Source organism: Dokdonia sp. Dokd-P16, assembly GCF_003095655.1.
In the GTDB taxonomy this organism is placed as follows: domain Bacteria; phylum Bacteroidota; class Bacteroidia; order Flavobacteriales; family Flavobacteriaceae; genus Dokdonia.
In genome coordinates, this window is sequence record NZ_CP029151.1 from 2534300 (window position 1) to 2591970 (window position 57671).

The 57671-nt window shown below is 36.0% G+C and carries 45 protein-coding genes and 2 pseudogenes (1 of these 47 cut by a window edge); 23 read left to right on the forward strand and 24 right to left on the reverse strand.

Annotated elements, in window-relative coordinates; all coding sequences use genetic code 11:
• The 4 genes and pseudogenes from dnaK to DCS32_RS11435 all read left to right on the forward strand — a co-directional run.
• A protein-coding gene (gene dnaK, locus DCS32_RS11420; RefSeq protein ID WP_108878377.1) for a molecular chaperone DnaK crosses the window boundary here: on the forward strand, positions 1-960 show its 3' portion. Its footprint begins 945 nt before the window's first position; only the last 960 of its 1905 coding nucleotides appear in the window; its start codon lies beyond the left edge, outside the window; it ends in the stop codon at positions 958-960.
• A 464-nt stretch (positions 961-1424) separates the two neighbouring features.
• Positions 1425-5246: a gliding motility-associated C-terminal domain-containing protein gene (locus DCS32_RS11425; RefSeq protein ID WP_108878378.1), complete on the forward strand. Its 3822-nt coding sequence runs from the start codon at positions 1425-1427 to the stop codon at positions 5244-5246.
• Positions 5247-5261: 15 nt separating this feature from the next.
• Positions 5262-6074 (forward strand): annotated as a pseudogene (locus tag DCS32_RS11430) (type IX secretion system membrane protein PorP/SprF); the annotation flags it as partial.
• A 109-nt stretch (positions 6075-6183) separates the two neighbouring features.
• The gene (locus DCS32_RS11435; RefSeq protein WP_108878380.1) at positions 6184-8208 is read left to right on the forward strand and encodes an OmpA family protein; all 2025 of its coding nucleotides are present in this window, start codon (positions 6184-6186) and stop codon (positions 8206-8208) included.
• Between the two features lie 95 nt (positions 8209-8303).
• On the opposite strand, the gene DCS32_RS11440 is transcribed toward DCS32_RS11435, so the two are convergent.
• Positions 8304-8963, reverse strand: coding sequence for an alpha/beta hydrolase (locus DCS32_RS11440; RefSeq protein WP_108878381.1), 660 nt, complete (start codon positions 8961-8963; stop codon positions 8304-8306).
• 102 nt (positions 8964-9065) lie between these two features.
• Positions 9066-9365 carry an N-acetyltransferase gene (locus DCS32_RS11445; RefSeq protein ID WP_108878382.1) on the reverse strand — a complete coding sequence of 100 codons (300 nt, stop codon included), beginning with the start codon at positions 9363-9365 and terminating at the stop codon, positions 9066-9068.
• Positions 9366-9566: 201 nt separating this feature from the next.
• Between DCS32_RS11445 and DCS32_RS11450 the strand changes: the two genes are divergently transcribed.
• From DCS32_RS11450 to DCS32_RS11460, 3 genes are all read left to right on the forward strand, one after another.
• Positions 9567-10235, forward strand: a complete 669-nt coding sequence (locus tag DCS32_RS11450; protein WP_108878383.1) for an alpha/beta fold hydrolase — start codon at positions 9567-9569, stop codon at positions 10233-10235.
• A 14-nt stretch (positions 10236-10249) separates the two neighbouring features.
• Positions 10250-11206 (forward strand): lytic transglycosylase domain-containing protein, encoded by a 957-nt coding sequence (locus DCS32_RS11455; RefSeq protein WP_410492542.1) that lies wholly within the window; start codon positions 10250-10252, stop codon positions 11204-11206.
• A gap of 113 nt (positions 11207-11319) precedes the next feature.
• Entirely contained in the window at positions 11320-11688 is a 369-nt protein-coding gene (locus DCS32_RS11460; protein WP_013749653.1) for a sulfite exporter TauE/SafE family protein, read from the forward strand.
• A 3-nt stretch (positions 11689-11691) separates the two neighbouring features.
• On the opposite strand, the gene DCS32_RS11465 is transcribed toward DCS32_RS11460, so the two are convergent.
• From DCS32_RS11465 to DCS32_RS11485, 5 genes are all read right to left on the reverse strand, one after another.
• On the reverse strand, positions 11692-12384 hold the full coding sequence (locus DCS32_RS11465) for a redoxin domain-containing protein (RefSeq protein WP_108878384.1): 693 nt from the start codon (positions 12382-12384) through the stop codon (positions 11692-11694).
• A 210-nt stretch (positions 12385-12594) separates the two neighbouring features.
• A complete protein-coding gene (locus DCS32_RS11470) occupies positions 12595-14421 on the reverse strand; it encodes an OstA-like protein (RefSeq protein ID WP_108878385.1) in 1827 nt (608 codons plus the stop codon).
• Positions 14422-14601: 180 nt separating this feature from the next.
• Positions 14602-15876, reverse strand: a complete 1275-nt coding sequence (locus DCS32_RS11475) for an adenylosuccinate synthase (protein WP_108878386.1) — start codon at positions 15874-15876, stop codon at positions 14602-14604.
• A gap of 7 nt (positions 15877-15883) precedes the next feature.
• Positions 15884-16339, reverse strand: coding sequence for a Fur family transcriptional regulator (locus DCS32_RS11480; protein WP_035333992.1), 456 nt, complete (start codon positions 16337-16339; stop codon positions 15884-15886).
• Between the two features lie 29 nt (positions 16340-16368).
• On the reverse strand, positions 16369-18579 hold the full coding sequence (locus tag DCS32_RS11485) for a RelA/SpoT family protein (RefSeq protein ID WP_204161776.1): 2211 nt from the start codon (positions 18577-18579) through the stop codon (positions 16369-16371).
• A gap of 213 nt (positions 18580-18792) precedes the next feature.
• Between DCS32_RS11485 and DCS32_RS11490 the strand changes: the two genes are divergently transcribed.
• The gene (locus DCS32_RS11490) at positions 18793-19743 is read left to right on the forward strand and encodes a calcium/sodium antiporter (protein WP_108878388.1); all 951 of its coding nucleotides are present in this window, start codon (positions 18793-18795) and stop codon (positions 19741-19743) included.
• Positions 19744-19904: 161 nt separating this feature from the next.
• Here the strand turns inward: DCS32_RS11490 and DCS32_RS11495 are convergent, their stop codons facing one another.
• Entirely contained in the window at positions 19905-20915 is a 1011-nt protein-coding gene (locus tag DCS32_RS11495; protein ID WP_108878389.1) for a glutamine synthetase beta-grasp domain-containing protein, read from the reverse strand.
• 304 nt (positions 20916-21219) lie between these two features.
• Between DCS32_RS11495 and DCS32_RS11500 the strand changes: the two genes are divergently transcribed.
• The 7 genes from DCS32_RS11500 to DCS32_RS11530 all read left to right on the forward strand — a co-directional run bounded on the left by DCS32_RS11500 (position 21220) and on the right by DCS32_RS11530 (position 30176).
• Positions 21220-23403, forward strand: coding sequence for a glutamine synthetase III (locus DCS32_RS11500; protein ID WP_108878390.1), 2184 nt, complete (start codon positions 21220-21222; stop codon positions 23401-23403).
• Positions 23404-23812: 409 nt separating this feature from the next.
• Entirely contained in the window at positions 23813-25336 is a 1524-nt protein-coding gene (locus DCS32_RS11505) for a curlin (RefSeq protein ID WP_108878391.1), read from the forward strand.
• 125 nt (positions 25337-25461) lie between these two features.
• The gene (locus DCS32_RS11510; protein ID WP_108878392.1) at positions 25462-26010 is read left to right on the forward strand and encodes a hypothetical protein; all 549 of its coding nucleotides are present in this window, start codon (positions 25462-25464) and stop codon (positions 26008-26010) included.
• A gap of 25 nt (positions 26011-26035) precedes the next feature.
• Positions 26036-26800 carry a CsgE family curli-type amyloid fiber assembly protein gene (locus tag DCS32_RS11515; RefSeq protein WP_108878393.1) on the forward strand — a complete coding sequence of 255 codons (765 nt, stop codon included), beginning with the start codon at positions 26036-26038 and terminating at the stop codon, positions 26798-26800.
• A gap of 1 nt (position 26801) precedes the next feature.
• On the forward strand, positions 26802-27206 hold the full coding sequence (locus tag DCS32_RS11520; RefSeq protein ID WP_108878394.1) for a curli assembly protein CsgF: 405 nt from the start codon (positions 26802-26804) through the stop codon (positions 27204-27206).
• Positions 27207-27215: 9 nt separating this feature from the next.
• The gene (locus DCS32_RS11525; protein ID WP_108878395.1) at positions 27216-28622 is read left to right on the forward strand and encodes a CsgG/HfaB family protein; all 1407 of its coding nucleotides are present in this window, start codon (positions 27216-27218) and stop codon (positions 28620-28622) included.
• Positions 28623-28649: 27 nt separating this feature from the next.
• A complete protein-coding gene (locus tag DCS32_RS11530) occupies positions 28650-30176 on the forward strand; it encodes a carboxypeptidase-like regulatory domain-containing protein (protein WP_108878396.1) in 1527 nt (508 codons plus the stop codon).
• An 81-nt stretch (positions 30177-30257) separates the two neighbouring features.
• On the opposite strand, the gene DCS32_RS11535 is transcribed toward DCS32_RS11530, so the two are convergent.
• The gene (locus tag DCS32_RS11535) at positions 30258-33593 is read right to left on the reverse strand and encodes an ankyrin repeat domain-containing protein (RefSeq protein ID WP_108878397.1); all 3336 of its coding nucleotides are present in this window, start codon (positions 33591-33593) and stop codon (positions 30258-30260) included.
• 326 nt (positions 33594-33919) lie between these two features.
• Here DCS32_RS11535 and DCS32_RS11540 point away from each other — a divergent pair, with 326 nt between their 5' ends.
• The 6 genes from DCS32_RS11540 (at position 33920) to DCS32_RS11565 (ending at position 39917) form a co-directional block, all read left to right on the forward strand.
• Positions 33920-35101 carry an AIR synthase related protein gene (locus DCS32_RS11540; RefSeq protein WP_108878398.1) on the forward strand — a complete coding sequence of 394 codons (1182 nt, stop codon included), beginning with the start codon at positions 33920-33922 and terminating at the stop codon, positions 35099-35101.
• Between the two features lie 325 nt (positions 35102-35426).
• Positions 35427-36095 (forward strand): hypothetical protein, encoded by a 669-nt coding sequence (locus DCS32_RS11545; protein WP_162533642.1) that lies wholly within the window; start codon positions 35427-35429, stop codon positions 36093-36095.
• A 247-nt stretch (positions 36096-36342) separates the two neighbouring features.
• Entirely contained in the window at positions 36343-37068 is a 726-nt protein-coding gene (locus tag DCS32_RS16080) for a hypothetical protein (RefSeq protein ID WP_162533643.1), read from the forward strand.
• A gap of 106 nt (positions 37069-37174) precedes the next feature.
• Entirely contained in the window at positions 37175-38254 is a 1080-nt protein-coding gene (gene prfA, locus DCS32_RS11555; protein ID WP_013749634.1) for a peptide chain release factor 1, read from the forward strand.
• A gap of 42 nt (positions 38255-38296) precedes the next feature.
• The gene (gene pyrF, locus DCS32_RS11560; protein WP_108878401.1) at positions 38297-39118 is read left to right on the forward strand and encodes an orotidine-5'-phosphate decarboxylase; all 822 of its coding nucleotides are present in this window, start codon (positions 38297-38299) and stop codon (positions 39116-39118) included.
• Between the two features lies 1 nt (position 39119).
• The gene (locus DCS32_RS11565) at positions 39120-39917 is read left to right on the forward strand and encodes an ABC transporter substrate-binding protein (RefSeq protein WP_108878402.1); all 798 of its coding nucleotides are present in this window, start codon (positions 39120-39122) and stop codon (positions 39915-39917) included.
• Here DCS32_RS11565 and DCS32_RS11570 read toward each other — a convergent pair.
• From DCS32_RS11570 to purU, 3 genes are all read right to left on the reverse strand, one after another.
• Entirely contained in the window at positions 39897-40064 is a 168-nt protein-coding gene (locus tag DCS32_RS11570) for a Lacal_2735 family protein (RefSeq protein WP_013749631.1), read from the reverse strand. The genes DCS32_RS11565 and DCS32_RS11570 overlap by 21 nt on opposite strands.
• Positions 40065-40184: 120 nt before the next feature.
• Positions 40185-40895: a DUF4197 domain-containing protein gene (locus tag DCS32_RS11575; protein WP_108878403.1), complete on the reverse strand. Its 711-nt coding sequence runs from the start codon at positions 40893-40895 to the stop codon at positions 40185-40187.
• 80 nt (positions 40896-40975) lie between these two features.
• Positions 40976-41830, reverse strand: coding sequence for a formyltetrahydrofolate deformylase (gene purU, locus DCS32_RS11580; RefSeq protein ID WP_108878404.1), 855 nt, complete (start codon positions 41828-41830; stop codon positions 40976-40978).
• Positions 41831-41974: 144 nt separating this feature from the next.
• Here purU and DCS32_RS11585 point away from each other — a divergent pair, with 144 nt between their 5' ends.
• On the forward strand, positions 41975-45400 hold the full coding sequence (locus DCS32_RS11585) for a methylmalonyl-CoA mutase family protein (protein ID WP_108878405.1): 3426 nt from the start codon (positions 41975-41977) through the stop codon (positions 45398-45400).
• 61 nt (positions 45401-45461) lie between these two features.
• Here DCS32_RS11585 and DCS32_RS11590 read toward each other — a convergent pair whose 3' ends face one another.
• The 10 genes from DCS32_RS11590 to DCS32_RS11635 form a co-directional block, all read right to left on the reverse strand.
• Positions 45462-46583 carry a two-component regulator propeller domain-containing protein gene (locus DCS32_RS11590; protein WP_108878406.1) on the reverse strand — a complete coding sequence of 374 codons (1122 nt, stop codon included), beginning with the start codon at positions 46581-46583 and terminating at the stop codon, positions 45462-45464.
• A gap of 124 nt (positions 46584-46707) precedes the next feature.
• The gene (locus tag DCS32_RS11595; protein ID WP_108878407.1) at positions 46708-47289 is read right to left on the reverse strand and encodes an ASCH domain-containing protein; all 582 of its coding nucleotides are present in this window, start codon (positions 47287-47289) and stop codon (positions 46708-46710) included.
• A gap of 231 nt (positions 47290-47520) precedes the next feature.
• A complete protein-coding gene (locus DCS32_RS11600) occupies positions 47521-47952 on the reverse strand; it encodes a hypothetical protein (protein ID WP_162533644.1) in 432 nt (143 codons plus the stop codon).
• Positions 47953-48282: 330 nt separating this feature from the next.
• Positions 48283-48720: a hypothetical protein gene (locus DCS32_RS11605; protein WP_162533645.1), complete on the reverse strand. Its 438-nt coding sequence runs from the start codon at positions 48718-48720 to the stop codon at positions 48283-48285.
• Positions 48721-49085: 365 nt separating this feature from the next.
• Positions 49086-49490 carry a hypothetical protein gene (locus tag DCS32_RS11610; protein WP_108878410.1) on the reverse strand — a complete coding sequence of 135 codons (405 nt, stop codon included), beginning with the start codon at positions 49488-49490 and terminating at the stop codon, positions 49086-49088.
• A gap of 407 nt (positions 49491-49897) precedes the next feature.
• Entirely contained in the window at positions 49898-51133 is a 1236-nt protein-coding gene (locus DCS32_RS11615) for a hypothetical protein (RefSeq protein ID WP_108878411.1), read from the reverse strand.
• 336 nt (positions 51134-51469) lie between these two features.
• Complete coding sequence (locus tag DCS32_RS11620; RefSeq protein WP_108878412.1) at positions 51470-52006, reverse strand: hypothetical protein; 537 nt, start codon at positions 52004-52006, stop codon at positions 51470-51472.
• A 330-nt stretch (positions 52007-52336) separates the two neighbouring features.
• The gene (locus DCS32_RS11625; RefSeq protein WP_108878413.1) at positions 52337-53047 is read right to left on the reverse strand and encodes an endonuclease/exonuclease/phosphatase family protein; all 711 of its coding nucleotides are present in this window, start codon (positions 53045-53047) and stop codon (positions 52337-52339) included.
• A 286-nt stretch (positions 53048-53333) separates the two neighbouring features.
• Positions 53334-55508: a TonB-dependent receptor gene (locus DCS32_RS11630; protein WP_108878414.1), complete on the reverse strand. Its 2175-nt coding sequence runs from the start codon at positions 55506-55508 to the stop codon at positions 53334-53336.
• An 84-nt stretch (positions 55509-55592) separates the two neighbouring features.
• Positions 55593-55910 (reverse strand): hypothetical protein, encoded by a 318-nt coding sequence (locus DCS32_RS11635; RefSeq protein ID WP_108878415.1) that lies wholly within the window; start codon positions 55908-55910, stop codon positions 55593-55595.
• 81 nt (positions 55911-55991) lie between these two features.
• Between DCS32_RS11635 and DCS32_RS16215 the strand changes: the two are divergent.
• A pseudogene (locus tag DCS32_RS16215) lies at positions 55992-56108 on the forward strand (IS110 family transposase); the annotation flags it as partial.
• A 67-nt stretch (positions 56109-56175) separates the two neighbouring features.
• Here the strand turns inward: DCS32_RS16215 and DCS32_RS11645 are convergent.
• Together DCS32_RS11645 and DCS32_RS11650 are read right to left on the reverse strand one after the other, a co-directional pair.
• On the reverse strand, positions 56176-57093 hold the full coding sequence (locus tag DCS32_RS11645; protein ID WP_108878416.1) for a hypothetical protein: 918 nt from the start codon (positions 57091-57093) through the stop codon (positions 56176-56178).
• Between the two features lie 20 nt (positions 57094-57113).
• Positions 57114-57641 (reverse strand): hypothetical protein, encoded by a 528-nt coding sequence (locus tag DCS32_RS11650; RefSeq protein ID WP_108878417.1) that lies wholly within the window; start codon positions 57639-57641, stop codon positions 57114-57116.
• Between the last annotated feature and the right edge of the window lie 30 nt (positions 57642-57671).

The following is a 57671-nucleotide window of genomic DNA, read 5'->3' on the forward strand; positions in this document are numbered from 1 at the left end:
ACAGCACTTAAGGCTGCTGGATTAAGCACAGGTGATATAGATGAAATTATATTAGTAGGAGGATCTACTCGTATTCCTGCAGTACAGGCAGCGGTAGAAAAATTCTTTGGTAAAGCACCATCAAAAGGAGTAAATCCTGATGAGGTTGTAGCTGTAGGAGCTGCTATCCAAGGAGGTGTACTTACTGGAGACGTAAAAGATGTTTTACTTCTTGATGTAACTCCACTTTCATTAGGTATTGAAACAATGGGTAATGTATTTACAAAGCTTATTGAGTCTAACACTACAATCCCTACTAAAAAGTCACAAGTATTCTCTACAGCGGCAGATAACCAACCAAGTGTTGATATCCACGTACTACAAGGAGAAAGACCAATGGCTGCAGATAACAATACAATAGGACGCTTCCAACTTACAGATATTCCACCAGCACAGCGTGGAGTACCTCAAATTGAAGTTGTTTTTGATATTGATGCAAACGGAATCATTAAAGTTTCTGCAATAGATAAGGCTACTGGAAAATCTCAAGATATTCGTATCGAGGCATCTTCTGGACTTTCTGAAGAAGAAATTGCAAAAATGAAAGCAGAGGCAGAAGCAAATGCTGAATCTGATGCAAAAGCAAAAGAAACTGCAGACAAAATCAATGAAGCAGATGGTATGATTTTCCAAACGGAAAAGCAACTAACTGAATTTGGCGATAAATTATCTGATGATAAGAAGAAGCCTATCGAGGATGCACTTGCAGAATTGAAAGCAGCTTATGAAACGAAGTCTGTAGATGCTATTACTCCGGCGCTTGATAAAATCAACGAAGCTTGGAAAGTAGCCTCTGAAGAAATGTACAAAGCACAAGCAGAAGGAGCTGGACAACCAGGACCTGATGTACAAGCTGGAGGAGATGCAGGAGCAGATACCGCTAGTGATGTGGAAGACGTAGACTTCGAAGAAGTTAAGTAGCCTGTGCTGAGCGAAGTCGAAGTATAGATTTTGAGGAAGTGAAGTAATCATTTTCGCGAAAGCGGAATTATTTGCGACGTATGATTTAATATCCCATACATCTTCAAATCAATAATAGAAAAGTCTCACAACGTATGTTGTGAGACTTTTTTTATGTCTTTTGTCTAACTGTATTTATACTATAGTTTGGAGCTTATCTAATTCTTATGTTCTTACAATTAAATTTGAAGTGATATTTTAGGTGTTTTCCATAGGGTAATGTCCATATTTACAGCGAATTACTGTCAAATTATTCTATATTTATGATGTGAGGCGAAGATGGGTATTTTGTAATTAACTGACAATCAGTAGTACCGAAGTAGTATAACGAGAGTAATGTGTATTTCGTCGATATTAATTAACATAAAATTAGGTTTGTATAAGCGGTCTGATTTATCTTCGTTGCACCTTAATCCAACTTAACTATGGGGAAATTATACCTTTTTCTTACTTTATTGTTATGCTCTACGGTAACGGCTTTTAGTCAGTGTGCCGAGGTAGAGACATTTACTGTGTGCGACATGACTGTTGTAGATGGTAACGGTGATTCAATTCCAGATGGAATCATAAATCTCTATGAAGAGTTTTCTGCAATTACCGGAACAACAATCACTCCTGCAGATGGGATGTGGTTTGATCCTAACTTTAATTTTGCGCTTGATGTTGTAACAGGAGACTTGTTTTTATGGGATCTTGATAGCTCATCTGAAGATATTGCAGATTATCAATTTGAGTTTCTTAATGGAGCTACAGGATGTCCAGATGATGTGCAGTTTTTATTTAATGTAGTTTTAGGACCTTACTCAGGAACAGCAGCAAGTACTACTGGAGGTGGAGTGAATCTTCAGGTGTGTCAAACGCGTGATCGCACATGTCCTCAACCTACTTTAATTGATCTTTATGAAACTCTTTTGTCTAACCCATCGCCACATTTAAATGGTACTTGGGAATATTTAGGTTCTAGTTCTAATTTTATAGCTATTTCTCAAAATAGATTTCTCGTGGTAGATATTCCTTATCAAGAAGGACCTCCCCTCGTTGATGAAGAGACTTTTGATTTTCGCTATACAGTAGAAGGTATTTCACCTTGCGTATCCGAACAATCAACAGATGTGAAAGTTTCAGTTGTACGAGAACCTTTTTCTGGTTACGCAAATCAAATAACAATTTGTGAATCTGAAATATTAGCAGGTAACTACGACATGGATATTAATCTTAGAGATGATAATTTTCTAGTTGATGAAGATATAGAAGGATTATGGTCATCTAATAATGATAGTACTGGTCAAATCTCTGGACCTGCAGATAGTGTTATAAATATAAGGGAGATCTATGATGAGCTTTATGCTACTAATCAGCGTTTTGGATGTGAATCTTTTGAGTTTACTTACTCTGTAGAAAGTCGTTCTTCAGTGTGTCAAAGTAAGTCTTCAACAGTAACCTTTGTGATAATGGAATATATTAGACCTTTTGAGCAAGAGGTTGTACCGGAATTCTGTGTGGATGACGAGTCTAATACTACATTAGATCTCTATGATTTGATCAATTTTTCAAATGAAAACGGAGTAGAATACGACTATCCTAACAATATTTGTACGGGGTGGGAATTGGTTTCTGGACCATCAGATTTAGGTTTAAGCGAAAATCTAGGTGAGCTTTGTAGTTTGACTGATTTTAATAGCGATGCATTTTATACTAGTCGTGGAACTATTTTTTTAAGTTCACTTATTTCTAATGCTTCAGCAGGAACTTATGTTTTTCGATTTACTGTAAAAGATTCCTATAACTGTGTTGTATTTCACCCTGAATTAATATACTCAGAATCAGGTGATGATTGTGTCCCATCTGTTAATGCGGAGCACCCATGTAGCGATCAATCTACACTTGTCACTATAATAGTTAACCCAGCAAACTACGCAGGAGAAGACACTGCAGATCTTGAGATTTGTGAAACAGAGAGTCCTTTAGTACTAACGGACTTATTAGAAGTAAATGCTGATGAAGCTCCTATTTATGTAGGTCCAAACGGAGTATGGACTAATACTGCAAATGGAGACGTAGTTGATAATAACTTTGAAATACCTACTATTACAGACTCTCAATTATTCAACTTTGAATATAATACGGTAACAGAAAACGGATGTGAAGACAGTGCTACACTAAGCTTTACTGTTTATGAGCAATACGATCCAGGAGAAAGTGGACCGCTCGCAGTTTGTAGTGATGCAGCTGAGGTTGATCTTTTTACTCTCTTAGGGGGAACTCCAGATACTAACGGTACTTGGTCTGGCCCTGATGGTTTTACAACCACAGATAACGTTGCTCTATTTACACCTGAAACAAGTGTTGAGGGTGCATATATTTATACCGTACCAGCAAATGGAACGTGTCTAGAAGCATCTGCAACGGTAGATGTGACTTTAGGAGATGCAATATATGCAGGGGAAGATACTACGGGTGTTGAGTTATGTAATACAATGACAACTGTAGATTTAATTACACTTCTAGAAGATAACGGCACAGACACTATAGATACTAATGGTGATTGGACTGATAGCTCTGGAGCAGTTATAGTAAATCCATTTATAATACCATCAATTACAGATTCTCAAACTTTTGAGTTTATTTATACTACTGGAGGTGGTGGTTGTGAAGATACAGCGACTTTATCTTTTACAGTTTTTGAGCAAGGTGATGCTGGTATAGATGCAGCTTATGAAACTTGTGAAGATGGAAACACTATAAATCTCTTTACATTATTAGGAGGTACACCAGACATAAATGGAATTTGGTCTGGCCCTAATGGATATACCACTACGGATAATGAAGCTAACTTTGACCCATCTGTAAATGCAGAAGGCTCTTATGTTTACACTATAGCCGCAAATGGTGCTTGTGAAGCGGTAACTGCTACGGTGACGGTTTCATTCTTTGCAACAAATTATGCTGGAGAAGATACTACGGGAGTGGAGCTTTGTGATGATAGTTTTACAAATCCTATTGATCTAATTTCACTATTAGAAACTAACGGGACAGATGTAGTTTACGTTGGAACACAAGGAGTTTGGACAGATACTGTCACTGGCGATGTAGTTAGTAATCCATTTACTGTCCCTGCTGTAGATGGGCAGCAAGTATTTAACTATACATATACAACAACTACAGATGATGGTTGTGGAGATGCAGCAACATTATCGTTTACTGTTTTTGAAAGTAGTAATGCAGGAACTGGAGGTCCTTTTCAGGCTTGTGAGGATGGGGCTGTTGTAGATTTATTTACAATTTTAGGAGGAAGTCCTGATAGTAATGGTAGTTGGTCTGGTCCAGAAGGATATGCTACAGCAGATAATGATGGTTCTATTGACCCAATGACTGCAGTGAGCGGTGACTACGTGTATACCATTGCAGCAAACGGAGCATGTGATGAGGTGAGTGCAACATTATCAGTAACTATTGTGCCTATCTCAAATGCAGGAAATGATATAGATACTTTTGTTTGTGCAGGAGATTACACAACTTCTCTATTTGGATTATTATCTAACGATGCTCAGCTTACTGGAGAATTTATAAACATCGATACATCAGAAACGGTAGTAGATGGATTAATTGATGTGGGAGCCTTAGGTGAAGGCACTTTCTCATATCTATACATAGTTTTTACAGATGCATGTGGTCAGGATGATGCAACTATTACATTTACTATAACACCGGTTATGGCACCTACAGTAGTATTAAATGAGCCTTTTATCTGTATTAATGATGGAGTTACCTTAGGGAATCTTGTTGTTAGTGTAGAAGACTTTGTTTGGTACGCTTCCGCGGAAGGTGGAGATCCTTTACCATTATCTACTTTATTAGTAGATGCGACGACTTACTATGTGAGTGCGGTAGATGACAACGGATGTGAATCACCTAGAGTACCATATCTAGCAGATGTTTTACCACTAAGCGACGGAAGATGTCAGATTCAAATCTCTGATGGAGTGTCAGACAATGATGATGGTCAGAATGACTTCTTAGAATTAGGAACTTTACCAAATATCTTCCCGAATTTTGATATTCAAATTTTCAATAGATACGGAACTATCGTTTACAGAGGAAATAGAAATACGCCACTTTTTGATGGAAGTTCTAATACAGGATCTGGATTAGGTGATCAACTACCTACAGGTGTATATTTTTACATCTTCTATCCTAATGATTCAAACTCAGAACCGATAGACGGATCATTTTACTTAAGTAGATAAAAAAACAACCTCAAGATGAAATTTAAAATATTCATACTAGCGGCATTTTGTAGTTTATCTACGTTTGCTCAACAAGAACCACAGTACACGCAGTACATGTACAATCAAGGTGTGGTAAATCCAGCCTATATGATTAATGAACCAGGACTTATAAGAGTAGGTAGTTTGTACCGCTCTCAATGGGTAGGTCTAGATGGTGCGCCAAAAACTGCAAATGTTTTTGCAAATATTCCTCTTAACGAGCGAATAGAAATAGGCGTAAACTATGTAAATGATCAAATAGGAGACGTACTCACTACAAATAATTTTAATGTAAATTTTGCTTACAGAATTAATGTAGCAGAAAATACAAACCTATCTTTTGGATTAAAGTTAGGCGTAGATAATCAGAGTCTTGATTTTACAGATCAAAATGTAGGAGGAGATTTAGCTTTTCAAAATGGGGAAACTACCTCACTAGATGTTGGTGTAGGAGCTTTTCTTTTTAAAGATAATTACTACATTGGGTTAAGTTCGCCAAGCGTGATACCGTACAAAATTGAAAATAATTTTGGCAATGGTGATTCCTCAATTCTATATAAGAAAGATCCTACTGCATATTTAATGGCTGGTTACGTGTATGATGTGAGTGATGTGCTTAAAATAAAACCTTCTGCTGTTGCAAAATGGATAAGCGGAGCACCATTAACCTATGACCTTTCATTAAACGCCCTGTACGACGAGAAATTTGAACTCGGGGTTTCATACAGACATCAAGATGCTATCGCAGCACTAGCAGGATTTAATATTACAAATGATTTAAAAATAGGATACAGTTATGACTTTAATGTGAGCGATCTTAATCGCTTTAATAATGGAAGTCACGAGGTAGTTCTATTGTACACATTTGATTTGCTAGGCTTACAAAAACGTTACATCTCACCAAGATTTTACTAAGATGAAAAATATATACACATTACTTATTATACTTTGTGTAAGTGCAAGTGCATTTGGACAAGTACAAAAGGGAGATCGTTTTTTTAATAAAGGAGACTACGCTGGTGCCGCAAAGTATTATGAAGTAGCTTTAAGAAAAAATAACTCTAAAGAAATACTAGGAAAGGTTATTGACGCTTACTACCTAGATCAAGATTATAGAAATGCATCTATATACCTTAATCAACTAGTGGCACAGCGATTTAATGATGCGGATAGAACGTATGATAATGAGTTTAACTTTAAAATGTTTCATGTTCTTAATGCTACCGTGAGTTCAGATAAGGTGGTAGATTACCTTGATCTTTATTATAAAAATAGAGGTGAAGACTTTGATAAAGTAGCGGCTCTTGATCTTATAAAGGAATTAAGAAAGAGAAACCCAAAATTTGATGCTACCAAAAGTAATATAAGCTCAGAAGCAGATGATTTTGGACCTGTAAGAGTAGGAGATAGTGTTTTCTTTACATCAGATAGATTAAATGACGATGTGCTTAGAACCTTATTTGCAAAGCGATTTAAGACAACACAAAGACCATTTTTAGACATTTATGGAGTAAGAGTGAATGATAAGAATGAACTCGCTGGTGAAGCGGTTAGACTTGAGCAAGGAGTAAACTCGCCGTTGCATGATGGTAATCTATGTTTTAATACAGCTGGAGATGAGATGTACCTATCTCGTAGTGCTTATGAAAACGGAGATAGTGGGAAGATTTTTGATGAGGAAGGGACTAATAGAGTTCATCTTTATAAAAGTGTTCGCATAGATGGAATATGGAGAGAAGCAGAGCGTCTGTCATTTGTAAATGAAAATTACTCTTACATGCATCCTACACTTACTAGAGATGGAAAGCGCTTGTACTTTGCCTCAGATATGGAAGGAGGCCTTGGTGGTTTTGATATCTACTATGTAACCGTACAGCTAGACGGTACGTATAGTACACCAGTAAATTTAGGGCCTACTATCAATACTATTCATAGAGAGCAATTTCCATTTGTTTCAAACACAGGAGATTTATATTTTGCTACAGATGGACGTTTGGGTTTAGGTTTGCTTGATATTTTTGTAGCACCACTTACCGTAAAAGGATTTACAGAGCCTATTAACTTAGGAGCACCTATAAATTCTAGATACGACGATTTTAGTTTAAGCTACTATTCTGATAATAACGGATTGTATGCCACTAATCGTAACGGAACTGATGATGATATCTATAGTTTTGTACAAACTGGAGAAATCATAACTCGCGAGTTTAAAACTCAGTTTGAGGTACGTGACGCAGATACTGATGAGCTTATCTCAGATGCAGCAATACAGATCCTAGGATATCAAGGTAAAGAAGTTTATGCAGACCGTAAGGAGGATGCTGCACCTTTCCAAGTGCCACTTACTGTAGATGATTATACGTTTATAGCTTCTGGAGATAATCATGAAGAAGGACGTATGGATATTCAAATAAGAGGCTTACAGACGGCACCTTATGTAATCAAAGTAAAGAGAATATTTACAGATAGTGAGCTTGCTCTTATGAAAGAGAAAAATCTTTCTAAAGAGCTTAAAGAGAAAGATCCAAGTCGTTTTGAGTTGCTTACAGATGTGAATGCACCACAGGTTGTGGAGAAAGAGGGTAAGCTATATATGGATGTAGCTCCTATTTATTTTGATTTTGATTTATATGTGGTACGTGAAGATTCACGAGTTGTACTTGATAGACTGGCTGCTAAGCTTACCAAATACAAGCGCATTAAAATAAAAATTAGCTCTCACACAGATAGTCGTGGTCCAGCAGCTTACAATATGCCGCTATCAGAAAAAAGAGCAAAAAGCACCTTTGACTATCTAGTTAGTAAAGGAATCGATGCTTCAAGAATACAATATCAAGGATATGGCGATACACAGCCTGTGATTAACTGTCCTGTAGGTAAATGTACAGAAGATGATCATCAGCTTAACAGGCGTAGTGAATTTGAAATCACTGGCTATTAATAAGCATTTCGTAAATTAACAAAATCGGCAATTCAATGAGTTGCCGATTTTTTTTTATTTTACGCTTTCGCGAAAGCGTAACCTACACCATTAATTTACTCATCCAGAGCAGTTAATATCTTTGGGAAGAATGATGTGTGGACCTCATGAATACCAGAAAAGACAACGACTTCAAGGCGATTTCCAAAAAGAGCAGAACCCTTAAGTTGTTGTTCTGTGACACGAGCTTCTGTAACATACTCATCCTTATCTCCATAAAGATAAATAACAGGAGTAGCGGTGGAAAGATGCTCAAAATCCGTCGGATTTAACTCGGCTGGTATGGCACCAGAATGTAGCAAAAGATAAGAGCAATCTATTTTTCTAGAAGCAATCCATCTGGTGACTATGGATACTCCTTGAGAATACCCCATCAAGATCACGTTTACGGCACTTTTATCTATAGATGCTAGTTCTGCACTCCATACTTCATCAAGGTAGTTAAAAACATTGTTCTTATCTGTTTCTGTATTTTCCTTAGTAAGCCAGCTAGCGCCTACATATTTAAAGCGTTTATCTTGATAATATTTACTAGGTGCTTGTGGGGCTATGATGTAATTTTCTTCTGGAGGAAGCTCCTTGAAGTAATTGATAAAATACCTTGAGAGGTAACCCATGCCGTGAAAAACAAACCAAACATTCTTAGTTTTTTCTGTTAGCTCGTTAAGGGTGGAGTACGTATTAGTATGTGCGTAGGGGATATTTTTTTCTGTCATAAAAAGTGTTCAATTTTATAGGATAAATGTTTTAAGGTGATCTCACAATATTGCATAAAAAAAACCACTCAAGGAGTGGTTTTTAAAAAAGAATACTACTACCTATATGTTAATTCCTACAGGTAGTAATTTTTTGTATTTACGTCTGTTAGAACGCATGAATTTTGCAATTTCAGGACTCGTAGGAACGAGGTTTATTTCTCTCTCTGCAACTTCATTAAATACTGCTATAATAAATTCATTCATGTGCTCTTCTGTGCCTTCTGGCATGAAGATTTTTGTCAGGAAGATTTTACGCTCTTGTAACGAGTATTCAATTTTTGCCATTTTGCCTGCAAATGTTGCTTCAAACTGTCTTTGGAACTCATTATCTGTCAATTCAACTGCTGTCGTCGCTTCCATAAATTTTGAAAAATATTTAAAGTATTTGTAAAATTATTAACGGGGTTATTAGAAATCTCTCCTTAATTTTGACCCCTAAGAGGCAAGAAATAATAAGATAATTAAATCTTAATGATTTCTTTTTGAGAAAGTCTTGCAAATGTATAAAAAATTCCCGAAATAGAGCGCTTCACTTATGTTAAACCCTTACTTATAAGTTAGATGACGCACGTGTATTTAATGCCTGGTATGGCGGCCAATCCTTCTATTTTTGAGAATATAAAGTTACCAGAGGATTCTTATCAAATTCATCTACTAGAATGGTTCATTCCAGAGGTAAATGAGTCGCTACAAGACTATGCTTTGAGAATGACCACTCATATTAATCATGACAATATTGTATTGCTAGGCGTTAGTTTTGGCGGGATACTCGTACAAGAAATGGCAAAGCATATTGAGGTGGCAAAGCTTGTCATTGTGAGTAGTGTTAAGACTAAGCATGAGTTGCCACGTAGAATGAAGCTTTCGCGAAAGCTAAAATTGTACAACTTGCTGCCTACGAGATTAGTGGAAGATATAGATACACTAGCAAAATATGCCTTTGGCGAGACCATAAAAAATAGAGTGGCGCTATATAAAAAGTATTTATCTATGAATGATAGAAGATACTTGAGTTGGGCCGTAAAAGAGATGGTCTGTTGGGACCAAGAAACCGCCCCGACAGGAATTATTCACATACACGGAAGTGCAGATAAGGTCTTCCCGTTGAAATATATAAATAACTGTATAAATATTGAAGGAGGAACTCACATTATGGTGATAACTCGAGCAAAATGGTTTAATAAAAACTTAATCGAACTAATTGAAAATGATTACATTGATTTAAAATAGAAAAGATGATGATAATGATAAAGAAAGTTGTTGCAGGTATCGCAGTAGTAGCTATTGCAGGCCTAGTTATAAATTCTGCGCAGGCACCACAAGAAGAAGTAGTAGAAGAAAAAGGTGAGGTGCAGAATGAAAAAATGGCATCAAAAAAGTTGCTTAATGACTATAACGTATATGCGATCCCAATGCCAGACGGATTGAACTTTGCAGGAGAGGCAGTTCCTGTAGAAAATCCTGACATTAGAGAACGTATGGATCGTGAGCTTTTGGTTAATACTTACTGGCAGTCTAACGCGCTGCTCATTTTTAAAAGAGCAAATAAGTATTTTCCAACGATAGAAAAGATTCTAGCAGAAGAAGGTGTGCCAGATGATCTTAAATATCTAGCAGTAATTGAAAGCGGACTAACACAAGCAGTTTCTCCTGCTAGAGCCACTGGTTTCTGGCAAATTCTAAAAGAAACTGGAAGAGAATACGGTCTAGAGGTAAATGATAACGTAGACGAGAGATATCATGTGGAGAAGTCTACACGTGCTGCTTGTAAATATTTAAAGCAGTCTAAGGAGAAATTTGGTAGCTGGACGGCTGCTGCAGCAGCTTATAATGCTGGTAATTATGGTGTTTCTCGTCGTTTTAAAGAGCAAAATGTACAAGACTATTATGATTTGCTTTTAGGAGAAGAAACGGGTCGTTACGTATTTAGAATTATTGCTCTTAAGGAGATTTTAAGCAATCCAAAGAAGTATGGTTTCAACTTTAGAGCAGAGGATTTATATGCAGAGGTACCTACATATAAGGTAGAAGTAGATACAGCAGTGACAGATTTTGTAAAATTTGCAGAGCGTTTTGATATTAATTATAAGCTTCTTAAACTTCACAACCCTTGGTTGCGTGAGACTAAACTTAATAATAGTTCAGGAAAGAAATATTATATAGAGATACCAGAAAAGGGTACTTATACGCTAGGTAGATAATATAGATAGCTAGTTATTTATTTGATAGGCATCTCATTTTGTAAAATGAGATGCCTATTTTTATTTATAAGACTCGCTAATATGGTATTTTTATTGAATCAAAATTTAATGTAATGAATGCATCAGTTATTATAGCGCTTATAGCCATAGGTCTTATTGCCGGAGTCTTGAGTGGTATTATGGGAGTAGGTGGAGGTGTTATTATGATTCCTCTTATGATTATGTTACTGCACTTTAATCAGCATGAAGCTCAAGGCACGAGTCTTGCTGTACTTGCAGTTCCGGTAACATTTCTTGCTGCTTATAATTACTATAACGAAGGCTATGTAAACTGGAAATATGCTGCGGTTATCGCTGTGTTTTTTGTGGTAGGCGGGTTTCTAGGATCTAAACTAGCTGTAAATCTTGATCAAAAAACGCTTAAAAGAATCTTTGGAGCGGTACTTCTCGTTCTTTCTATAAAAATGCTGTGGGGTAAATAACTACTAATTGATAACTATAGGGTCATCACTTAGTAGTTGCTGGTTGTACAGTAACTCTGTGAGCATCCCTTTATATAGTTCAAAATTATTTGCAGTAGATAATGCCTCATCTTGAGACAGCTTGTTAGATAGACGTCTTTTAATATCTATAATTTCCTTATCAGAAGTAATGGTATAAGCAAGAGGAAGCCCTAAAGAATGCTTAAGGTTCTTGATAACCAAAGAGTAATTATTCTCAGAATCATCAACATAAAGTATGTCTATATTACGATTGTAGTCTTTACTTAATTTTTTTACTTGCTTAACATCTCCCCAAAATAGGAGTACAATCGCTACATCATCACCATATTGATTTGCCAGCTCGTTAAGAGCTGCTTGTTCTCCTTTGCTGCTTATTCTCCAGCTAGAGTAGGTGAGTAGCATTACAGGTTTGTTATAATCTGCTAAAGCTTTACTTTTCTTTGAAGTAGTTTTAACCTTAAAGTTATTCATTAAGGATCCCACAAGTTTATCCTCTACAAGATCATCAAAAAGCTCTTTGACTTTATCTTGTTCAAGATTCCTAATAGCTTCTTCTGCTTGTAATAAATATGAAGGAAGGTGAGCATCTAGTGCCTCAGAAAAGAACATCTGAGAGTTCTGTGCTGTTAGGTTAGTTAATGCAGTAAATACGAGTAAAAGTAAAAATTTTCTCATAGTCTAATGATTTGGGACTATAAAGATAGGAGGGTAAAAAGGCGTATAAAAATTTTTTCGCTAACTGACTTATAAATTGGGTTAAAACGCAATATTCTGTACTATATTGGTTTTTTTGAGTGTATAAAAACCTGATATTTAGCTCTTTTTGTAAGAATATCATATTCTATTTGATTTTCCTTCGTGAAGTTTTACTTCAAATAGTACGTATTAATTACCGTCTTTTTTAACGGGTTTTAATAATCTTGGTGTGTTTTTCAGAGTTGGACTCTGCGCCCGATTTGTAGACGTATTTTGATTGCGCTCAATTAGTGCGTCTTTTTGAATTTTACTCTTTTCATCTAGATTTTCTTGGCCGTATTTTGGCTTATTTTCTTCTCTATTTTCTAGAGTACCTTCTTTAATGTCTGAGCTCGTAGATAGAGGTATAATTGTAGAGTCATCACTAGTTGAAAAGAAACCTTCATCTATTTCAGGAAGAGGGATACCTTGAATTTTAGTAAGTACAAAAGGAGCTTCTCCTTTAAAAATATCCTCCTTACTTAGTAGCTCTTCATCACCTCTCCAGTTAAATCCTTCAAAGGTTTGTGGTTCATTCTTAAATTGTGACTCAGGAAAAATGGTTCCTCCAGGACTTTTAAGTTTATTAATCTCGTCTATCGTATTTTCAAAAAATGTAATTTCTATACGAGCAGAGGTTCCTCTATCTATACCGGTAAGATCACCGTTTTCTTCACGCATATACATTATGGTTTCTGCGTTGTTTATAATGTCTACTTGCTTGAGTTGATTCTCATTATCAAAAAAGCCATACAGTTTTTGTCCTTTGACTTGATTAAATCCAGAGATTGTGTCTTTCTGAGCGATAAACGCATTATCAAAAACCTTAAGCGAGTCGATTTTTTCTGTTTCTAGATTATTGAGAAGATGAATGCTATCTCCAGTGATTTGGCTCTTCTCACTCCATAGTATAGGCTTTCCTATCATCTGGGTGAGTCCTGTGCGCTGGTTGCTATGCAGAGAGTCGCTCTTGCCACTCATGTTACTCTTATAAAGTTTTACATTCTTAAAAGCTCGGATAATTCGGTTCTCTGGCTTTCCTGTAAGTAGGAGTCTATCTCCATGCACATAAACAGAGTCATTGTCTTCTACTGTGATAGCAACGGCTCGTTGTGTGATTAAAACGGAATCCTTTGCTCTGTACACCTCTGCATAATGTCCTTTTACAAGACTTCTATTTAAGGTGTCAAGAACTTTGATGTTGTTAGTGGCACTTGCAAAATTTCTAGTACGGTCAAAATAGAGGCTATCTCCATATACCTGCCTATTGTCGTAATCTATTCTCGAGTTTTTTACAAAATAACCATAGTCATTTGCGGTGTCATAAAACCCCCGCTCACAGTATACCTTAGATGTCGAGCTCGTGATTGTAGTAGGTCCATATAAGTAAGCATGTTCTGGGACGCTGTAAAAATCTAGTTGCTCACTATTAATTACATACTCTGTATTTGTAACTACAACATCATTAATGAAAGAAATTTTATCCTGCTCGATATAGTAGCGCCCTACGCGACTAGTAATTTTGCTATTGGGTGAAGTGACAACTCCTCCCGTGCGATAATATGCTTGCTGGCTTATGCGGTTAAAGTACATGGTGTCTGTAGTCACTGTAGTAGTATCTTTTTTTAAGAAGACATCACCTGCGGCATAAGCAAACTTAGTATCACCATTATATTCTATATATCTACCACGCATCGATATAGAGTCACCTTGCTTTAAGCGTACGTTTCTGTATGCTTTTACAAAGTTCTCATCTTTGTAATAGAACGCAAGATCGCACCACATTTCGGCGCCTTCGTGTTGTATGTATACTTGCTTGTTGGATTTCTGAAAAATAATTGCACCAGGAAATTCTTCTTCATTGATGCGTTCAATGTCAGATTCTATGAGGATTTCTTTAGGTTGATTTTGTTGCGCTTTCGCGAAAGCAGAACATAAAAACAATCCAGTAAGTAAAATGTAAAAGTAATTTTTCATCAGTGTCAAAAATAATCAAATTGCCTCCCGAAATCGATAACAGTTTATCAAAAAGCAGTTGATACTGCCTTGTCTCTACGTTGAGGTATTCTTTTAACGCCGTTTGCTTAAAATAAGTGTATATAAAAAGCCTCCAGATTGATATCTGAAGGCTTTCTTATAATTTAAATTTGAATACGCTTATCTAAGTATCGTTTGTGTACGATCTGGTCCTACAGATACAATCTTAATAGGAGTTTCAAGTTCTTTTTCAAGATAATCTATGTAATCATTAAGAGCTTTAGGAAGTTGATCTGCAGTAGTCATACCTGTTAGATCTTCTGCCCATCCAGACATCTCTTTATATACTACTTCAACGTTTTCTGGCTCAATATTATAAGGAAGGTGCTCGATAGTCTCCCCTTTATATTTATATGCAGTACATACTTTCAGCGTTTTAAAACCAGAAAGTACATCACCCTTCATCATCATAAGTTGAGTAACTCCGTTTACACGAACGGCATATTTAAGAGCTACAAGATCTAACCATCCACAACGACGTGCACGGCCAGTAGTAGCGCCAAATTCATTACCTACGCGTCCCATAGTCTCACCATCTTCGTCAAAAAGCTCTGTAGGGAATGGTCCAGAACCTACACGAGTTGTGTATGCTTTGAAGATTCCAAATACTTCGCCTATTTGATTAGGAGCAACACCAAGACCTGTACAAGCTCCTGCTGCTGTGGTATTTGAAGAAGTCACATAAGGATAAGTACCAAAGTCAATATCAAGTAGTGACCCTTGAGCACCCTCTGCAAGTATAGACTTACCAGATTTTTGTGCTTGGTATAAATACTCTTCTGAATCTATAAACTTAAGTGTCTTAAGTGTTTTTATTGCCGCAAAGAATTCTGTTTCTAGTTCGTCTAGATCGTAGTCAATTTTTGCATCATAAAAATCAATCATTGAGATATGCTTATCTCTCAATGTAGCATAACGCTCTTTCCAGTCTGCAAGTTCTAGATCTCCTACTCGTATACCGTTACGGCCAGTTTTATCCATATAAGTAGGACCTATTCCCTTAAGAGTAGAACCTATCTTTGCTTTTCCTTTTGAAGCTTCAGAAGCTGCATCTAGTAAGCGGTGTGTGGGAAGTATAAGGTGTGCTTTACGAGAGATCACCATTTTTGCTTTATAATCTAGTCCTTCAAACTTATCAAGATTTTGAAGTTCTTTCTTAAAAATCACAGGATCTATCACAACGCCATTACCTATGACATTCATAGCATTGTCATGAAAAATTCCAGAAGGAATCGTATGTAATACGTGCTTTATACCGTCAAATTCAAGAGTGTGACCTGCATTAGGTCCTCCTTGAAAACGTGCAATAATATCGTAGTCTTTCGTAAGAACGTCTACAATTTTTCCTTTTCCTTCGTCGCCCCATTGGAGGCCCAGTAGTAAGTCTACAGCCATTGTTATGTTAATTAGTCGTGTTTTTCTTTCCGTAAAAATAGAGTGAATGCTTGTCTATTGTAATATCAAAAACCTCTTCTATGGTTTTCTTTATAGACTGTATACGAGGATCGCAAAATTCTATTACTTCTCCTGTATCTGTAAGTATAACGTGATCATGTTGTTTATCAAAGTATGACTTTTCATACTGAGCTTGATTATTGCCAAACTGATGTTTGCGTACAAGGCCACATTCTAGTAAGAGTTCTATGGTGTTGTATAATGTCGCACGGCTCACCCTATAGTTCTTGTTTTTCATACTAATGTAGAGCGTCTCGATATCAAAGTGCTCTTCATTGCTGTATATCTCTTGCAAGATGGCAAAACGTTCAGGTGTTTTGCGGTGACCTTTTTCTTCTAGATAGGCTGTAAAAACGCCTTTTACAACGTCTTGATCCTTATTAATAGTAGCTTTTAGTGGCATCGTTTTTAGTAAAGGACGAATTTACGGATTTATACTCGAGTCACTTGGTCGATACCGTCTATTTTTTTAAGATTTTCTATCAAGGTTTTCAACAATTCATTGTTTCTCACTAGTACCGTTATTTTTCCTTTAAAGACACCTCCTTGAGTAGTGAAATTAATACCCTTTATTTCTACGTGCTGGTGCTTTGAAATCTCTGCGGTTACAGTATTTACAAGTCCCAAATTATCAATACCTGTAAGTATGATGTCTGTTTGATAACCAGTGTCTGATGAGTCTACCCACTTTGCCTTAATGATTCTATAGGCATAGTTGCTCCTCATGGAGATTGCATTAGGGCAATTGTTTTTATGCACCTTTATGCCATCATTTATAGTGGTAAACCCAAAAACTGGATCACCAGGTATAGGGCTACAACATTTTGCAAATGAGTAATCGAGTTTTTGATCTTCTGGACCAAAAACTAATGAGTCATAATTGTTAGTGATTTCATCTTTATGAACATCTGGCGGACTATTAGGCTTGCGTATTTTACTTTTAATAAATGACATTAGAGCGTTGCTGCGTTGTGCAGCAAACTCTTTAATCATTTTATTATCTATCGTTCCGTTACCTATGCGATAAAACAGATCCAGACTAGTGTTTAGCTTGAAATAGGAGACTAGTTCGTTTATAGTTTTCTCGTTAAGAGGTATTTTTTGAGATTTAAGTTTACGATTCAAGATAGCCTTACCATCATCTGCAAGTTCTTTCTTTTCGTCCTTGAGAGATGATTTTATCTTAGCACGCGCTCTTGCTGTTGTAGCATAGTCAAGCCAGTTATTTGTAGGATGCGCAGATTCTGATGTGATGATTTCTACCTGGTCGCCACTTTTAAGTTCGTGACTTAGCGGCACAAGTCTTCCATTAACTCTGGATCCGCGAGTATGTAATCCTACTTCTGTATGTACACTAAAGGCAAAATCTAGCGGAGTTGCACCTTTAGGAAGAGATTTGAGTTCCCCTTGAGGTGTAAATACAAAGATCTCCTTGTTGTAAAGGTTGAGTTTAAAGTTCTCAACAAAGTCTACCGCATTTTGATCAGGGTTTTCTAGTGCTTCCTGCAGTTTGTTAATCCAGTCGTCTAGTGTAGAATCTCCATCGTTCCCTTGTTTATACTTAAAGTGAGCTGCATATCCTTTCTCTGCTATTTCATTCATTCGTTCAGAACGAATCTGTACTTCTACCCATCGTCCTTTAAGTCCCATTACAGTAATATGTAGTGCCTCATATCCCGTGGTTTTAGGAGAAGAAATCCAGTCTCTAAGGCGAGTAGGATTAGGTCTAAAGTGGTCTGTAACTATAGAGTAGATCTTCCAGGCTAAGAATTTCTCATTAGCCTTATCACTCTTATAGATGATACGTATCGCAAACTTGTCATACACCTCTTCAAAAGTGACTCCTTGCGCAAGAATCTTACGCCTTATACTGTATATCGATTTTGGGCGTCCTTTGATTTGATAATTGAGTCCTTCTTCATCTAGAGAGTCTTCTATAACTTTTTTAAACTCTTTAATGTAATCATCTTGTTGAGCTTTGCTCTCTGTGATTTTACCAGAAAGATCTTTATAAACTTCTGGTTCTGTATATTTTAAACTTAAGTCTTCAAGCTCTGTTTTTATATTGTAAAGTCCCATTCTATGAGCTAGAGGCGCATATATATAAAGAGTCTCACTTGCAATTTTTGATTGCTTGTCTGGACGCATGGAATCCATGGTCTGCATATTGTGAAGGCGGTCTGCTATTTTAATAATAATAACTCTAGGGTCATCATTAATAGTAAGTAGCATTTTTCTAAAATTCTCTGCTTGTAAAGAGACATCTCTGTCCTTTTTTAAACTAGATATTTTAGTGAGTCCATCTACAATACGAGCGACAGTCTCGCCAAACATTTGTTCAAGGTCAGATAGGGTGTACTCAGTATCCTCTACTACATCATGTAATAATGCGCTGGCTATTGACGTAGCATCAAGACCTATCTCGCTAGCAACAATTTGTGCTACAGCAACTGGATGAAAGATGTATGCTTCACCAGACTTTCGGCGTTGTGATTTGTGAGCATCAACAGCAACGTCAAATGCTTTACGAATCATTTTTTTATCATCCTCTGATAAGGTTTGATAGCTTATGCGCAACAGTTTTTTATACTGTCTCGTCAGCTCCTTATTCTCTGCCTCTATAAATTCTGTCGTTAATTCCATATGATCTCTTAAATGTACCATTTTCTCATAAATGAACAACATATTATAACGACATCTTGTGAGGATTTATGTAACGATGTCTTTTTAAGATATATGGGTTCATTTATTAATAACGCTTTCGCGAAAGCGTACTACTCATTACGACCATCAGTACTTATTTATTCCCATTATACATGAGTGTTAATTCTTATCTTCGCCCTAAAAGTAGAATTTATGAGCATTTTTTATATTCTAGTGGGCTTGGTATTGCTAGTAGTAGGTGGGGAGTTTTTAGTGAGGGCATCTGTTGGGTTGTCATTTAAGCTCAACCTTTCTAAAATGGTGATTGGTCTTACGGTTGTGTCATTTGCGACCTCCGCGCCAGAGCTTTTAGTGAGTGTTCAAGCAGCTTTAGACGGTAGTTCTGATATTGCATTAGGTAATGTCATAGGGTCTAATATTGCAAACATAGGTCTCGTTTTAGGTATCACTGCAGTAATTTCTGCACTTGCGATAGATCGTGATTTTTACCGTTTTAACTGGCCGGTGATGATGTTCTTTTCTGTAGCCTTGTTTTTTCTACTCTCAAATGATGGAAAACTCACCGCTACCGAAGGTGGAGGACTACTTGCGGCACTTGGTGTTTATTTATATTTCTTACTTCGCAGAGCTAGAAAAAGTGCAGCGTTAGAAGGAAGCGATGGTGTAGATGAGGGATTAGGTCAAGCATCTTATTTTAAAATAATCTTCTGGCTTCTCATAGGTGGAGCAGCATTGTACTTTGGTTCTGAGTGGCTCGTTTCTGGAGCAAAGGAGCTTGCAACGGCTGTTGGTATAAGTGAATACGCTATTTCTGTAACTGTTATCGCAATAGGGACTAGTGTTCCAGAACTGGCGGCATCTGTTATAGCGGCTTTAAAGAAAGAGAAAGCTATTTCTTTAGGAAACTTAATAGGTTCTAATATTTTTAATATTGCCTCAGTATTAGGGATAACATCGCTTATTAAGGACATTAATGTGGTAGATGATGCTATTTTAGGCACTAATATTTACTGGATGATAGGCTTTGCAGCAATCTTATTACCACTTGCTTTTATACCTACAAAATTACAGATAGGGAGAATTAAAGGGTTGGTCCTTGTAGGAGCTTACATATTATTTATAGCACTCGCATTTGCGGCCTAACGTAAACTGGTTGCTCGTAAAATTTACAATCGTATTAAGTATGTCAATATGTTGATTATATAATGCTCTTATTGTCTTCAAAGTACGCTTTCGCGAAAGCGTAACACAAAAAAAATGCTCAACCTAAGTTGAGCATTTTTACATTTATATATAAATCAGAATTAAACCTTTGCAGTTTTTACAGTCTCGATAATACGACCTGCTACGCGGTATGGATCTGCGTTTGAAGCTGGACGACGATCTTCTAGCCATCCTTTCCATCCTTGCTCTACAGTGATAATAGGGATACGTAATGACGCTCCACGATCTGATACTCCATAAGAGAAGTCCGAAATAGAAGCAGTCTCGTGATCTCCAGTAAGACGCTGCTCATTGTGAGCTCCGTATGCTTTAATATGTTCTTTTGTAAATGGACGGAAAGCCTCACATATTTTTTCGTAAGTTTCTTTAGACCCACAAGTTCTCAGTACTTCATTTGAGAAGTTTGCGTGCATACCAGAACCGTTCCAGTCTCCTTTTACTGGTTTAGGGTGATACTCAATGTACCATCCATACTGCTCAGTAAGACGATCTAGAAGGTAACGTGATACCCATATTTCATCTCCAGCTTTTTTTGCTCCTTTTGCAAATAATTGGTATTCCCACTGTCCAGAAGCAACCTCTTGGTTAATTCCTTCAAAGTTAAGACCAGCCTCGATACAAAGGTCTGCGTGCTCTTCTACAAAATCACGACCATGTGTATGACGACCTCCTACAGAACAGTAATACATTCCTTGTGGTCCTGGGTATCCACCTATTGGGAAACCTAAAGGTAGTTGAGTTTCTCTATCCATGATAAAATATTCTTGCTCAAAACCGAACCAGAAATCATTATCATCATCATCTATTTTTGCTCTGTGGTTTGATGCATGTGGCGTACCATCTGCACTTAGCACTTCTGTCATTACTAAAAATCCATCAGTACGTTGTGGATCTGGGTAGATAGCTACTGGTTTTAGAAGACAATCTGAAGCTCCTCCAGATGCTTGCTTAGTAGAAGACCCATCAAAAGACCATATTGGACAGTCTTCTAATTTTCCGCTAAAGTCGTTTACAACTTTAGTCTTGCTTCTCATATTTTGTGTGGGTGTGTACCCGTCTAACCAAATGTATTCTAGTTTTGACTTACTCATAATAGCATTTAATGTTTTAGTTAACGAAGGCAAATATAAAATAATTTTAAAAGGCAATCAGTATTTTAGGGCTTAGTTATTAAAAAATATTGATTTTTATAAACAACCCCTTAAAATTTAGGGGGTCTGTAATATTTGACTATAATTTTTATATTTCCCTTATATTTGTGCCCTAGAATAGTGGTGTTATTAGGTTTTTAGCAACGGCTATTATTAAACATCTCGTAAAATATTTATAATCATTGCGTTATGATAATTTCTCTTTAGTAGAAAATATCGTGACTATAATAATGTAAGATCAATTATGTCAAAAATCCGTTTTAAAGCCTTGCATGATGTGCAACATAGACCAGCAGTAACTTTTGAAGCTTTAGGAAGGCCATCTTCATTATTTAAATCTAACGTTTTTGGAGAGCAAGCTATGCGTCAGTTTCTGTCTAAATCTACCATAGACAGTGTGCAGACAGCGATACGAAAAGGAGATAATATAGATCGCATTACTGCAGACGCCATTGCTACAGGAATGAAATCTTGGGCACTAGAAAAAAGAGCTACCCATTACACGCATTGGTTTCAACCTCTTACAGGTGCCACGGCAGAGAAGCATGATGCTTTTTTTGAAATTACAACAGATGGCCATGTTATTGATAAATTTGACGGAGGACAGCTAGCACAGCAAGAGCCAGATGCCTCGAGCTTTCCTAATGGGGGAATACGCAACACCTTTGAAGCAAGAGGATATACCGCTTGGGATCCTACTTCACCAGCATTTATATATGACAATACCTTGTGTATTCCAACGGTTTTTGTGGCATACACGGGAGAAGCACTTGATTATAAGACACCTTTATTAAAAGCCCTTAACACGATTGATCAAGCTGCTACGGCAGTCGCTCAGTATTTTAATAAAAATGTAAATAAAGTAACAGCGACCTTAGGGTGGGAGCAAGAATTTTTCCTCATAGATGCGTCACTAGCTGCTGCAAGACCCGACTTGATGCTTACAGGGAGAACGCTTTTAGGTCATGCCGCTGCCAAAGGACAACAACTCGATGATCATTACTTTGGATCTATTCCTATCCGTGTGCTGGCATATTTAAAGGAGTTAGAGCAAGAATGCTTGTTACTTGGTATTCCTTTAAAGACAAGGCATAATGAAGTTGCTCCTAATCAATTTGAGATGGCTCCTATTTTTGAAGAAGCAAATCTAGCTGTCGATCACAATGCATTACTCATGGATGTGATGCAGAAAGTAGCGCAACGTCATCACTTTAAGGTACTCTTTCATGAGAAACCATTTGAGAATATAAATGGTAGTGGGAAACATAATAACTGGTCACTAGCTACAGATACAGGAGTAAACCTACTAAGCCCAGGAAGTACTCCAATGAAAAATTTACAATTTCTCACCTTCTTTGTAAATACTATTAAAGCGGTTCATGAGCATGAAGCTTTGCTTAGAGCTTCTATTGCTAGTGCGGGTAATGATTATCGTTTAGGTGCAAATGAAGCACCACCAGCCATTATATCTGTATTTATAGGTTCGCAACTCACACAAGTGCTAGATGAGTTAGAAAAAGTAACAGATGGAAAATTATCTCCACAAGAAAAGACAGATTTAAAACTTAATGTAATAGGTAAGATTCCAGAGATTTTACTTGATAATACAGATCGCAATCGTACCTCACCTTTTGCGTTTACAGGTAATAAGTTCGAGTTTAGAGCCGTAGGTGCTACTGCAAACTGTGCAAACCCGATGACGGTTCTTAACGCAATTGTGGCACAACAGCTTATTGCATTTAAAAAGGAGGTAGATGCTCTTATAGATAATAAGGACATGAAAAAGGACGATGCTATCTTTAATATCCTTAGAGAGTATATAAAGGACAGTAAGAAAATAAGATTTGAAGGAGATGGTTATGGAGCCTCTTGGGAAAAAGAAGCAAAAAAGCGCAAGCTCAGTAATAATAAGACCACAGTTTCTGCTCTTGAAGCTCGCATAAGTAAGAGTACGGTAGCATTATTTGAGTCTTTAGGTATTATGAACAATGTTGAGATTCAAGCGCGTTACGAGATCGAACTTGAAGAGTACGTAAAACGTATACAGATAGAAAGCCGTGTGCTAGGTGATGTAGCTCGTAATCATATTATTCCTACAGCTTTGAGATATCAAAATGTTTTGATAGACAATGTAAGAGGTTTGAAAGAAATATATGGTGAAGATTTTACCGCTTTCGCGAAAGCGCAAACAACCATTATTAAATCAATCTCAGAACATACCGCTAGTATTAATAGTCTCATAACGGAAATGATAAATGCTCGAAAAGAAGCAAATGCACTTGACCTTAAAGACAAGGCAGGCAATTATGCTGCGAAAGTGAAGCCATATTTTGAGCAGATAAGAAGAGATTGTGATAAATTAGAACTTTTAGTGGAAGATGAGTTATGGCCTTTACCAAAATATAGAGAATTACTCTTCATAAATTAAGCTCTGTTTTTTAATTAAAGTCACAAGGCTTTATAATGTACAAGTATAAGACGACTGTAAGTTTCTTATAGTCAGCGTACTCGTAAGAAAAATCTGATTCTAATATACCCGCATCTATAAAGGGGTGTTTACCCCTGCGTGCTTAGCCACTGTAAACACTAGCGCTAAGCGAAAAATGTTAAATATATAATAACGTTTCATCGAAAACAGCTGGTAACTTCTTGGAAGAGAGATAGATTTTCCTAATTTAGTACTCGTATTACAACCATTATCTCCCCCTCGTAATACTTACTCCCCCGTAATAATAGATTAAAAGACGCAATTGCGATGACAATGACGATGATTTGTTGTGTCTTACAGATATGTATTTATTAACCATTTATATATTATTAACTTAAACTCAATTATTATGAAAAAAGTAATTTTTAGTGCCGCGGCACTCATGATCGGAGCGGTTGCTTTGGGGCAGACTACTCAGCAATCTAACACTGGAGTCACTGTAGGAACAGCTAGTACGGCAGCATCTGTTTTGTTAACACAGCCAGCATTAACGCCTGTAGCAAATAAGGGACTTGCTATTCAAAACGGAAATGATAACTTACTTGAGGTACGTCAAACGGGATCGTCTCAAGGTGTGTATACAAATCAGTCTGATGGTAACGGCCTCGGGATGAATGAAGCACGAGTGGTTCAGCAAGGAGGGGTAAGTGCATTGAGTGGTATGTTCAACTTAGCTCAAGTAGAGCAAGTGGGTGAAGGAAACTCAGGAGATGTTGAGCAACAAGGTGATTTGAACGACGCACTTATAGAGCAAGGTCTTGCAGATCTTGGTACGGCAGATTTAAGTAAAGACAACTTAGCACGTATCCAGCAAGGTAATGGTGATCAAGCTCAAAATAACTTTGCAGCTGTAACGCAGCAAGGAGAAGATAACAACGCACACACACTCCAAACATATGACAATAACACTGCTTGGACAGTGCAGAATGGAGAGGATAATGCGGCTTATATTCGTCAAAAAGCGAATGGAAATCAAACAGAAGGTCACGACGCCCTTGTAGACCAATTTGGTGATGATAACGAATCAGTAGTAAATCAAGAAGGTTCTGCAAAGAACACTGCACGTACTGTAGTTAATGGAGACGGTAATGCTTCAAGTCAGATTCAAATTTCTACTGGTAGTGCCGCTGGTGATGGTAACGTAGCTTATGTAAATCAAGGAGCATTTCCAGATGCTAATGGCTTAGTGACTGTTGGAGCTGTGGGGTATACTCTTTTAGATGGTATTGTTGATGAAATAGGAAATACTTTAACTGCTCCTACATCAGGTTCTGAAGGTGCAGAGGCATACCAACTTCAAGACGGTGAGCGTAATTTAGCTACTACTTTTCAATTTGGTGAGCCAGGTAATTATACTGAGCAGAGCCAAGATGGAAATGACAACCTATCGCTTACTTATCAAAATCTTTATGGTAATCCTAATGGTGGTGATAACTACCTTGCACATACTCAAGATGGAGATGCAAACATTGCTGGTTCTGCACAAAATGGAAGTGAGCACAAAGCTTGGATTGATCAAAATGGAAGCGGAAACGTTGCTGGATCTACTCAAAGAGGTAAGGGTAATGGTCTCTTAATAGTACAAGATGGGGATGACAACTTTGCTACATCTGCTCAGAGAGGGATTGATAACGACGTTGTAATCTATCAAGATGCTGGACAGAGCTTCGTATCAGAGCAAAACTTACCAGGAAATAATGCACCAGTAGGAGCGCCAAACGGAAATAACTCAATAGATGTTATTCAAGTAGGGCCATCTAATCCATCTGCATTTCCTGCACAACAGAATTATAGCGCATTCTTATCTAGAACTAGAGCTGCACAATCAAATTTAGTTGGAGCATCAAGAATAGGACTTACAAACATCAATTAAGAAATGTTTGAAAATGTAAAGTTATTTTTCTGAAATAAACCATAGAATAAGGGGGAAGGATAGGCGTAAATTTATTGAGCGTTTAGCACTTCCTCCCTTATTATTTAATTAAAAATTTTAAAATCATGAGAATTTTTAAGAACATACGTAGCTTTTTGAATGTTATTATAATAGCCTCATTTTTAGCTTTTTCATCAATTATAAGTGGACAGACCTATTCAAATGAGCAAAATGATAGTCAAGGAGTCGCAGAAACGAATGAGTTATCTAGAGCCAGTTTTTTATCAACTTTTGGTCTCAGTGCATCCACAAAAACATTAGATCCTGCTCAAAGTGGCAATTCAATCTTTTTAACACAGATAGGAGAGCTTAATAAAATTAGTATAGGCGTTAAAGCCGAAGCAAGTGAAATTAATTTATCGCAAAATGGCAATGAAAATTTCACACAACTCAATTATAATGTAAATACTGTATTTGCTGAGATTGCTCAGAATGGAAATAATAACACTGTCTTAGATTTTGTGAATAGTCCAACATCTAATATCGCCTTAGAATTACAACAAAATGGAGATAATTTAAATTTTGAAAGACAAGGAACAAATGCTTTGACAGAATCTTTGAGATTTATACAAACAGAAGCTTCGCCAAATTTGATAATTCGAAGTAATAATTAAATGAAAAATTAAGATTAAAAACTTGATGACAGACATACGCCAAATACTAGCTCTAGTTATTATGTTATTATGGTCCACAATGTCTGTAAGTCAGTTTTATAACAAAGAAGTAAAGGCAGAAATAAGAGTGCAGAGAAACAGTGAGTTTTTAGAGTTCTTTGCTATTGCCGAAAATAAAACACCATCTGATCTATCATTAACATATGATTTTATGATATTTCAGACAGATGATGATGGAGAGGTAAATAAAACTAATGAGCAAAAGAGGTTTGAGATAAAAGGTAGAGAAAGAAAAGTTTTGAGGTCATTATCACTTAGTAACTCTTTCACAAATAGAGTGGTGATCGCCTTTTTAATTTACGACCTTGATGGAAAACCCGTTGGTAAATATAGAATTGAACTTCCCCAAGGAAGTCAAACCAAGGCCAGTGAAAATGAAAAAATAAGTAAAGTTTCAAAGGATCAAGAAGTTGCTCAAGACGGATTTGAAATAAATGGGCTTGTTATTCAAAAGACAATAACAAAAGCTGGAAGAGACTTTTATAGATTCTTTTACAGTGATTATTATAATAAGGGAATAAAGACAAACAAGAATATTACAATTGTAGAAATTCCAGGTAGGCAGAGATCTACTAGAATTAGTGTTAAAGTGGGTGATAAAATTGTATGGCAGTTTTTCTCACAACCCAAGAAAACATTTCTACAAGAGATGGCTTCACTAGCAATGGGAAGATGCATTGTGCAATTGCAAAATTTGGAAAGACAAAAAGAAGATTATTTAAAATATTAATATGAGAACATTTTTTTTAGTAGTAGCGCTTTGTTTTTATGGAAGTATATGTTTTGGTCAACAATTTTCATATAAACCTAAAAATCCATTTTTTGGAGGAGATACGTTCAATTATCAACAATTATTAAGTTCTGCAGCAGCTCAAAACGGCTTAACCGCACCGACAACAGCACAAGAACAAGAATCAGATCTTGATAGATTTGGAAGAGATTTGAGTGGTCAATTACTTAATCGTATAGAAAGAGAATTATCAGCAGCACAGCTAGATGGGCTTAATATAACAGAAGAAGGCACATTTACATTTGGAAATCTTAATGTAGAGGTTTTTGAAACGTTTGAGGGCTTGGTAATCAATATTCTCGACACTACAAACGGGGAAGAAACCCAAGTTATAGTTCCAAATTAAACTCAATTTATGAAATTATTTACAAGGCTGGTATGTTTGTTCAGTTCATTGCTTCTCGCTTCTTGTGGAGCTTATTTTAACCAACCATTTAATCAAACTTCTGCTAGAGTAGGAGAGTTGTCAAAATCGTCAAATAAACTACTTGATTTGCCAGAAGCAGCTTCTAAAGTCGAGGTGGCTGTATATAATTTCAGTGATCAAACAGGTCAATTTAAGCCTGTAGAAAACGGCAGTACTTTCAGTACAGCCGTGACTCAAGGTGGCACTACAATTTTAATAAAAGCTCTTGAAGATAGTGGCTGGTTCAAGCCTATTGAACGTGAGAATTTATCAAACCTTTCTACGGAGCGAAACATTATACGTAACACAAAAAAAGAATATATAAAAAACCTCAACCCGAATGAGCCGCCGTTACCTCCTTTATTATATGCAGGTTTAATCTTAGAGGGAGGGATCATCTCTTACGATACTAATATAGTGACCGGTGGAATAGGTGCGAGGTACTTTGGGCTAGGAGGTTCAGCGCAGTATAGACAGGATCGTATCACAATATATCTAAGAGCTGTCAAAACTACAAATGGAGAGATTTTGAAAACGATTTATGTTTCTAAAACTATATTATCACAAGCGCTAGATGCTAGTTTTTTTAGATTCGTTAAGTTTCAAAGACTTCTGGAAGCAGAAACAGGAATTACTCAAAGTGAACCTGTACAAATTGCAGTAAAAGATGCTATAGAAAAAGCAGTACATGATTTAGTATTAGAAGGAATAGAAAATGAGTATTGGAGTTCAAAGCAAGGTAGTGCTGTAAATGATAGTCTTGTAGCAAAGTATAGAGAAGAAAAATCGCTTGAGGAATCTCAAGGGCTATATGACCGTATGTTTGTTAAAAACGATTATAATAATTATGTATTACTGGACGTAGGTGTTAACTTAATCGATGGTGATTATGTCCCTAAAAAACTAGGTTTGTTAGGTAGATTATCTTATGAGAAGAGCATTTCAAATTCATTTAGTTTAAATTTAGCTGGAAGTGTATTTCAAATTAATAATGGAGATGTTCTTAAAAATTATTTTGGAAGTATTGATTTAAACTCAAAAATGTACTTACTGCCTAACGACAATTTTGGACCCTATATTTATGGCGGTCCAGGAGTCGTTATAGATGGTGTGAATTCTAGTGAGGATGGTTTGTCATTAGGTGAAGCATTTGTCAAATTACAGTATGGGGGAGGGCTCCAATATAAACTTTCTCCTAGATTGCATTTTAATGCTTTTGCCGAGCATAACATTATGTTGGATGATGAATTAGACGGTGTTTCTCAAGGTAAAAGAGACGACTTTTATTTCACATTTGGAGTTGGACTGAAGTATGGTTTTAGTTTCAAGAAGAAGAAAATAGCAATAAAAAATTAATAAGATTTAATTAAAAACTAAAGAATAATGAATTATCTGAAAAGCTTTGTTACTGCCATTTTGATTGGTTCTCTATTTTTTAGCTGTAGTGAAGATAGCATAGAAGGGGAAACTTTTGGGACTATTACAGGAACTGTAATAAGCGACGAATCTGGAGAGCCTTTGGAGGATGTGAAAATAACTACAAATCCTGCTTCCACGACTGCTTTTTCAGATAATGATGGGTTTTTTACACTTGATAATGTATTAGTTAGGAATTATTCTGTACAAGCGGAGTTGGATGAGTTTTTGACAGATTTTGAAGCAGTTGAGGTCAATGAAGGTCAGGTGTCAGTAGTCGCCTTTGAAATGAAGATATCAAATAATATAAATAATTCACCTAGTGTACCAGATCTCATATTCCCTGAAGACGGAGCAGAAGATATTCCTTTAGAAGTTACCTTAGCCTGGAATTCAATAGATCCGGAAGAAGACGAAATTGAGTATCTGATAGAGCTAAGGAATGGCTCTACTAATGAAATTGAAAGCTTTGAGGTCTCACAAGACACAACCTTAGTTGTAGATAATCTTAGTCTTTCCACAAATTACTTTTGGCAGGTAATAGCAAATGATCAGAATAATCCAGATGTTTTATCTGAGATAGGATCATTTAAGACATTTTCGGCATTAAATAATCCCTTTCTATTCGTAAAAAGAGTTGGTACAAATAATGTAATCTTTTCTGGAGATTCATCAGAGAATGTAGAAGACAGTGAGGATATAGATGTGAATGTCTTACAACTCACAGACGAAGAAACAAACAGCTTTAGACCTAAACGAAATTTAGAAACTCAGGCAATCGCTTTTCTGAGAAATATAGGAGGCGAAACTCATCTTTTTAAAATGGACTTTTCTGGTGAAAATATTACTCAAGTTACAAGTGCTGTTCCAGTAGCAGGATTTCGTCAGGAAGAGGTTCAATTTAGTTGGTCGCAAAATGGACAAAGTTTGTTATACCCTAATTTTGATAAATTATATAGAATCAATACAGATGGAAGTGGTAATACATTATTGTATAGTACCCCTGATGGGGCCCTGATAAATGAAATTGCTGTTTCTAATGCTAATTCTAATGAAATTGTTATAAAGACTAATAATACAAGAGGTTACGGTTGTAGAATAGTCGCTGTATCATTATCTAGCCAACAGGAAGTGCAAGTAGTTTCAGAGGGATTAGGTGGAGGATATTCAGGCTTAGATATTAGTGCTAATGGCTCAGATATTATATATGCTAGAGACGTAAATGAGTTTGAGGACCCTCAAGTCTACAGGTTGTTTAAATCTAGAGTATTTGTTTTTAATAGAGATACGGCAACTACCACAAGTATAAATACGGATGTAGCATTAGGACAGAATGACTTAAATCCAAGTTTTTCACCTGATGAGGGGCGTTTGATTTTAACTAGAAAATTAAATAATCAGAATGCCACTTCAGAAATACTTATTGTTAATCTAGAAACGACTGATAACAATCAAGAATTATTCTCTAATGCCTCCATGGCAAATTGGGATTAAATCATTTTCATTACATTAAATAAGATTAAAGCGCATTACCATTTAGTGCGCTTTAATCTTTTGTGTCTATTGGTTTTCTATCTATTTCGCTCGCATTCCTTTCTTCAAAACGCTTCTTGTAGTTTTATTTAATGCGTAATCAAGTGGTTTCTTGCCTTTATGATTTATTTGATTTGAATCTGCATCACTAGTTATCAAGAGTTCAATTATAGGTAGCGCATATTCCTTTTGACTAGCTAGAATATGTAATGCTGTATTGCCAGATGGATCTTGAATGTTTACGTCAGCACCTAACTCAATTAGGTTTTGCATTATTAATTTACTGTCTTCTGTCAAAGATCTGCTTAGTGTATGTATTGGATAATTACCATCATCAAATGCGACATTTAATTCTATTTCTTTCTGTTTTACAAGTAGTAATACCCCTTCAGTAAAATGATAATCTATGGCTATTCTTAAATGCTCTTGACTGCATGTAGCTCCATTTTTAATAAGCTCTTTTAGAGAACCTATCATTTTATAACGGATAGCATCTTCAATAGCTAGGGAAGGATTTGCTCCATTAGATAATAGCCTTTTTAGAACTGATAAATTTCCTTTACGTGCTGCACTGCGAATAAATTCATTACTATTTAAACTAGATACATAATCCATTAATAATAAAATAAGAGGTTCATTTTTAGTTTCCATTGCATTAGCTAGTGACTCATCAGCTTTGGCTCCGCTTTTTAATAAGGAATTTACAATTTCAATATTTTCTGTTTCTGTCGCGTCTAGTAAAGCATTGTCAAGGTTAATGTTTCCTTGATTCACAAGTAACTCAACGAGACCTAGGTTTTCATTTGTAATTGCTGATTCGATGAGTAGTGGGTCTGTAGTGTCTGCTCCCATAGAGATTAAGTACTGACTTATAGTTTGGTTCTCTATAGTTATGGCTTTATTAATCCCTCTACTAGGGTTACTATTATTAGACACCAATAGTTTTACCATGTCAACATTCTCACCAGCTACAGCAAGGGGCAACAGATTATCAACATCTACTCCTACTTTCTTTGTTGCAATCACAGATGCTGCAAAAGGTAAGTTGTTTTCTTTAATAGCTGCTTTCATAGCTACATGTGGGTTTCCATTATACAGGTTTAATACATCATTAAATAATTGAGCATCATCTTTCTGAGCAGCATAAAATAGTGCGCTGTCTGGAGCTGCCTTATTTTGAAGTGCGACATTGATAGCGTTGATATTCTCTTTAGTAATGGCATACTCTAATGACTCAGAGGCATTTCCGCCATTTTTAAGTGAGATATCTAGAATTTCATAATTATTGTTGTCTGTTGCTATATTAGAGATTTTATTACTGCTTATATGTGCATTCTTATTAATAAAGTAATTGAATAACGCTGTGTTATCAAGCATTGATGTGACTTCGAGAGTATTTTCATTTGCTTCAGTTACAGGTATGATTATGTTTTTAAGATCTTCATTACCATTTCTCAGAGCGCTATCTAAAAGAGACGCATCTGCGGTTGCACCGAGTGTTGTAAATTTTTTAGCGAGCTCAGCATCATTGTTTTCTACGGCTAGTGATAATTCTTTTTTACCTGCTTTAAATGCTTTAAACTCCACACTCATTAAAGCTTTGACAGATGGATAATGATCTGTGTCTAGTGCAAATGATAAATCATTGTTTACAGGAGTAGCTCCTTCCCTCAGTAATGCATAAATAATAGGTTCGCTTTGAAAAGCAACCGCCTTATAAATCATATTATTTTTAAAAGGAGCACCTCTTTCTAAAAGGATTAATACTTTTTGTTCATCAAAATATTCTTTAAGGAATAGCAAGTCGAGATCCTCACTATTTGGTATTACTCCTTTATCTAGTACAAAATTTAGTATTTGTGAGGATTGTTTTGAAGTAATAATAGCGGCGATTAACCCAGGGATTCTTCTAGTTGCATTCTGTGTTAGTAAAGTTTTCATGCGAGCTAGATCACCTATGTTTGCAGCTCTTACAATCTCTGTTTGTAATGCAGTATTATAATGTTGTGCGTTATTTTCTAATAATTTTTTTTCCTTTTCTAGAGATAATACGTAAGCTACCTCATAAATATCGCCGTCTATAGTCGTTATCTCCACATCTTTATGAATATCCCTTACGAGCGCTTCTTTATAAAAAGTTTTTGCTTCTTCGGGGCCAGAAACTCGTAAGCGCTTACGTTCTCTACTTTTGACTAGTTTTTTTGTGTCATCCCATACACTTACATATCCTTTTTCTAAGTCCTCAGGTTTTGCTGTAATGATGACTTGCTTATTGAGTTTTATTTCTTCGTCAGTGATTAAGGTTTCTAGCCGTACACCGCCACGATCTATTAGTGGTGCGGTACGTAGCATAGCTTCGTCTTTTGAAAATCCTCCAAAAAATAAATCACCCGTATAGGCATCCACATCACTTGAGGTAGCGCCAGCACTTTTTTTAACTAGTTTGTCGATAGATTGTTTGAAACGCAAGGAATATTTAGTGAAATAAGCAGAAGGCTGCGGGGCATGTAATTGATTTTTAGAAGTGCGTACAGCTATTTCAATAACACTATCGAGCAATTGTATTTTCCTTTCTTTTTTCTGTATGTTTTCTGTAGTTAGGTTTTTAAAAGCCTTAGTCCAAGGTTGTAGTGTAACATCTATGGGGGCAGCATTGTTTTCTAAAGTAGCTTGCCAGTCTGTAAACCATGGTGCGTTTATATCACCTCCCTTTGTAAATGAGCTGCTAGATCCAGCGGTAATATATGGATCTGTATCCTCTTGATTTTGATGTGATGCACTAATGTCTTCAATTACTTTTTTCTTAAATAAGTCACGATTATATGGAGAGTATATAAAATCGTCACTTTTGATTAAATTCCTTTTTAAGAAAAGACCTCCATAAATTACTTCATGGGCATAATGTGTCCCGTAACGGTATATAAATCCTTCTGGGGTAATATCGCGTCCCAGTCTTTTAAAATCTTCAACCATGGCACTGTCTAGTACGTTAGAAGAAACCGCTGCGAGTATATCTTTTGATAATGGTATTTGTTTTTTAGTATAAACTAAGAGGGTTTTATTTGACTCTTCGTTATCAAAGCCTTTATAATGTGCTTTACTTTGTACCGCATGATAGGGTTTTGAAAGCGTATCGGCATTTAAAATTTGTTTTTCAAACTCGTAGGGAGATGTTATAAAATGAAAACTCTCCACTGGACTAGTATTAAGTTGAGTACTATGTACAGATCCGTTGATGAGTTGTTTTCCTTTTGAAGATCCTAGCCAGTCTAGCGCATCAACATAACGTATGTCAAAACCCTGTCCTATGACATTGGGGTGTTGTTTTTGCTGGCAGAACAATGGGTTATTTAAAAGAAATAGGAATAGGGGGAGCATAAAGTATTCCTTTCGGAAAAAGCGTGTAGTCTCCAAAGGCAAAGGTATTAGTTAAATAAAATGGTCAATATGTAACTAAAATACTTATAAAATAGCTAAGAAAAAATTCAATTAGATTAAGGTGTAAATAACTGGATTAAAGAGGGTTTGAGGTAAAATGTTTGTAAGAAACGACTGATTTTTAATGATTTTTATCACGCTTTCGCGAAAGCGTGATTATAAGATATAACAGAGAATAAATTATTTTATACGCCAGGTCAAACTGTTTGTAAATCAATTTTAAAGCCCATTATATAATCCCTATTTTTGCGATGTAAAATTTATAGATGAGCCAAGAAATTTCTAAACGATACGCACAACGCGGAGTCTCTGCAGGTAAGGAAGATGTGCATAATGCTATTAAAAATGTAGATAAGGGATTATTTCCTAAAGCATTTTGTAAGATTGTACCGGACGCACTTACCGGAGACGATAATTACTGTCTTGTAATGCATGCAGATGGGGCAGGAACAAAATCTGCTCTTGCATATATGTACTGGAAAGAAACTGGTGATATCTCTGTATGGAAAGGCATCGCACAAGATGCTCTTATCATGAATATAGATGATTTATTGTGTGTGGGCGCAACAGACCATATCATGCTATCATCAACAATAGGGCGTAATAAGAACGTGATTCCTGGTGAAGTTATATCGGCCATTATTAATGGATCTGAAGAACTTTTGGCAGAATTGAAATCTTATGGTGTGACCATTCATTCTACAGGTGGAGAAACGGCAGATGTAGGTGATCTTGTGCGCACAATCATAGTAGACTCTACTGTTACGGCACGTATGAAGCGCAGCGATGTTATTAATAACGCAAACATACGTCCTGGAGATGTTATTGTAGGTCTATCATCTAGCGGTCAAGCGACTTACGAAAATGAATATAATGGAGGTATGGGCAGTAACGGGCTTACTTCTGCACGTCATGACGTGTTTGATAAGTACCTTGCACAAAAATATCCAGAGAGTTTTGACGCAGCAGTACCAGAAGATCTAGTGTATAGCGGTTCAAAAAAACTTACAGATGCAGTACCCGGTAGTCCTCTAGACGCTGGCAAGCTTGTGCTTTCTCCTACGAGAACCTATGCGCCAATCATTAAAGATATTTTATCTAAATATAACTCAGACAGTATACACGGTATGGTACACTGTAGCGGTGGTGCTCAAACAAAAATTTTACATTTTGTAGAGGACTTACACATCATCAAGGATAATCTATTTGAAACTCCACCACTTTTTAAACTTATACAAGAAGAGAGTGGTACAGACTGGAAGGAAATGTACCAAGTGTTTAATATGGGACATCGTATAGAGATTTATTGCCCACAAGAGGTAGCTCAAGAGCTTATAAAGATTTCAACTTCTTATAATGTAGATGCACAAATAGTAGGTAGAGTGGAGGCTTCTCAAAGTGGAAAGAGACTTACTATAAAAAGTGAGAAAGGAACTTTTACTTATTAATATATAGTTTATAAAGCACCTCTTAAAAGAGGGTTGTTGTTATTAAACGGAAGGTCTGTATTCTTTACAGGCCTTTTTTTATGCATATAGAAAAGTGCATTAAGTTTTGTTTCACACGTGGTAATAATGTGCTTTTAGGAAAGTTAGCTATTTCTTTTAAGTTTTTTTTATGATACAAGAAATCCGAGGGCTGTCGTTTTTTCGTATATTTTATATCCCAAGTCAAATGATTATTTAACTACCCCTAATTAGTCAAATAGCTATCCGTATGGAGAAAATTACATCAGCAATTAAATGTAGGAGATTACCATTAATAATCGGTTTTGTGATCTTGATAAATGTAATAGCCGTTATTACATCAGATATGGAGATTATGAGGCTGGTGCGCTTGCTCACTATTGGAATATATATAGCATATTACCTTTTGCGCGCATCACAAAGAAGCTTTATAGTCATTGCAATTTTATTTAGTTTGCTGGCTAGAGATATAGCGGTGATGTTTTACGAGACTAACCTAGGACATAAGTTATACCTTATATTAGGCATTGTTGCTTATGCTACTATATGTTTAGAACGTGGCGATATACTTAAAGTTATAAGTAGAGATAAAAGCGCTTTGATCTTTACCTTTATATTTATTGTCTTAAATACTTTTGCCCTTAATGAAATAACAAAGTTAGTAAGCCTAGGGTTTCAAGGGCCCTTTGAGCCTTATCTATTTTATGTGTATGGTGTATTTATGATTGTTTTTGGAGCAACAGCAATCATTTATAATCAAGTGTATAATAGTAATAGATCTCTTGCTTATATTTTATTTATGATAAGTTTTCTTACCAGCGATGTTACCTCGTTATTTGCATATTACTTTGGATATGAGATGCTTTTTTATGTAGATCGTGTTGCTTATGCAGTAGGATTAGGTCTTTTTTCTTATACAGTTATTGAAACTAGTAGTCAGCTTGAAGAAGCAGAGCAATATGACATGTTATCGTAATTAGTTATGATTTTTTTTTAATTATAAACGTCTCTATAATTTTCTTTACGTAAAAGCATTGCGTTGGTAATGCCACATGCGACATGTGTGATTTTGTTAAGTAAAGTCGTAAATATCTTTATGTGAGATGTTTATGGTTATTTAATTTTGTTAAAGTTTACGTGAGGCTGTATTTATATTTTTACTTTTGTCTACTTTTATTAATAAGTAAAATGCTTTTAGTATTCCCCCAACCAATAATTGACTAATGCAATTTTCATTACGTAAAGCAGGTAAATATTTACCATTAATAACCTTAGGTCTTGTAGTATTAAACATACTGTCTGTTTATTTAGGACGTCATGTTTATCTCTTCAGATACATGCCGCTTGTTACAGTATTATGCTTCCTAGTCTATTACATAATCAAGGCCCCTCGTATTAAATTTATCGTTATTGCAATTCTAGTAATGTTAGCGCTACGAGAATATTCTGTGTTCTACTATTATAAAGACTTTGGACAGATAGCTTATATCCTTCTTGGCTGTGTTACTTATAGTCTTATTATTATAAAGCGGCTAGATATGCTTAATGCATTTTTAAAAGATAGGGTAGCTATACTACTTACTTTGGTCTTTATCGGACTCAATATGATTATACTCAATGAGTTAGTTTCTCAGGTAAAGGAAGGTTATGAAGGGTCTTTTCAGTCAGGTCTCGTGTTCCTTTTCGGAGTTATAATAAGTTTATTAGGAGCAATAGCAGTTTTATATAACCAAGTTATCAATAGCGATAGATCATTAGCTTTTCTATTTTTTGTGTTTTGTTTTATCTTTTCAGACGTGGCGTCTCTTCTTGGGTACTATTTTGGAATTAATTTCTTCTATTATATTGATTTTGTTAGTGCCGCATTAGGATTAGCCTTTTTTTTATACACGGTTTTAGATGTAGATAACAAAGAAGAAGAGAAGAATCAACTTACACAATTGTATTAATTACTATTTCATTTTTTATGCTTTCGCGAAAGCATATATAGACCTCCATTTACCTTTCATTCCTTGTTTAAATTATCGTAAATTCGCTACTTATTATAGAAAGTAGATGTTAGAAAAATTACAGATAGTAAAGCAACGTTTTGATGAGATAAGTGATCTCATTATACAACCTGATATTATAACAGATCAAAAGCGCTATGTCCAGCTCAATAAGGAATATAGCGATCTTAAGGCGCTCATGGAAGTGCGTGAGGTATATATAGAACTTAGTGAAAATCTCAAAGAAGCCGAAGAAATCATAGCTGACGGTAGTGATGCAGAAATGGTTGAAATGGCCAAAATGCAATACGAAGAAGCAAAAACTGGTATTCCTGAACTAGAGGAAAAAATCAGAATGATGCTTATTCCTAAAGATCCAGAAGATGCAAAGAACGTTGTTGTAGAAATACGCGCTGGAACTGGTGGTGATGAAGCAAGTATTTTTGCTGGAGACTTGTACAGAATGTATACTAAGTATGTAGATTCTGTCCCAGGATGGAAACACAGTACGGTAGATTATTCTGAAGGGACTTCTGGAGGATTTAAAGAAATCCAGTTTGAAATTACAGGCCAAGACGTTTACGGTACTATGAAGTTTGAAGCTGGAGTACACCGTGTACAGCGAGTACCGCAAACAGAAACTCAAGGTCGTGTGCATACTAGTGCTGCAACAGTAATGGTACTTCCAGAAGCTGAGGAGTTTGATGTTCAAATAGAGCCTAAAGATGTGCGTGTAGATTTTTTCTGTTCTTCTGGACCAGGTGGGCAGTCTGTAAACACAACATACTCTGCAGTACGATTAACACACATCCCTACAGGACTTGTAGCACAGTGTCAAGATCAAAAATCTCAACATAAAAACAAGGAGAAGGCTTTTAAAGTACTACGCTCGCGTTTATATGATATGGAACTTGCCAAAAAGCAAGAAGAAGATGCCGCAAAACGTAACTCGCAAGTAAGTAGTGGTGACCGTAGTGCAAAGATTCGTACATATAATTACCCTCAGGGACGTGTAACTGATCACCGTATCGGATTAACATTATATGATTTACAAAATATTGTAAATGGTGATATTCAAAAAATTCTTGAAGAGTTAAGACTTGTTGAGAATACAGAGAAACTCAAATTTACTGAAGGAGAATTATAGCATAATAAAGCTGATTATTATCTAGATCTGAAATAAACGACAATGAAAACAGCTGATTTAATTACCCAAATTAAAAAGAAGCAATCTTTTTTAATAGTTGGTCTAGATACAGATCTTGATAAGATTCCTGCGCATTTATTGAAGGAGGAAGATCCCATTTTTGCTTTTAACAAAGCGATTATAGATGCTACTCATGATTTATGTGTGGGCTATAAACCTAATACTGCTTTTTATGAAGCTTATGGTATCAAAGGATGGCAAGCACTAGAGAAAACCATTAACTATATAAACGAAAAGTATCCAGAGCAATTCACTATTGCAGATGCAAAACGCGGAGATATAGGGAATACATCTACTCGATATGCTAAGGCATTTTTTGAGGACTTGAGCTTTGACTCTGTAACGGTTGCTCCATACATGGGTAAAGACTCTGTAGAGCCATTTCTTGAGTTTAAAGATAAGCATACCATATTACTAGCACTTACTTCAAATAAAGGAGCCTTTGATTTTCAAACCAAAGAAATTGACGGTAAAGAAGTGTATAAACACGTACTTGAAACATCTAAGTCATATACAAATAGTGAGCAACTTATGTATGTAGTAGGTGCTACACAAGCTGAGTATCTTACAGATATACGAGCAATCATTCCTGAGGCATTCTTACTTGTGCCGGGAGTAGGAGCACAAGGAGGTAGTTTACGTGAAGTTTGTAAATACGGAATGACTAAGGATATAGGACTTCTTGTTAATTCTTCTCGAGGTATCATTTATAATTCTCAAGGAGAAGACTTTGCCATCGCTGCGCGCAATGTTGCACAGCAGATGCAAGAAGAAATGCGAGAGCTTATTATAGAACATATTTAGCATGAATATTACAGATCAAATAGGCACTCGTCTTGAGTTTGATCATACACCAAAGCGCATAGTTTCTTTAGTTCCTAGCCAGACAGAACTTCTCGTTCACCTAGGGTTAGAAGAGCATATCGTGGGTGTGACAAAGTTTTGTGTTCACCCTTCTTATCTTCGCAGTGATAAAGAAGTAGTAGGAGGTACTAAGCAAGTTGATATTGCAAAAATCACTGCGCTAGAGCCAGATATCATTCTTTGCAATAAGGAAGAAAATACAAAAGAAATTGTAGAGAGTTTACAAGCTCTTGCCCCGGTACACACATCAGATATCATAACCGTTCAAGAGTCTCTGGATCTCATACTTCAATACGGGTTAATTTTTAATAAAGAGACACAAGCTCAGCAGCTAGTTACTGCTATTACAGAAGAGCGTAATCAATTTTTAAAGGAACTAAAGACATCGAGTCAAGGTAGTGTAGGCTACTTTATCTGGAAAGAACCAATGATGGTTGCTGGTGCAGATACTTTTATAAACACACTATTAGAAGAGGCTGGCTTTAAAAATGCTTTCACATCTTTAGAAGGTAGATACCCAGAGGTCCAAGCAGCACAGTTAGTCAATCTTGATTATATCTTCTTATCATCAGAGCCTTTTCCATTTAAGGAAGAACACATCGCATTATTCAAAAAAAATACCACTGCTAGAGTGGTATTAGTAGACGGTGAGTATTTCTCATGGTATGGTAGTAGGCTTTTAGCAGCATACTCATACTTTAAAAATTTACGAGCTCAACTAGAATTGCAAGAACTTTAATTTTGAATCTAGTTGCAGTGCTTCAAAGGTAAGTACGTCACTTTGCTCATGATCTGTGTACTTTAAATTGTACGCCTCTTCTACAAGTTTTTTGTGCTTGCGCTCCATGTAGGTCTTGATGCGCTGGTGTTTATATTGAGAATTCATATTACAATTAGGTTGATTTGGGGTTAAACTTATTTTCTCTACTTAAATGTATTAAAAAAAAATCAATCTAAATCAATATAACTACATAAAAATCAAGCAATTAATGTAAGAATAATCTTGTTAATCTTGAAGTGCAAATACACGTTGTAAAAGATCTGTAGTTCTACTTTGTGTTTTAGTACGGATTTCCTTCTCCTCTACCGCAATCATTTTATAAACCCCTTCAAGTGCTTGTTGCGTTACATAATCTGTAAGGTCAGGGTTTACATCATTAGTAAGTGGTAACTCGTTATACTTTGTAATCAGGTTAGTCCATATTTGATCTGCACCTACTTTTGCAAAACTATTTTTTATCACAGGGTTAAATTTCCCATAAAGCGCTGTTTGTGTTTTTCCTTCTAAGTATGAAGTCGCAGCATTATCAGATCCTAATAAGATGTTGCGCACATCATTAAATGTAATTTGCTTTACTGCATCTACAAAGATTGGGGTAGCCTCACTTACTGCATCTTCGGCAGCGCGGTTAAGGGCTTTGATGCCTTCATCTGCAAGGCTTCCTAAGCCTATTGCTCTAAGCGTGTTATCTACTTTTTGCAATTCTTCTGGCAGTAATATTTTTACAAGATCATTTCCGTAAAAACCATCTTTTGAGGTAAGTTTTGTTACCTGTTTATCAATTCCAAAGTCTAGTGCTTGCTTGAGACCGTTCCCTATCATTTGGTTACTTATTCCTGAAGTTCCAGTTTCTGTAGGTAAACTATCAATTACGCCTTGTAATTCGGCACAAGAGATTAGTGAAAACAAAGCAAATACAGCGATAATCTTTTTCATGATACTATGGGTTTTTAATGTGCGGTAAAGATAGTTTTTAATTGCGCTTTCGCGAAAGCGTAACTCAGCTTATTACTTTTCTAGGTGAAGATTACCGTTTTATTGCCGTATACAAAGCATTTGTGCTGAGCGTGTAATTTTATGGCTCTTGAGAGCACAATCTTCTCCAGATCTCTCCCTTTTGCAATAAGATCTGGAATGGTGTGACTGTGAGTTACACGTATGGTATCTTGCTCAATAATAGGACCTGCATCGAGTTCTTCGGTTACATAGTGACTTGTGGTTCCTATAATTTTCACACCACGAGCAAATGCCGCATGATAAGGTTTTGCGCCTACAAAGGCAGGTAAAAAGGAGTGGTGTATATTTATAATACGATGCGTGTATTCGCTTATTATGGTAGGCGTTACAATCTGCATATAGCGAGCAAGAACAATAAAATCAACCTTAAATTCTCTTAGTAAGTCTAGCTGGCGTTGCTCTGCAATTGCCTTCGTATCTTTAGTTACAGGGATATGATAAAATGGAATATCAAAATTTGCTGCAATATGAGCCAAATCTTTGTGGTTACTTATAATAAAAGGAATGTGTACTTGGATTTCTCCAGCATTGTAGCGACCCAGAATATCATAGAGGCAGTGATCATATTTTGATACAAAAATTGCCATTTGCAGTTTTTGTGTAGCAGGATATAACTGCCATTGCATCTCAAATGGATTTCCTATTTCGTCAGAGAACGTTTTTGTAAAAATATCCACATTAAAATTTGCTTGTTCAAAAAAACACTCTAGTCGCATGAAGAACACATTCTCTTGCGCATCTACATGTTGATCAATATAGGTAGTGTTACCAGCATGATCGAGTATGAAATTAGTCACAGAAGCGATGATTCCCTTTTGATCTTTGCAATGAATAAGTAATGTAAGATGTGCCATAAACTAGGTTTTTAACACCTCTAAATTGCAATTATTCTAACGCAATTCACGTATAAACAAACCTTTTTGTGTTATTCATATTCAAGCGTCGTTTTTATTGATTATTACGTAAATTTACATCATTAAACACACCAATAATTACAGATGGAACAAGCTACTCCTTACACACCAAAATATAAAGTTAGAATAGTTACTGCAGCTGCACTATTTGATGGTCACGATGCTGCTATAAATATTATGCGTCGTATCATTCAGAGCACAGGCGTTGAGGTGATTCACTTGGGTCACGATCGCTCGGTAGAAGAGGTGGTGAATACCGCCATTCAAGAAGATGCAAATGCAATTGCGATAACCTCTTATCAAGGTGGCCACAATGAGTATTTTAAATATATGTATGACCTTCTTAAAGAGAAGGGAGCGTCACACATTAAAATCTTCGGAGGTGGAGGTGGTGTGATCTTGCCAGAAGAGATACAAGAACTCATGGACTACGGGATTACCCGTATCTACGCTCCAGATGATGGCCGTGCCATGGGATTACAAGGGATGATTAATGACCTTGTACAGCAATCTGACTATGCCATAGGAGATAAACTTGATGTGACAGTAGATAGCTTACGCGAAAAAGTGCCTACGGCAATCGCGAGAGTAATATCTGCTGCCGAAAACTTTCCAGAGGTTGCAAAGAAAACCCTAGATGCTATTCATAAAAAGAATGAAAACTCGCTTACACCCGTACTTGGAATTACAGGTACAGGAGGAGCAGGAAAGTCATCTCTTGTAGACGAATTAGTACGTAGATTTCTAATTGACTTTCCAGAGAAAAAGATAGGATTAATATCTGTAGATCCTTCTAAGCGTAAGACGGGCGGAGCATTACTTGGTGATCGTATCCGCATGAATGCGATTAATAGTGACCGTGTTTACATGCGCTCACTAGCAACTCGCCAGAGTAACCTTGCACTTTCAAAGTATGTAGGAGAAGCGATAGAGGTATTAAAAGCAGCCGAGTATGACCTGATTATTCTTGAAACTTCAGGAATAGGGCAGTCTGATACAGAGATTATAGAACACAGTGATGTTTCTTTATATGTGATGACACCAGAATTTGGTGCAGCAACACAGCTAGAGAAAATCGATATGCTTGACTTTGCAGATCTTGTTGCTATCAACAAGTTTGATAAGCGTGGCTCACTAGACGCATTACGTGATGTAAAGAAGCAATACATGCGTAACAATAATCTATGGGACATTCCACAAGATGAGTTACCAGTTTTTGGTACCATTGCTAGCCAGTTTAATGATCCTGGGATGAACACGTTGTATAAACGCATCATGGAGAAAGTAAACGCGGTAAACGAGTCAGACCTTGAGAGTACGTTTGAGATAAGCCAAGAGATGAGTGAGAAAATCTTTGTGATTCCTCCATCTCGCACGCGTTACCTAAGTGAGATCGCAGAGAGCAACCGTGCATATGACGCTTTCGCGAAAGCGCAACAAGAAACAGCACAACGTCTCTACGGAATCTATAAGACTATAGAAACTATTGCCGGTACAGCTCCAGCACTAGACAAAGCAGGAGTACAGTTAGCCGATTTCACTACCGAAAATACAGAAGAAGATAAAGACCTTATAAAATTACTCCTTGCACAATTTGACCGAGTAAAAATGGATCTCGATCCGTATAACTGGGAAGTTATCACTGGATGGGATGAGAAAGTAAATAGATATAAAGCACCTGTGTATACCTTTAAGGTAAGAGATAAGGAAATTAAAATCCCTACGCACAGTGCATCGCTATCACATACAGAAATCCCTAAGATAGCATTACCTAAGTACCAAGCTTGGGGAGATATCTTAATATGGTGTTTACAAGAAAATGTACCGGGAGAGTTCCCATATACAGCAGGACTCTATCCTTTTAAACGTACAGGAGAAGATCCTACACGTATGTTTGCAGGAGAAGGAGGACCAGAGCGTACTAACAGACGTTTTCACTATGTGAGTGCTGGATTACCAGCTAAGCGTTTGAGTACCGCTTTTGACTCTGTGACATTGTATGGTAATGATCCAGGAATGCGTCCAGATATCTATGGAAAAATAGGAAATGCAGGAGTAAGTATTTGCTGTCTTGATGATGCAAAGAAACTCTATTCTGGTTTTGACTTAAGTCACGCAATGACATCGGTGAGTATGACTATAAACGGGCCAGCACCTATGTTGCTTGGTTTCTTTATGAATGCCGCTATAGATCAAAACTGTGAGAAGTACATAAAAGAAAACGAACTAGAAGCAGAGGTAGAAGCAAAGATTGCAGCTATCTATAAAGGAAAAACACGTCCAGCATACCAAGGCGATCTTCCAGAAGGGAATGATGGTCTAGGTTTAATGCTACTGGGAGTAACTGGTGATCAAGTATTACCAGCAGATGTATATAGCCGTATAAAAGTAGAGACACTCACACAAGTGCGTGGTACGGTACAAGCAGATATTCTTAAAGAAGATCAGGCGCAAAATACATGTATCTTCTCTACAGAATTTGCTCTGCGCTTAATGGGAGATGTACAAGAGTACTTTATCGAGCAAAAGGTGCGTAACTTTTATAGTGTGTCTATCTCTGGATATCACATCGCAGAGGCAGGAGCAAACCCTATCACACAACTAGCACTTACATTGTCTAACGGATTTACATATGTAGAGTACTACCTAAGCCGTGGGATGGATATCAATAAATTTGGTCCTAACTTATCGTTCTTTTTCTCAAACGGAATCGATCCAGAATATGCGGTCATAGGTCGTGTTGCTCGTAAGATTTGGGCAAAAGCAATGAAGGAGAAGTATAAAGCAAACCCACGTGCACAGATGCTTAAGTATCACATCCAAACTTCTGGACGTAGCTTACACGCACAAGAGATTGACTTTAACGACATCCGTACTACACTGCAAGCGTTGTATGCGATTTATGATAACTGTAACTCGTTACATACAAATGCATATGATGAGGCGATTACAACGCCTACAGAAGAGAGTGTACGTCGCGCGATGGCAATCCAGCTAATTATTAATAAAGAGCTAGGACTTACTAAAAATGAAAACCCAATACAGGGATCATTTATTATAGAAGAACTTACAGAGCTTGTAGAAGAAGCAGTGCTGTTAGAGTTTGACCGAATCACAGAGCGTGGTGGAGTTTTAGGAGCAATGGAGACGATGTACCAGCGTTCTAAAATACAAGAAGAAAGCTTGTATTATGAAACGCTTAAGCATAACGGAGAGTTCCCAATAATCGGTGTAAACACCTTCTTGAGTTCAAAAGGAAGTCCTACGGTACGCCCAGCAGAAGTAATAAGAGCTACCGAAGAGGAGAAGCAATATCAAATTGATATGCTTAATAATCTCCACAAGGAAAAAGCAGATAAGATAGAGGCACAACTTGAGACGATACAAGATGCAGCGATTAATAATCGCAACATTTTTGAAGAACTTATGGAAGCAACTAAGGTTTGCTCACTAGGGCAAATTACAAGTGCCCTCTTTGAAGTAGGAGGACAGTACAGACGTAATATGTAATACTAGATGATAGTTATTAAAAAAAGGCGACCCAGAGGGTCGCCTTTTTTATTGATTTTTTTCAAGCTTTATCCTTCCAAGGTCCACTTTCGGTAACATGTATAAAGCGATTATCTTTTAATCTTGAGAGACCAAGATATCCTCCTAGCCATATGGTTCCAGATGCATCCTCATAAATGGTTTGTATAGCATTGCTTTGCACACCATCTGCCTCTGTAAAGTTGGTGAATTTCTTTCCATCATATTTGTATACGCCAGCATTTTCGGCAGGAAACCAGATGTTCCCTTTGGAATCTTGGAAGAGCGACCAGATCTCTTCTCCTGTAATCACACCATCTGTAGTGAAATTTGTAAACTTAGTTCCGTAATAACGGCTCACGCCATTATGGTGTGTTGCAAACCAGATATTTCCTGAGCGATCTTCTAGCATGTCATTTACATTATTTCCCGCAAGTCCGTTTGCGGTAGAGATTGTTTCTAGCGCAGTTCCATCCCAGATAAATGCCCCGGCATTAGAAGCAAACCATAAACGTCCTTTGTTATCTTCCATGATACTGTGTACAACTTTAGTACTTGAAACACCTCTAGAATTATCTACTACCGTTTCTGGAAGTGTGAAAGGTTTAAAAGCAGCCCCATCAAAGCTATTAACGCCATTTAAAGCCCCAATCCACAACGTTCCTTTGGCGTCTAGCAACATACTCCATACGTTACTTTCTTTGAGCCCTTGCGCTTCTGTGTAGTTTGTAAAAGAAGGTTTTCCTGTTGTTGTAGATGTGGTCAAGTCAAGCGATGTAATTCCTCTATTGGTCCCAAACCAGATTTTGCCATTTTTATCTTCTAGAATCGCACGCACCGCTTCACCATTAAAACCTTCGTCTATAGAAAAGTAGTCTACGCTCGTTCCATTATATCGTATCACCCCATCACCATTAGTTCCCATCCACATCGTGCCTTGTGAATCTTGAAAAATCCTTCGTATGAATTGGCTTAATGGAGGAGGAGCCAAATCAATTGCACTAGGTCCCATTGTTGTTTTAGCAGCTGAGGTCGTATCGCTCAGGGCGAAATTGTCACTTTCACGCTTTAAGGAATTGGATGAAGATGGCGTCATTTCCTTACAAGAAGTCATGACAATTAAGATAATAGTTAATAACGATACTGTCATTTTATCTATAGCCATAATGCGTTTGTTGAGGTTAGTACTTAAAAGTAAGCTATTTAAAACTAAGATATGCTAGTTCATTCAATAAGAGGGTAGGGTGCTAGTGTTGGTTAGCGTGCATTGCAGATAACATTACTTTTTGTTACTTGCTGTTTACTGTCCAGATAGTCTCAAAAGTCTCACATACGATAAGCATATTATCTATGGTTTTTACTCCGCTTTCGCTGGTGTAACTCTCAAAAAACGCTTGATGTGCTTTTTTCCATTGTTCAAGAGGATGGAGTGCTGTTCCCATATCTATGATAGCATAGGCTTTCGAGATAGCATTATAAGCCACCGTATCAACAGTTTTGGTTCTTATAATTGCCTGCGCTTTTCCTTGAAAATCTGTGATTATTTGTAAGTTTCCCGCCTGTGGGAGACCAATGCCATTTTTCTCATACAAGAAATATAAACTAGAAGAAGCTTGCTTTTTACCTAGTACCGTAAGCGCTGCAAGCCGATCTGCATCTTCCTTATTATCATGAAAAAAGTCAGCATTGGGTAGTGGCTTGTTTGCATATTCTGGATGCGCTTGTTTAAAATCACGCCACATAGCAGCAACACTGCTATCTATATGCTGCTGCGTTTGTTCTTCTTGCAGCGAGGCCATAACCTTTGGAACAGAAGCCTCATTCTTGCAACCTATAGAAATCAATAAAAGAAGTGTGATTGCAATTTTCATGAGTTTGTTTTTATAAGTACGCTTTCGCGAAAATGTGAAGAGCTGAAAGAAAGAGCAAAATAAACAATCATAATGTCATCAAATAAGTTATTGTAGACTGCCTTTGTCATTATAAAATCAGGAAGACCCCACGAAGAAAATTATAAATCAAGATTAGCTTAAAGGCTTGTGCTGAGTGTAACCGATTTAGGCTTTTATTTTAACTCAGTTCTTGTTAGTCACGGTTCTTTTTTAAATTCGGCTTATAACTTCAGATATGTAATTCCAGATAGAATTCCATATAGATTTTCCTTTCTCATTGTTTGGGTCTGTTAACCAAAGACCACAAACATTGCATATAATTTTATCTTTATAAGTAGCTTTTCCCGAAAGAGAATCAAGAGCTGAAATATCAAATTCATCTGTTGTGTTTGTCCATTCCACTTTTTCCATTCGAATTTTAGTAGATTGACATCTTGAACATCTTATTCTATTATCTTTAAACTTATCTCTACGATCTTCGAAAGTCAGTTTTTCAATTTTTGATTCAGACATATTCCGTTCAGCCAAATATTCTTTTATTTCTGATTGAGTTTCTTTCATAAAAGTCAGAAGTTTGAATTTTGCAAAAAATGCTAATTCATAATCGTTTAATTGACTTATAAATCTATGTACTCTACTCATTTTCGTATTGTGATTAACAGGCCACTGCATAAAGCGAGTGCGGCTCCCGATAGCTATCGGGATTGCTGGTTTGCTTTAATCTTTGGTCTTATCTGTTTGGACTAAATATACAATGAATTTTGGAGTTGTGCGCAGGGTGTAGCAGTTTCCAAGTTAACTGCTAGAAGTATGCATTATAGAAAGCACAAAGAGCTTAAGAAAAGCTGTTGGCATCATAAAATCATGAAGACTTTATTATGAACTATAAATTAAAATTAGCCTAAAAGCTTGTGCTGAGCGAAGTCGATGTAGGCTTGTTTTTTAACTCAGTTTTTTGTTGGTAACTGGCTTTTATTTTTCAATTCTGTATTCAATTATTTTACACTTTATAATTAAATCAGAATCGAGTTTTTCTTTTGCAATTAATCCATTTCCGCTTTTAGATAATAATTCAGGATAAAAATCAAGAGTATATTCATCTTTATTTTTTATGAGCAAAGCTTGAATTATCATTGCTCCATACTCTCTCATATTCAAATATGAAATATCAGAGCACGTAATGGTGATTAACTCATTGGAATCTTTAAATTCTTTATTTCTATTAAAGCAACTTAATGTAATTTTAATTTGACCTTTTCCACATGAGTGATCTTCAAATTTAAATCCAGAATTATATTCAAAATTAGTAATTAAAGCATCGTGAAAATCTCCGTAATTATCAGCAATTTCACTTAGTAGATTCATTTTTTTTGAATTGAGTTTCGGAAAATACTTACCAATTTTATTCAATAAATTCATTTTATTCGAGTCGAGTTTTGCTTGTTGCCAACAAGCCATTGCATATAGCGAGTGGATATTCCCATAGCTATCAGGATTGCTAGTTTGCTTTAATTTATGGTCTTGTTTTTTTAATCTAAATATACAATGAATTTTGGAGTTGGTGTTGTACGTAGCACCTTCAAAGTTGGCTATTACGCTTTCGCGAAAGCGTAACCCAAATATGAGAAGTGAAGAGCATTTGTCGTAGTAGTTAATAAGCTCTTAAGACAAGTCTTTGCTATCGTAAAATGAAGAAGACCGTATGATGAATATCATTGGCTAGTTTAGCCTAAAAACATGTGCTGGGTGAAGGTGTAGTAGGCTTGGTTTTTAACTCAGTTCTTTGTTATAAGACGTTTCCCTTTTATAATCGATAAATACATTGTTATTAAAATAGGCCCCACAAACATTAACCACTCATCTGGTTCCTCAATCATAATAACCCATTTCCATGCCTTTGTTCCCCCTTGTATTGAGTTGAATAAAACAAATCCGATTATTCCGATTGATAGAAAAGTAAGATTTATAAACTCAACGTTTTTGTTTTTACTTTGTTTGAGATTCATAAGTAGTCCAACATAACCAAGTATTCCAAAGGTAATTGAGATTAAAATCAACGTATCATCGACATCAAATTTTGACAGTAAGTTAGCCAAAGCGTAAATACTTAATACCATAAAATATGTCATTGGTATTAATGCTACTATGGTCAGAATAATATTTACCGTTTCTTTCTTCAATGTGTGCTATTGCAATCTCGTAATTTCGTTCTGTTTTCTAATGCTTTACAATAGACCAATGCATAAAGAGAGTTCAGCTCCCGATAGCTATCGGGATTGCAGATTTGCTTTAATTTGTGGTCTTGTTTGTTTGATCTAAATATACAATGAATTTTAGAGTTGTGCGCAGGGTGTAGAGCTTTCCAAATTGACTGTAAGAATTACTCTTTCGCGAAAGCGTAATAAGTATGATTGAAGAAAAAATAGCCATCATCGCAGTAGTAAATAAGATCTTATAAGAATCCTTTACGATCATAATACCAAAAAGACCCTACGATAAATTATGGATTAAAATTAGCTTAAAAACTTTTACTGAGCGGAGCTAAAGTAGCCTTGTTCTTTTAACTAAGGTCTTTGTTATAGCCAGTTTAATATTTACTTATTAATTCCGAAATATTATTGTCCGTAGTCTCCGACATTATATCCAAAAGATCGTCAACTGTTAAATTGCTATGCGCTTTGATTTTCTTTAAAATTTCAATTAACTGATCTTTATCATTTTCAAATAAATCTTTAAAAAACTTAAAGGATCTTCCGTATTGACCTACCTCGTTAAAGTAAATGAATTTTGAGCCATACAATTTTCCTTTATCCACACTTTCAATTGGTCCATTTGCTCTCCAATCTAATAGATTTCCTTCTCTAGAGAACTTATTTGCTGCTGATAGTCTATCATCTATGAAATATCTTTTAGCTTCTTGCGGTGCGATTTTTTTACAGAATTCATAAGCAAGGTATTCAGATAAGCCATCTCTAAACCATCTGTATTCATAACCTTTAAGATTATATTTTTGAAGTAAAGTTCCTTCAATTATTTCATGCGAGAATGTGTTCCCTATTTTATTAGTCAACTTAACTATATTCAAACTGTCTGATTCATATAATGGTATTGTCCAAGGAATATTTCGGCTTTTTCCTATGGTTATGGTATTGTTTGAATTTGTTGTGGTTAAAAAAAGATTTTCTTTCTCAATTTCATCAACTAGAAATTTATTTACTAACAAGCTATCTAAATGACCAAGCAGTTTTAAAGATATTTCACTTTCTCTTTTTAAACCTTCATCGAAATATATTGTGTAACCAAATTTACTTATTGAATCGGCTGAAGATTTATCTAAAATTTTTAAGTTGGTGATATTATTGACAGGGTCATCACCAAATATTTCCTCATTCATGTATGAAGCTCTTGTGGTTAAAGGAAATTCATGTGGTTTTAGCCTATTAATTACTTGAATTTTAGCTCCGGTGTCAGTCAGTTTGTATGTGAGTTCTAGTTTATCTGATTTGTAGTTTTCATAAAACTTAGTTCCTTTTATTGAAAATATTGAGTCATTAATTTTCTTCACGAAATTGATTTCTATTTTCGTGATTATCGCAGATGATTTAAAGTTTAAGTAAGAATATAAGGAAGTAAAAGATGTGTTGATATCACTACCTTTAAAATGAAACTCTTGAGATAGATGTGGTTTTATTAAATCGTAATTCTTCTCATTATTAGCTTTTTTAATGTTGTCTACAATATTTATTTCGGTTTCATTCGGTTCGCGTCTGTTACAACTTAAAAGTACTATAGAAATTATCAATAATATAAATTCTCTTTTCATAAGGTCATAATTGGTTATAACAGCCCACTACATAAATCAAGCACTACTCCCGATAGCTATCGGGATTGCTAGTTTGCTTTAATTTATGGTCTTGTTTTTTAATCTAAATATACAATGAATTTTGTAGTTGTATGCCGCGTGTAAGGGTTTCAAAGTTGACTGCTAGAAGTATGCTTTTGGGAGAGTATAAAGAGCGTAAGAAATGCTGTTGCCATCATAAAATCCTGAAGACTTTATTATGAACTATAAATTAAAATTAGCCTAAAAGCTTTTGCTGAGCGTAGCCGAAGCAGACCTTGTTTTTTTAACTCAGAGCTTTGTTGTTTACAGTAATTTTCACGTCATCCAGATTTCATATTCAACTATGACTGTCCAGATTCCGTAAACTTTTTTTAGAAAATACTTCTTTCCATATGCACTTCCTGTAAATTTCCAATAACGCACAGAAACAACACAATTTTCGTATTTATTATCAAAAATAGGTTCGCTTATTGAAATAATATTTTGTCTTTTCTTTGTCTTTTTAAATAGTTTTTCAGCGTCTTTTTTAGTTAAACATTCTTTATTCTTAATAAAATCCTTGTTGTAAATTAATTCGTTTATCAATTCCGAATTCCAAATGCCAACTCTACTTTTTGATTCATTTAGTTCAATTTCCTTTAAAACATTTTCGGGGATATTAAGTCCAGTTGCTACTTTAAAATCTTTTGCGTCGAAAGAGGTTTTTGGTTTTTCACATTGGATATTCATTCCTCGTCCACCTTTTACAATTTCGTAGTCAATGATTTTCCTAAACACCTCAGATTCCGAGTTATTTTGTGAATAGCCCACAGTTGCAATTAATATCAGAAGTATGTTTAAAGTTCGTTTCATCGTATTGTACCCAACGGGCCACTTTATAAAGCGAGTGCGGTTCCGGATAACTATCGGAATTGCTGATTTGCTTTAGTTTATGGTTTTGTTTGGACTAAATATACAATGAATTTTGGAGTTGTGTGCTAGGCGTAGTGGTTTCAAAGTTGACTGCTAGAAGTATGCTTTCTGGAAAGTATAAAGAGCGTAAGTAAGGCTTTTATAGTCCTCAAATCAAGAAGATCTTGAGATGAATATTATTGATTAGTTTAGCTTAGAAACATGTGCTGAGTGAAGGTGTAATAGTCTTGCTTTTAAACTCAGTTCTTTGTTTGTATTTCGTTGTTTTTTTTAGTTTTCAAATTCACAAATAATAGGTAAATGGTCACTAATTTTTAACCACTCATTAATTTTTCCAAATTCCATTTTTATAAGTCCGTTTATAAATTCCTTACTACCGAAAATATAATCTATATGATATGGTTTTTCTAATTGTCTATGAAGGAAAAAAGTCGGTCGCGTTTCAATTCCTTGTTCTTCTTTCCAATAGTTATGATATAAGCTTTCAATTCCAATTTCGTTCAATTCATTCACAACGTCAGAATGATTCCACCATCTGTCCCATTTGTCCCAAATTTTATTACTATTGAAATCTCCGATAATTAAACTCTTATTCAATTTTGATTTGTTGACTTGAAGATATTTCCATAATTGTCCGATATACCCAAAAGTCGGTGATTTATTACTGTGTGTCCAAACTGCTAATAAGTCAAAATCTCCATTTACAGAACAAGGTAAAAAGTGTTTTACTTTATGGTCTTTAAAATTGTCCGACCAATTCAATTTTTTTAGTCCTATATTTTTCTTTGCAAAAATTCCAATTCCTTTATTTTTGGTATCTCCAATCCACAAATGATTTTCCGCCCATTTAATATATTCCTTATGTTTCGTTTCCGCTGGATTTTCACACTCTTGAATTATAATAATATCAGCATTGAAGGTTGATAAATTATCAAACTTATTTCTCAATGCTCCATTACAATTCCAAGTTAATATCTTCAATTCTAGTGAGTTTTTTTAATGAATGTGAACAAACCACTACAAAAAGCAAATCCAGCTCTCAATAACTATTGAGTATGCTAATTTCTTCTACTTTGCGGTCTTGTTTATTTGCTCTAAATATACAATGAATTACGGTGTTACTTGATTCACATAGAGAATACACTTCTGTAAATGACAATCATATTTTCGCGAAAGCGTAAAAAACCAATAATAACAAGGGCTTCTCTGTAATAAAGAAGCCCTTGTTGCAATTTACAAATGTGATAATGCTATCAAAAATGGTTTGCTAGAGTTTAATCTTGAACCCTCCATTAATCACAAAACCATCTACGGGAGCATAGATGTCTCTAAACTCAGGATTACTAACGCTTCCGGTGAAAATAGTGTCAAATCTAGTCTGTCTTGTATCACCAAAATTTTCAAAATTGATAAATACAGAAAAGTTCTCCCAAAGTTTTTCTACCATAAATCCAAATAGCCAATACTGCTGTCCAGTATTACCATCATTTAACTCCTGCGGACTAAAATAGTAGGCCTCTAGCCCCATTTTGATCTTGTCTTCTACCTCATACATAAGCACATTATTAAGCCTGTGCTTTGATACTAGTGGGAAGGTACTGCTGGCACCTTCAATGTGCTGATTTACATCTGCCAGTGTATAGCCTATAAAAAGCGCGAGATCGTTATAAGAAAGTTTTACGTTTGTCTCTATTCCCTTGGTTGCAATATCGCCGTCAGGTTGCTCAAATTGATACAGAGTATTTTCTTGAGGCACCAGCACTAGTGGATCTTCTATCTGCGTGTAAAACAGTAACGTGTTAATACTAAAAGATAGATTATCTGTAATAGGTGTTTTATAATTAATGTCAAAATTTGCTCCTATACTTTGCTCTGCTTCTGTATTTGCCACATCTATAGGGAGCACATTTTGAAACTGTATGCGCTCTGCATCTTCTGTAAATACGGTAGGTGTTTTGTACCCAAGACCACCGCCTAGGCGTAGTGATAACTTGGGGTTCACGCGCATAAGTCCTGATACTCTAGGTAAAACAAAGAGTCCATATTCGTTTTGGTAATCCGTTCTTAGTCCAGACTCGAGCACAAATTGCTCATTGATATCCCAAGTGTTTTGCACAAAGATACCTGCAGTGGTGTGATTATAATCAACAACGTCTAGTGTACCTTCTTGATCTTGAGTAAAAGAATCTGTCCATAAATTTGCGCCAAAAACCCACTCAGAAGCACCAGAAATAGTGGTGTAGGTACCTTCAGTAAATGTAGATATTTGGGCTCCAGAAAATGTAAAATCTGGAATCTCAATACTACGATCATAAAAGCTCACACTATTTTTAAACGCAAGCTCGCTATTATCACTGAGACGATGATCTAAGCCTAGTTGCGAACTAAGTCGCGTGGTTTCATTCCTTTCAAAAAAGCGGTTAGGTAAGTTTTCACCTTCTTCTATAAAAGTAATATCACCACCTATGCGGTCTTCTAGTATGCTATTAAAACCTATAGTAGCTTCGGTCTTATCAGATAGCGTGAGAAACAGTTTAGGATTAAGTGTATATCTCGTAAACTTAGGGATGGCTGTAAGTCCTATGTCTGCAGGGTCGTAGGGAGTACCTACGTTATATGAAGCAAATATGGTAGTACCTACTTTATCAAATTGCTCTGCATAAAACCCACTTAAATCTAGTCCCAAGGCAGAGGTTCCATTAAGCATGAAACTAAGCTCTCGCTCATCTGTAGGTTTTTTAGAAACCAAATTTACAAGACCGGCAATTGCTCCACCGCCATATAGGGTAGAAGAGGCACCTTTGATTACCTCGACCTGTTTAAGATCTAAAGGTGCAATTTGCATCAAACTCAGCCCACCAGAAAATCCCGCATATAATGGAAAACCATCTCGCAATATCTGTGTGTACTTACCATCTAGTCCTTGTATACGGATGCTAGAATTATAAGAAGTGGCAGAGGTTTGTTGTGTCTGTATACCCGTACTCTCGTTAAGCATCATACGTATGTCACCAGGTTTCATATTCCCTTTTTCCTCTAGCTCTTCGCCAGAGATAGCTTCCATACGTGTGGGTATGTTATAGATGGTTCTCTTAGATCTAGTAGAGGCAATTACCACCTCTTCTAGCGACTCATCGTCACTCTTAGTAAGTAGGATTTCTATAGCGTTAAGCGTAGTAAGCGGGAAACTCCTTGTAATGCTATACGCCTCATAGCCTAGATAGTTTATAATAATAGTTTGCTCGCCCTCTGCAATATTCTTGAGCTGTATATAGCCATCTTGGTTTGATATTGCGCCATTAGTAGTGCCTACTACTATCGCTGTCGCATCTGCGAGTGCTTGCTTCGTATCAATATCAAGTACTCGTGCATTAAATGTATGTTGCCCTAGCATTACAGATGCATATAGCATTGCAAGCAGTGGCAAAATGAATGTTTTCATAGTGTCTGTTATAAGTTAATAGTGTGTACGCTACTTCAAGTTAGTGAGGAGTAGTCTTGCGTATGGTACAGCAAAGTGCTGTTATTAACTTATTTTGGGCGGTTGCCATATAGAAGCAACAAAGGAATCTCTAAACGTTGGTTTGTAAACGACAACCGTTTTTGTAGTAATACTTGCGATTTGCTTAAGTTCAAAAGTTGATTTTAAAATCACAAAGCCTGCACAGCTACCACAGGTTAAAAAGGGAGAGCAAGTACTCTCGGTATTCAGGTCACCATAATCTGTATGGTCAAGATCTGTGTGCGTTGCTAGCAGTTCATCATCACAATTGTCTTCACAACACGATGGCATCGTGGATAGGAAGAGTACTATGAGTGATAATAAATAACAAGCTATTTTCATTGCGGTAAAGATATAAAACTCTCATAGTATACCTTATAAAAAGATGTATAAGTACGCTTTCGCGAAAGCTAACGAGATTTTGGAAAAAGCAAAAAACTAGCTCTCATCGCAGTGGCAAACAAGCTAATAAAACAAGCCTTTGCCATCATAAAATCAGGAAGACCCTACGATGAGAATTATAGATCAAAATTAGTATAAAAGCTTGTGCTGAGCGAAGTCGAAGTAGGCTTGTTTTTTAACACAGTTCCTTGTTGTGTGTAATTTTTTATTCCGTCATCCATTTCATCAAATCTTTTTCGTTTACAATTGCCCAAGAATGTGGATGTCTTTCTCCATTTGCTTTATAGCCTTTGTTCTCTGTTTTTATTAATTCGATATTTTTGTTTCCAAATTCAGTTTTCAATTTGTCTGATAGTTTTTCAATGTAAAAGGCATTTAAATCCTCAAAATCGTTTTTTCTGTTTTCTTTCCACCATTTCAAGTCAGGTTCTGTATAGAATCTGATTTTTAGATTTTGTAGACCTTTTAAATTATGGATATTTTGTGTTTCGTAAGTGGAAGGTGAGTTATTTTCATAATTGGCTATACCATTTTTTGGATTTCCAAACTCATTGTCAAAAAAGTCTTTAATCCACTTTGCTTCTTGAATAGATGGCTCGGAAAAGTTCAATTCCAAATTCTTTTTGGCAGTATTATAGAGTGCTAAAAGGTCAATTGGCGAGTCTACTATAAAAACGCCTTTCGGTTGAATTTGACTTTTATTCTTTACGAAATAATCACTAATTAATAGACTTATATTTCCACCACTTGAAAATCCACCAATGAAAATATTTTCTTCTGATAAGTTTTGCCCTTTAACTATTTTCGTCAATTGTTCTGCCAATTCTTGTTTTTCTTTTTGGCTTAAATATAAACGTTGATTTAAGTTCATTGCTAAAACTGAAAAGTCGTTTTTTACACTTATTTCAGAAATATCAAATTCAGATAATGTGTTTTCTGCATCACAAGGGAAACAAGGAAATAAAATCAATAATCCTTTTTGATTTTCGGCTTTGATTAATTCAAATTCGTTCGTCTTTATAATTTCAGATTTTGGTTTTTCAGTCCGATTGTTTTCTTCGGATTTTCCCTTGCAAGAAGTTCCAATTAAAAGCAGAATTATTATATAATTGACGATTTTCATAAATTGTGGGCAACAGGTCGCTATCTGTCACAATTTGCAAGCAAGAACAACAAATTACCATGTTCAAAGCTTTGAAGTAGGCTTTTACCAGCCCTCGCATTAGATTGAGCTTTACTTTTGCCAAGAATGGGCACTACTTGATTAGATATATTATACACTAAATGAGTATCCATTATAGCTTTAGAAAAGCCTTTATGCCAAACAATATTTTCAATCTTCACAGTTACTTGAATTATTGAATCAGATGGAAAAGTATGGCTATTTTTTAGAAGAAGTTTAGCGTTAGTTTTTTTTCCTAGTTCTTTTAACGACTCTGCAAAAATACTTCTGTAATTGAGTTTTTTTCCTTTTGATAGAGAAAAATAATCATTCTTAAATGTTCCTTGCGATTGTATTCTTGTAAAATTACTTGATTCATCCCAAACAAAATGGACAGTCTTATTACAATCTGATTTAGAAATTAGCGTATTCATTTTTCTATTGGAAGAACATCCAATAATTAGAAAGCATGTAAATAGGCTAAAGAAAATAAGAAGTTTTTTTTTCATTGGTTAATTCAAGAATTTCTAAAATTTTGT

Excerpts from the sequence above, each read along its gene's own strand:
- DCS32_RS11425 (WP_108878378.1), top strand. The coding sequence starts at position 1,425 with ATGGGGAAATTATACCTTTTTCTTACTTTATTGTTATGCTCTACGGTA.
- DCS32_RS11510 (WP_108878392.1), top strand. The coding sequence starts at position 25,462 with ATGAGAATTTTTAAGAACATACGTAGCTTTTTGAATGTTATTATAATA.
- DCS32_RS11525 (WP_108878395.1), top strand. The coding sequence starts at position 27,216 with ATGAAATTATTTACAAGGCTGGTATGTTTGTTCAGTTCATTGCTTCTC.
- DCS32_RS11585 (WP_108878405.1), top strand. The coding sequence starts at position 41,975 with ATGGAACAAGCTACTCCTTACACACCAAAATATAAAGTTAGAATAGTT.
- DCS32_RS11460 (WP_013749653.1), top strand. The coding sequence starts at position 11,320 with ATGAATGCATCAGTTATTATAGCGCTTATAGCCATAGGTCTTATTGCC.
- DCS32_RS11440 (WP_108878381.1), bottom strand. The coding sequence starts at position 8,963 with ATGACAGAAAAAAATATCCCCTACGCACATACTAATACGTACTCCACC.
- DCS32_RS11645 (WP_108878416.1), bottom strand. The coding sequence starts at position 57,093 with ATGAAAATCGTCAATTATATAATAATTCTGCTTTTAATTGGAACTTCT.
- DCS32_RS11490 (WP_108878388.1), top strand. The coding sequence starts at position 18,793 with ATGAGCATTTTTTATATTCTAGTGGGCTTGGTATTGCTAGTAGTAGGT.
- DCS32_RS11565 (WP_108878402.1), top strand. The coding sequence starts at position 39,120 with ATGAATATTACAGATCAAATAGGCACTCGTCTTGAGTTTGATCATACA.
- DCS32_RS11575 (WP_108878403.1), bottom strand. The coding sequence starts at position 40,895 with ATGAAAAAGATTATCGCTGTATTTGCTTTGTTTTCACTAATCTCTTGT.
- DCS32_RS11635 (WP_108878415.1), bottom strand. The coding sequence starts at position 55,910 with ATGAAAATAGCTTGTTATTTATTATCACTCATAGTACTCTTCCTATCC.
- DCS32_RS11600 (WP_162533644.1), bottom strand. The coding sequence starts at position 47,952 with ATGAGTAGAGTACATAGATTTATAAGTCAATTAAACGATTATGAATTA.
- pyrF (WP_108878401.1), top strand. The coding sequence starts at position 38,297 with ATGAAAACAGCTGATTTAATTACCCAAATTAAAAAGAAGCAATCTTTT.
- DCS32_RS11620 (WP_108878412.1), bottom strand. The coding sequence starts at position 52,006 with ATGAAACGAACTTTAAACATACTTCTGATATTAATTGCAACTGTGGGC.
- DCS32_RS11485 (WP_204161776.1), bottom strand. The coding sequence starts at position 18,579 with ATGGAATTAACGACAGAATTTATAGAGGCAGAGAATAAGGAGCTGACG.
- DCS32_RS11540 (WP_108878398.1), top strand. The coding sequence starts at position 33,920 with ATGAGCCAAGAAATTTCTAAACGATACGCACAACGCGGAGTCTCTGCA.
- DCS32_RS11515 (WP_108878393.1), top strand. The coding sequence starts at position 26,036 with ATGACAGACATACGCCAAATACTAGCTCTAGTTATTATGTTATTATGG.
- DCS32_RS11505 (WP_108878391.1), top strand. The coding sequence starts at position 23,813 with ATGAAAAAAGTAATTTTTAGTGCCGCGGCACTCATGATCGGAGCGGTT.
- prfA (WP_013749634.1), top strand. The coding sequence starts at position 37,175 with ATGTTAGAAAAATTACAGATAGTAAAGCAACGTTTTGATGAGATAAGT.
- DCS32_RS11470 (WP_108878385.1), bottom strand. The coding sequence starts at position 14,421 with ATGAAAAATTACTTTTACATTTTACTTACTGGATTGTTTTTATGTTCT.
- DCS32_RS11455 (WP_410492542.1), top strand. The coding sequence starts at position 10,250 with ATGATAAAGAAAGTTGTTGCAGGTATCGCAGTAGTAGCTATTGCAGGC.
- DCS32_RS11650 (WP_108878417.1), bottom strand. The coding sequence starts at position 57,641 with ATGAAAAAAAAACTTCTTATTTTCTTTAGCCTATTTACATGCTTTCTA.
- DCS32_RS16080 (WP_162533643.1), top strand. The coding sequence starts at position 36,343 with ATGCAATTTTCATTACGTAAAGCAGGTAAATATTTACCATTAATAACC.
- DCS32_RS11435 (WP_108878380.1), top strand. The coding sequence starts at position 6,184 with ATGAAAAATATATACACATTACTTATTATACTTTGTGTAAGTGCAAGT.
- DCS32_RS11595 (WP_108878407.1), bottom strand. The coding sequence starts at position 47,289 with ATGAAAATTGCAATCACACTTCTTTTATTGATTTCTATAGGTTGCAAG.
- DCS32_RS11450 (WP_108878383.1), top strand. The coding sequence starts at position 9,567 with ATGACGCACGTGTATTTAATGCCTGGTATGGCGGCCAATCCTTCTATT.
- DCS32_RS11495 (WP_108878389.1), bottom strand. The coding sequence starts at position 20,915 with ATGAGTAAGTCAAAACTAGAATACATTTGGTTAGACGGGTACACACCC.
- DCS32_RS11590 (WP_108878406.1), bottom strand. The coding sequence starts at position 46,583 with ATGGCTATAGATAAAATGACAGTATCGTTATTAACTATTATCTTAATT.
- DCS32_RS11445 (WP_108878382.1), bottom strand. The coding sequence starts at position 9,365 with ATGGAAGCGACGACAGCAGTTGAATTGACAGATAATGAGTTCCAAAGA.
- DCS32_RS11520 (WP_108878394.1), top strand. The coding sequence starts at position 26,802 with ATGAGAACATTTTTTTTAGTAGTAGCGCTTTGTTTTTATGGAAGTATA.
- DCS32_RS11615 (WP_108878411.1), bottom strand. The coding sequence starts at position 51,133 with ATGAAAAGAGAATTTATATTATTGATAATTTCTATAGTACTTTTAAGT.
- DCS32_RS11480 (WP_035333992.1), bottom strand. The coding sequence starts at position 16,339 with ATGCCACTAAAAGCTACTATTAATAAGGATCAAGACGTTGTAAAAGGC.
- DCS32_RS11535 (WP_108878397.1), bottom strand. The coding sequence starts at position 33,593 with ATGCTCCCCCTATTCCTATTTCTTTTAAATAACCCATTGTTCTGCCAG.
- DCS32_RS11500 (WP_108878390.1), top strand. The coding sequence starts at position 21,220 with ATGTCAAAAATCCGTTTTAAAGCCTTGCATGATGTGCAACATAGACCA.
- DCS32_RS11570 (WP_013749631.1), bottom strand. The coding sequence starts at position 40,064 with ATGAATTCTCAATATAAACACCAGCGCATCAAGACCTACATGGAGCGC.
- DCS32_RS11475 (WP_108878386.1), bottom strand. The coding sequence starts at position 15,876 with ATGGCTGTAGACTTACTACTGGGCCTCCAATGGGGCGACGAAGGAAAA.
- purU (WP_108878404.1), bottom strand. The coding sequence starts at position 41,830 with ATGGCACATCTTACATTACTTATTCATTGCAAAGATCAAAAGGGAATC.
- DCS32_RS11465 (WP_108878384.1), bottom strand. The coding sequence starts at position 12,384 with ATGAGAAAATTTTTACTTTTACTCGTATTTACTGCATTAACTAACCTA.
- DCS32_RS11630 (WP_108878414.1), bottom strand. The coding sequence starts at position 55,508 with ATGAAAACATTCATTTTGCCACTGCTTGCAATGCTATATGCATCTGTA.
- DCS32_RS11530 (WP_108878396.1), top strand. The coding sequence starts at position 28,650 with ATGAATTATCTGAAAAGCTTTGTTACTGCCATTTTGATTGGTTCTCTA.